Genomic DNA, 57,671 nt, shown 5'->3' with positions numbered 1-57,671 from the left:
AGAAAATAACCAAATAACAATCAAAATTCCGTTGCAGAAAGAATTTGAAAAATCGGTACGTTTGGGTTTTGAAAGTATTTTCGAAAATGAAATTTTTGTTGATGAAATAGAAAGCACTTTAAAATCTGACGAATCTAAACTAGAATTATTGGTTGAAAGTTTTAGAAATAAAATTGAACCTGGAAGCAATGAAAAATGGTCATTTAAATTGAAAAACACCAATGCAAAAGCCGAAGCAGAAGTACTAGCCTCGATGTACGACAGCTCTTTAGATCAATTTACCCAAAAAGATTGGCAAAACTTAATTATAGACCGATACCGTTACAATACCGCAAATTTTAGATCTGGAATAGGTTTTGAGAAAAGCTCCACTTCTATCAGAAATCTAAATAAAATTAAGCCGGAAATTGAATTTCGAGATGAAGAAACAAAATTAAACTGGTTTGGATTTGATTTTACGAACAGTACATATGGTTATGCTGCCGTAACAATAATGAATCTAAAAGATAAAAAAGTGGGCAGTGAAATGATAAAAGGAGAGGCTCATGCGGTCATGGCTGCTAGCGCACCTCCACCAGCTGGAGCTCCAAATGAAGAAGTTCAGGAAGACAACGCTGTTTACAATTATTCATCTAGTGATAAAAAAGCTAATTCAGTAAAATTTGTTAAACCAGTCATTAGAGGCTTAAGCTCAACCGTTGGCGGGACATCTATGTTGTATGTCGTCGATGGAGAAATTTCATCAGAAAGTGCAGTAAACGCTATAAATCCAGCAGATATTCTTTCGGTTGATGTTTTAAAAGATGCTAAAGCAACTGCTCTTTACGGAGCAAAAGCTTCAAACGGAGTAATCATTATTACCACAAAAAAATCTCTTGAAGCTTTAACACAAGTAAAAGCTAGAAAAAACCTTTCTGAAACAGCTTTCTTTTATCCAAATTTAAGAACAGATGAAAAAGGAAAAGTAAGTTTCAATTTTACTTCTCCAGAAGCTTTAACGGCTTGGAAACTTCGTTTGCTTGCGCATAACAAAGATGCTGTTTCGGGTTATTTGGAGAAAAGCGTTGTGACTCAAAAAGAATTGATGGTTTTGCCAAATTTCCCTCGTTTCTTTAGAGAAAAAGATACGATTACAATCAGTGCAAAGATTTCGAATATAACTGCTGATGCAAAAACGGGAATTGCAAGTCTTCAGTTTTTTGATGCTGTAACGATGCAGCCAATCGATGCTAAAATGCTTAATGCGAAAAACATTAAAAACTTTACGATTTCAGCGTATGGAAATACAACTGCAAATTGGAAAATTACAATTCCAGAAGGATTGCAAGGCATTCAATATAAAATAGTCGCCAAAGCTGGTAATTTCTCAGATGGAGAAGAAAGCATTCTTCCAGTTTTAACCAATAATATGCTGGTAACAGAAAGCATTCCGATTTGGGTTCGTGAGAATTCAACGAAAGAATATACGTTTGAGCATTTAAAAAACAACAATTCGAGCACTTTAAGAAATCATCAGTTTACTTTAGAATATACTTCAAATCCGACTTGGATTGCCATTCAGTCTCTACCCTATTTAATGGAATACGAACACGAATGCGCCGAACAGACTTTTGCTCGTTATTACGCCAATACGTTGGCTTCGGAAATTATTTCGAGTAATCCGAAGATTGCAACTGTTTTTGAAAATTGGAGAAAAAATGGAAAACCGATTTCTAAACTGGAAGAAAATGAAGAATTAAAATCATTGATTCTAGCTGAAACTCCTTGGTTAAAAGATGCTCAAAGCGAAGACGAAAAGAAAAAGAATCTAGCGCTATTATTCGATTTAGATAAAATGAAAACTTCTCAGGAAGCGACTTTCGAAAAATTAAAACAAAAGCAAAAACCTTCTGGTGGATTTACATGGTTCGGTGGCGATTATGAGAGCGAATATATCACAAGACATATTTTAGCAGGTTTAGGTCATTTAGAAAAACTAAGTAAAACCAGCACAGCAAAAATTGATGATATTGCCAAAAACGGAATTCCATTCCTAGATGACAAATTTTTAGATTATCATAAATCGAGAACCAAAAACTTAAAAGCGAACGATAAATTAATTTGGATCAATCCGTATTCTGATCTTCATTATTTATATACCAGAAGTTTTTATTTAGACAAATATCCGTTGTCTGATACTTTGAAAAAAATAGCAAAAGTATATCTAGAAACCGCTAAAAAAGATTGGCTGAATTATTCGATTTATGAAAAAGGTCTAGCTGCTTTGACCTTGAATCGTTTTGGAGAAAAAGAAAGCGCTAAAAAAATCATCGAAAGTTTAAAAGAAACTTCATCCAATAATGAAGATTGGGGAATGTATTGGATTGCCAACAAATCGGGTTGGTATTGGTATCAGGCGCCGATAGAAACTCAGGCTTTATTAATTGAGGCTTTCGCCGAAATAAATAACGATACGAAATCTGTCGATGCGATGAAAGTCTGGTTATTAAAAAACAAACAAACCAAAAACTGGCCGACAACCAAATCTACAACCGAAGCTATTTATGCTTTATTAATACAAGGAACTGATTGGCTTTCGGTAAAAGACAACACGGTTATAAAATTGGGGGACGAAAAAATCATCACCAAAAAACTAGCCGAAAACGAAAAAGAAGCCGAAACGGGTTATATCAAACTCAATTGGAAAGCCGATGAAGTGAAAAAAGAAATGGCTTCAATAAGCGTTCAAAACAAATCGAAAGTTCCAGGTTTTGGAGGTGTTTATTGGCAGTATTTTGAAGATTTAGATAAAATTAAAACGAACAAAGGAGCTGTTTTATCTGTTTCGAAAGAATTGTATCTGAAGAAAAACACTTTAAAAGGAAATGAATTAGAAAGAATAACTTCTAAAAACCCATTAAAAATTGGAGATTTAGTAACCGTGAGATTGGTTATCACTTCTAAAGAAGATGTAGAATATATTCATCTAAAAGATATGCGTGCTTCTTGTTTTGAACCTGTAAATGTACTTTCTGAATATCAATATAAAGATCGTTTAGGATATTACATGAGCACAAAAGACGCTGCAACACATTTCTTCTTTGATCAAATCAATAAAGGAACTTATCTTTTAGAATATGATATAAGAGTAAATAACAGCGGTGAATTTTCTAACGGAGTTACAACAATTGAAAGTATGTACGCGCCAGAATTTACAAGTCACACAAAAGGAATTCGAGTGAAAGTAAATTGATAATAAATTCCAAAAAACTCCAAATTCCAAATAGGAATAGAATCTGTTTTTTTGTCAGGCTGAGCGGAGTCGAAGCCTCAGCGTAATGGGCTTCGACTCCGCTCAGCCTGACATACGCTTTAAAACGTAAAAAGCCCGACAGGCTTAAAAAACCTGTCGGGCTTGTATATATAAGCTAACGACCATTATTCATTCCGTAGGAATGTCTCATCGGTTGAACAAAATTTGAATTGTGATTTTACGTTCCGTAGGAACGTTTGATTAATTGCATTTCATTTCCGTAAAACAGGTGTCCCTACAGGACACAAAACATTCAATAATATTCTTTTTCTACCGATGAGATATTCCTACGGAATATAAAATCGCTCACACTGTGATACGTTTTAAAATGTACAAACCCGACAGGTTTTAAAACCTGTCGGGTTTGTATATATAAGCTAACGACCGTTATTCATTCCGTAGGAATGTTCGGCGGTAGATATTATTTTGTAATCGTCAATTCGTCGATAATGTTTTTCGCACCAGCGTATTTATCGATGATCCAAAGTACATAACGAATATCTACGTTGATTGTTCTTTGTAAATTAGAATCAAAAATTACGTCTCCAGCCATTGCTTCGATGTTTCCGTCAAAAGCAATACCGATTAATTCTCCTTTTCCGTTCAAAACTGGTGAACCAGAGTTTCCTCCTGTAATATCATTATCCGTTAAAAAGTTTACTGGCATATAACCTGCTTTGTCAGCATATTGACCGTAATCTTTTTTCTTGTTTAATTCTAACAAACGAGATGGTAAATCAAACTCAGCATCTCCTGCTTTGTATTTTTTCACCATACTTTCCATTGTAGTATAGTTGTTGATTTTTGCATCGTTACGAGGATCTGCAGGTAAAGCGCGAACTTTTCCGTAAGTCAATCTCAACGTAGAGTTTGCATCTGGATATTTAATTGCGTTTAATTTAGATTCTCTTAAACCTTCAACCAATTTGCGGTAAGCAGTTGCAAAACCATCATCAGCTTTTGCTTGGTCGTCTGTTTTAGCGCGGTATTTTGTCAATAAATCATTAGAAATAATATACAACGGATCGTGTACAATTGCCAATGGTTTTGGATCTGCCAAGAATGCTAATACTTTTTCTTTATTTGTAAAATAACTAATCTCCGTTGCTTTTGCTACATCTGCAGTAAAATCACCATTATTAGCTGTTTTCATTTTTGCAATTTCTGGAGCAAGTCCGTACTCAGCACCTTTAGAAGCGTATAAATTTAATTGCGCCGCTAAAATGTCTTTTTCTAATGGAGCATAAAATTCACCATAAATGCTTTCAACCATCGCATTGATTTTAGGAAGCATTTCTGCTTTCTTAGCATCATTTTCTTTGTAGTAAGCAATTAATGCATTTCCTAAATTAGCCGGTCCAGTTGCATAACTAGAAGTACGTAAAAGCTGCATCAAATAATTATCGTGGCGTGCTTTTAAGTTTGTTTCTCTGTAATAATCGTTGATTGTCGGAATTACATTTTCATATTTCTCTTTGTTTGCAGGTTTGCTTGCCCACTCGTAGAATTTATCTTCTTGTTCTGCTTTAGTATCAACAGTTCCTGCTTTTGTTAAAGCATCGATCATTCCTTGACGGTTTTTCCAGTAGTTTGCAGTCGAAGCATATTTAGAAGCGTACTGTAAACGAACAGTTGCATCTTTATCCATATACTTTTTCATTACATCCATTCCTGTTTTTGCACCTTCAACCCACGCAGGATAAGCATATTTAATATTTTGCTCAATTCCTCCAGCTGGCATCCAACGGTTTGTTCTTCCTGGATAACCTAAGATCATAGCAAAATCATTTTCTTTAACTCCTTTTAAACTTACAGGTAAATAGTGTTTTGGTTTTAAAGGCACGTTGTCTTTAGAATAAGCTGCAGGATTTCCTTCTTTGTCAGCATAAACTCTAAACATAGAGAAATCTCCTGTTTGACGAGGCCACTCCCAGTTGTCTGTATCTCCACCAAATTTACCAACACTTTCTGGCGGTGTTCCTACTAAACGAACATCTGTGTAATCTTGGTAAACAAAATAGTAATATTCATTTCCTTGAAAGAAAGGACGAACAGAAACCGTATATTTTCCATTTTCGCTATTTTCTTTTTCAATCAAAGCGATTTCTTGCTGAATGATTTTGTTTCTTTCAGTTTCAGTCATAGTATCGTTTACTTTAGACAAGATTCTTTTAGAAACATCATCCATACGCACGAAGAAACGAACGTATAAAGATTTTGGTTTCATTTCGGCACTTTTATCTTTTGCCCAGAAACCATCTTTTAAATAGTTTTGTTCTGCTGATGAAAGTTCAGCAATTGCGTTATAACCACAGTGGTGATTTGTTAAAACTAAACCGCTGTTAGAAACGATTTCTGCAGTACATCCACCATTGAATTGTACAATTGCATCTTTCAAACTGTGATGATTAATACTGTAAATTTCTTCGGCTGTCAACTGCAAGCCCATTTTCTCCATATCTCTATGGTTCAATCTTTCGATAAACATCAAAAACCACATTCCTTCATCAGCTCTCATTGGGAAAGCCATAAGGCACATGGTCAAGAATAAAATTACTTTTTTCATGTTATTTTGTTTAAGTGATGCGAATATAAGCCATTTTCACAATAAAAATAAATTTAAAGGTTCAAAACAAAATTTATTAAGGCTATTTGTTTCCAATTTTACGAAATTCATAATTTTTGCAAGTCAACAATTTAACTTAATTTTTAGAGTAAAAGTGTAAATTAAAGATTAAAAATCAGCATAAATTATAAAAGATTCATTAAACGCAATCATTATTTGTAAAAATTAAGCTTCAAAGTAAAAATAATAATTTAAAATATTTCTTACAAATATTATTCTTCTAAATTTGTAATTGTATTTAAACATAAATGAAAATGAAAAAATTATTATTTGCATTACTATTTGCTACAACAATTGTAAGTGCACAAAAAGGATCCATTTTATTAGGCGGAAATGTTGGTTTTTCTTCAGAAAAGATTGGCGATTCTAAATTAGAGAACTTCGAATTCTCTCCGAAAGTCGGGTATCAATTTGCAGAAAAATGGACGTTGGGAGTTGAAGGTTCTGTTATGAATGTTAAAAAGCCTGGAGAAGACTCTACAGAAAAATACAAAATTGGTGGCTTTTTACGTTATTCGACGCCACTTTCGGATTTGTTTTCCATCTATGCAGATTTAGGAGCTGGCTACCAAAGTGCCTCTTTGAACGACGCCAAAGGAATGTACGCCAATTTAACTCCAGCTTTATTCATTAATATGAAAAACGGATTTGGATTGAATTTTTCTATCGGAGGAATTAATTATGATAACCTAGATGGAAAAAATGATCCGAGACAAGAACGCCTTGGTTTCGATTTTGGAAAAACCTTCAAAATTGGTGTTTCTAAAAACTTTGGTTTGTAATTCTTACTTAAAATTTTATAAAGGGCTCTTATTTTTTTGTTACAAAAGCAAAAACCCGGCAATTATACATTGTCGGGTTTTTATCTTATTTGTAAATAATTTACTCATTAAGCATTTTCCAAAGCCTGTCTTTTAAATCTGTTAGACCTTGCTGTGCAACAGATGAAATAAACATGTAAGGAACACCTTTAAAAGAAACATCTAATTCTGCTTTCAATTCTGCCTTCAATTCATCATCCAGCATATCGCATTTTGAAATAACAACAAGACGTTCTTTGTCTAGCATTTCAGGATTATATTTAGTCAGCTCGTTAACTAAAATATCATATTCTGCTTTAATATCTGCTGTATCAACAGGAATTAAAAACAATAATGTTGAGTTACGTTCAATATGGCGCAAGAAGTAATGTCCTAAACCTTTTCCTTCTGCAGCACCTTCAATAATTCCAGGAATATCGGCAATTACAAAAGACTGAAAATCTCTGTATGCCACGATTCCTAAATTTGGCTTTAAAGTCGTAAACGGATAATCTGCAATTTTTGGTTTTGCCGAAGTTAAAACAGAAAGCAAAGTCGATTTTCCTGCATTGGGAAAACCTACCAAACCAACGTCTGCCAAAACTTTAAGTTCCAAAATTACATCCATTTCTAAACCTGGCAAACCTGGCTGTGCGTAACGAGGCGTTTGGTTTGTCGAACTTCTAAAATGCCAATTTCCTAAACCTCCTTTTCCTCCTTTTGCTAGAATTCTTTTTTCTCCGTGTTCCGTAACTTCAAAAAGTGTCTCTCCAGTTTCTTTGTCTTTTACAACAGTTCCTAGTGGCACTTCAATGATTTTATCTTCACCGTCTGCTCCGGTACTTCTGTCAGAACCTCCATCTCCACCGTGACCAGCTTTAATGTGACGCGCAAACTTTAAATGAAATAATGTCCAGAGTCCTTTATTTCCAACTAAATACACATGTCCTCCACGGCCACCGTCTCCACCGTCTGGACCTCCTTTTTCAATAAATTTCTCTCTATGTAAATGCGTAGATCCTTTTCCTCCTTTTCCGGAAGAAACATATATCTTAACGTAATCTACAAAATTTCCTTCTGTCATTGTTTTTGTTTATGTATAGTTTCACATTTAAAGTTTCACGTTAGTTTAAGTCCTGCGAACTTGAAACTTGAAACATCAAACATGAAACAAAATTCTCTCTACTCTTTTAATGCTTTTACAAGCACTTTGTCAATTTTAACTCCGTCCATGTCAACTACTTCTAGAACAAATTTCTGCCAGATCAGTTTTTCGCCTTCTTTAGGAATATGCGAAAGCTCCGTCATGATCATTCCGCTTACGGTATTTACTTCGTAATCGTTTGTCAATTCATCCAATTCGAAATACGTCAAAAAGTCGTGTAACGAATAATGTCCATCAACTAGCCACGAACCATCTTCTCTTTCGATTAATTGAAATTCGTCTTTATAGAATTCTGCGGCATCACCTACTAAAGCTTCTAAAATATCATTCAACGTAATCATACCCTGAAAAACACCATATTCATCTGAAACTAAAGCATAGTGAACACCTGTTTTTTTGAAATTTTCTAAAGCTTTGTAAGCTGTAGTTTGTTCCATTAAATAGGGCGCGTCTGACAATATTGATGATAAATCGAAATTATCTTTTTCGATATTGGCGAAGATATTTTTTAGTGTTACCACCCCAACAATATCATCGTAATTATCATTATAAACAGGATAAACGGCATGAAGATCCTGAACAACCAATTCTTTAATTTTTTCTTTATCTTCTTTTAATGGCAACATGTCAACCGACTTGCGGTGCGTCATTAAAGAATTTACTTTTCGGTCTCCAATATGGAAAACACGCTCCACGATATCTTGCTCAATTTCTTGAACTTCACCTACTTCTGTTCCTTCTTTGATAATCGCTTTAATTTCTTCCTCAGTCACTTTTCCGTCAGCAGTTGGTTTTATTTGAAGAACATTCAATAAAAAATCTGTTGAAGAAGTCAGTAACCAGATAAATGGAGCCGTAATAATCGAAATTACTTTCATTGGCATTGCTACCATTTTTGCAATTGCTTCTGGATAATTTAATCCAATTCGTTTTGGAAGCAATTCTCCTAAAACCAATGAGAAAAAAGTTAAAACCACCACTACAATCCCTACTGCGATAGAATGTGCATAAGGTTTAAGAGCAGCAAATCCGGCTACAAAAAGCTCAACATCAGCCGTAATTTTATCTCCAGAATATATACCCGTCAAAATTCCGATTAAGGTAATTCCGATTTGCACTGTAGATAAAAACTTATTTGGCGAGTTGGCTAAATCGAGTGCCGTTTTGGCACTTTTATTGCCTTTTTTCGCAGCTGTTTCTAGCCTGTTTTTACGGGCCGAAATCAGGGCGATTTCAGACATGGAGAAAACTCCGTTTAATAGAATTAGAAAAAATATAATTAGTATTTCCAATTGATAGGGGATTCGTTATAAAATAGTCTCGTTACTATAATTTGCATTCTAAATTTAAATATTCCTGATGGAAGTAAAAAGTCCACAACCAAAAAAACTAATTTTCATGAAACAACCAATGTTACGACTGCTTCGCACAAAAAATAGTTTTTTTAGTCAGGACCTTAAAACGGCAGCTGGAATAAGCTTCTACAAATTATCTATAACTGACGTTAATCGCTCTGTAATTTGTTCAATAGTTCCGATACCATCTACGGCGTGAAACTTGTTTTGTTCTTTATAATATCCAATAAGAGGAGCTGTTTTCTCGTTGTATTCTTGGTATCTCACACGAATTTTTTCTTCGTCTTGATCATCAGCTCTTCCGCTTGTTTTTCCTCTTTCCAATAAACGTTTTACCAAAATCTCATCATCAGCTTCTAAAGCAATTGTTGCTGTTACACTTGAGCCGATTGTTGGTAAAAATTGATCTAAAGCCTCAGCTTGATTGATAGTTCTTGGGTAACCGTCGAACAAGAATCCTGCTGTATCTGGATGTTTTTTTACCTCATCAATTAACATTGCAGTCGTTACTTCGCAAGGAACCAATTCTCCATTGTCCATAAAAACTCTTGCTTTTTTTCCTAGTTCAGTATCATTTTTTAAATTGAAACGAAAAATATCTCCTGTTGAAAGGTGTGTTAAATTGTATTTCTCTTTTAAAAATTCTGCCTGAGTTCCTTTTCCTGCACCAGGCTTTCCAAATAAAACGATGTTAATCATAATTGAAATGAGTGTTGTTACTTCTGTCTTTCAGAAGTCTTTAAATGAATATTTAGTTGTGTTTTGTTATTCTGCTAATTTATACACTTCAGTTAAGTTTCTTCCTAAACCATCATAGTCCAAACCATAACCCACAATAAATTTGTTCGGAATACGAATTCCAACATAATCTATTTTAATGTCTTTTTTATACGCTTCAGGTTTAAAAAACAATGTTGCAATTTTAAAATGCTTTACATTTTGTGCTTTAAACAAGTGCTTCAATTCTTCAATTGTATTTCCGGTGTCAATAATATCTTCAATAATTACAACCGTTCTATCGGTCAAATCTTGATTGATTCCGATTAATTGTTTTACCGATTCTGTCGATTCCGTCCCTTCATACGAAGCCATTTTGATAAACGAAACCTCGCATGGCTTTTTATATTTTTTTAAAAAATCCGACACCACCATAAAAGCACCATTCAAAACTCCAATAAAAATTGGTGTTTCATCTCCAAAATCATCTTCTACTTGAGCAACCATTTTGGTCAAAGCAAAATCAATTTCTTTAGCCGAAATAAACGGAACAAATTGTTTATCGTGAAGTTGTATCATTATTTTTCTTTTTAAAATAATGGACAAAGATAAAGAATTAGAACTTAACAGCTTCTATCAAAATAAACTGTATCGAGATATTTTTTCTGAATGTTAAATATCAGTTAATGTTTACAAATTATTTTTTGACGCTATTTGATTTTTAAGTAAATTGTTGTTATGTAAATATTTAACTCCAAAAAACCGATGAAAAAATCCTTAACCCTACTTTCAATACCCTTATTAGCCTTAATGACAGCCTGCAACGGACAGGTAAAAAAAGAAGAGAAAGAAGCTCTAGCCAAACAGCCAGACAACAATGTAAAAACAGCTATCGGAGACATTACGCTGCCTCCGCCCTATGCAACAGAATCGAAAACCAATAATAGCAAAGTTATTGGATGGCCTGCAGGCAAAACTCCAAAAGCGCCTGAAGGTTTTACGGTTACTAAATTTGCAGACGGATTCGAAAATCCGCGCTGGACGTATATTGCGCCAAACCAAGATATTTTTGTTGTAGAAAGTGGCACAAGAACTAGTAAAAACCAGATTACAGTTTTACGAGATAAAGACAAAGACGGAAAATTTGAAACACGCGAAGTTTTTATTTCTGGCTTAAACAAACCTTTTGGAATGCTGGTTTTAAAAGACTTTTTCTACATTGCCAACACCGACGGATTATACCGTTATCCTTATAAAAACAATCCTTTGAAATTGGAAACTAAAGGAGAAAAAATTCTTGAACTTCCTGCGGGCGGTTACAACAATCACTGGACAAGAAATTTATTGGCAAGTGCTGATGGAAGCAAAATTTATGTTTCTGTTGGTTCTGGAAGCAATAATGCAGAACACGGAATTGACAAAGAAGTGCGCCGTGCCGCAATTTTAGAAATTAATCCTGACGGAACGGGTGAAAAAACCTATGCTTCGGGACTTAGAAACCCTGTGGGAATGGACTGGAATCCAGCAAACAAAGAATTATGGACTGCTGTTAATGAACGTGATGATTTGGGAGACGATTTGGTTCCCGACTATATTACGAGTGTAAAAAGAGATGGTTTCTACGGTTGGCCCTATTCTTATTTCGGAAGCATTCCTGACCCAAGAATGAAAGGCGAAAGAAAAGATTTGGTCGAAAAAGCAATTGTTCCCGATGTTCCAGTTGGCGCTCACACCGCTTCTTTGGGATTGGCTTTTTATACAAAAGATAAATTTCCAGCGAAATATAAAAACGGTGCTTTTGTTGGTCAGCATGGGTCTTGGAACCGTTCTAAAATTTCTGGCTACAAAGTGCTTTTCGTTCCGTTTAAAGATGGAAAACCTTCGGGAAAACCAGAAGATTTTTTAACTGGTTTTATCTCCGATCAAAATAAAGCCGAAGTTTACGGACGCCCTGTTGCTGTAACTGTTATGAATGACGGATCGCTTTTGGTAAACGATGATAGCAGTAATACAATTTGGAAAGTTACTGCGAATAAATAATCAAATTTGGTTTAACCACAAATTACACAAATTTTCGCAAAATTAATTTGTGTGAATTTGTGTAATTTGCGGTTAAAAAACTTTCAAATTAAATATTTTAAACACATAGAGACATAGATTTTATTTAAAAAGAAGTTGATAAAAGAAAACTCAGTTTTCACACATAGATTGCTATGTGACTTTTATAAGTAAAACGCCTTTTTTGCCTCAATGAAATGCTGTGTCTCTATTTGTTAAAAAATAAATTTCAATTTTCATTCGCCTAGATAAAATTCCAAATTCCAAGAATTGAGATAAAAATTTAAACACATAGATTTTCACAACATAGCCCACGGTTTCAACCGTGGTAGCGCAACGCATATCACAAACCGAGTTCCCACGGTTGAAACCGTGGGCTATGTTTAAATTCTATATCAATAGTTGTGTTTAAACACAAACCTTTTTATGATTTTAAAAAAAAATTACCTGCCTCTTTTTGCAATCATTGTCTCTCTAAACATTTTTGCACAAGAAAAAGAAACCCAAAATATTGACTCCACCAAAACCCAAAAACTCCAAGAAGTTTTAATCAGTCCGCTTCATATCAATCGGGATTTGCAAAATAGTCCCGCTTCGATTGGCATTTTATCCCAAAAAGAATTACTTCAAAATAATACGACTGACATTAGTAATGTGATTAATACTATTCCTGGTGTTTTTATGCAGTCTTCTAATATTACAACAACCCGAATTTCGATTCGAGGCATTGGTGCGAGAACTCCGTACGGAACCAATAAAATCAGAGCTTTTTACGGCAGTATTCCGCTAACTTCTGGAAACAGTGAAACTGTAATTGATGATATTGATCTCCAAAATATTAATCAAATTGAAATTATAAAAGGACCGCTTTCGAGTGTTTACGGCGCTGGATTGGGCGGTGCAATTTTAATTTCGCCTCAATCTTTAAAGAAAGGGAATTATCAAACGGAAATCAGTTCTGTTTTTGGCTCTTTCGGATTATTGAAAAACAGAGTGAGTTTTGATTTGAATGAAAAAAATGCTTCTTTGAATCTGAGTTATCACAATTTAAAAACTGATGGCTGGCGCGAAAACAGCGCTTACAATCGGGAAGGAATTACGCTTTCTGGAGAATTATTCCGAAAAGAAAAAAGCAAACTGACTTACTTTTCTAACTATACTTATTTAAAAGCTTACATTCCTAGTTCGATCAACAAAACAACTTTCGAAAATAATCCGCAGGCTGGCGCACCGACTTGGGTCGCTTCACAAGGATTTAAAGGATACAAATCGACTTTGGCAGGCTTGGCATATGATTTTAAACTAAATGACCATCTAAACAATTCAACTTCGGTTTTTATCAATTATAAAGACAGCAACGAACCGCGTCCGTTTGATATTTTACGCCAATATACTTTTGCTTCGGGAGCTCGAACACAATTTTCGGGAGATTTTAAAATCGGAAAAATCGAAAATCAATTTATTTCTGGAATCGAATATTTTGCAGATAATTACAGTGGGAATACTTTTCAAAATTTATATCAGCAAAATAATGGTAACGGAAGTTTACAGGGTAATCAACTTACTGCAACCGATCAAAAAAGACATTTTTATAATGTTTTTGCACAGATTAGATCTTTATTTTCTGATCAATTTGAAATTCAAGCAGGATTAAATTATAACAAAACTAAATTTGAATTGCAGAATGATTTTCCCGCTTCCGAGAATAATCCGAAGGAAACATATAGTTATGATGGCATTTTTTCGCCACAGCTTTCTTTTCTTTACAAACCTAGCGAAGTCCGAACATTTTATTTTTCTGTAAGCCGAGGTTTTTCTCTTCCTGCAACTGAAGAAACTTTGACAAGCTCGGGAAACATTAATCCGAACATAAAACCAGAAACCGGTTATAATTTTGAATTGGGCGGCAAGCTTCATTTTTTTAATAAAAAACTATACACCGAAATTGCTGTTTTCAGAATGGAAATAAAAGATTTATTGGTTGCCAAAAGAATTGGAAATGATCAATATGAAGGCGTGAATGCTGGAAAAACGTTTCATGAAGGAATTGAAGTTTCATTAAAACACAATTGGAGAATTAGTAGAACTTTTAATTTGAATTCTTATGTCGGCGCTTCCGTCGGAAATTATGAATTTAAAGAATTTGATGACAACGGAAATGATTATTCGGGAAATAAATTGACTGGAGTTCCTGCCAATACCGCAAGTGCAGGTTTTAATTTGAATACAAATTCAGGATTTTATTTGGCTGCCGATTTTCAATTCACAGACAAAATTCCGATGAATGACTCAAACGCCAATTTTTCAGATTCTTATTCTTTATTGAATTTAAAAACTGGCTATCAATTTGAAATTTTGTCTGGACTAAAAGCTCATTTTGACGCAGGAATAAATAATGTCACAAACGAAAAATATGCTTCTATGATTCTTACCAATGCAACAGCGGTTGGAAATGCACAGCCTAGATTTTATTATCCTGGACTACCTATAAATTATTACGGAATTATCTCATTAAATTACTTATTTTAGCAGTGTATTAAACATCATAAGAATGCTTTCTGAATTACAAAAAAAACTAGATTATGTCAATGCTTACAGAGAAAACCGTCTAAAAGTAGCGCAGGATATTTTAGAGAATCCTTTGCTTTTTAGCGAGCTCATTTCAATATGTTTTTCGCCAGAAGACAAAAATAATCATAAAGCATGCTGGATTCTAGAATTTGTTTCTTACGAAGAATTGCTTTGGCTACAGCCACATCTTGATTTTTTCTGTTCGAATTTGAAAGTTTTAAAAGACGAAAGTTCACTTCGTCCAGTTGCAAAAGTCGTTCAGCTTCTGGTAAAATCACACTATAAAAAAGGCGAAAACTGCATTAAACTTTCAGAAGAAAACCTGCAAGATTGTATTGAAGCTTCTTTTGACTGGTTAATTACAAATGTTAAAGTGGCGACAAAAGCATACTCTATTCGAACTCTATATATTTTAGGCAATCATTACGATTGGATTCATCCCGAACTAAAAGTTATTATTGATAAAGATTTTGGAGATCATTCAGCCGCCTATAAAGCCGTTGCCAAAGAAGTTTTGAAGAAAATGAAATAAGTTTTTTGCCACAGATTAAATGAATTAAAATGATTTTTTTAGTTTGCCACTAATTACACTAATTCATTCTGGTAGAAAAAATCCTAAAAATCTTTTTAATCTGTGGCTGAAAAAAATTCGAGCAATTCGTGTAATTCGTGGCTGAAAAAAAAAATATTACGTACATTTGTAAAAACTTTACGTATCATGAATACTAAACTCACATTATCGCTAGAAAAAGAAGTTATCGAACAGGCAAAATCGTATGCAAAAAAAACTGGCAGAAGTTTATCTGAACTTGTCGAAAGTTATTTTAAGAATCTAACTGAAAAAGAACAAACATACGATGACATTCATCCTAAAGTAAAAAAACTTATTGGAATTGTTACTTTGCCAGATGATTTTGATGAAGAAAAAGTAAAAGAGGAGCATTATAGAGAAAAATATGGTCTATGAAAAACGTATTTATAGATACAAATATTTTAATGGATATTTTTGCAAACAGACAACCTTTTGTCCATAATTCTTTAAAAATTTACACTTTAGGAGTTGACAAAAAAATTCAGCTTTTTTCAACTTCAAACACTATTATTACATTGCATTATCTTTTGAAAAGGCTAATTCCTGAAGAAAAGATAAGAATGGCATTAGACGAGATTATACAAAACATAGAAATAATTCCGGTTGACGCGACGATTATAAAGAAAAGTTTAAAATCTAATCATAAAGATTTTGAAGATGCTATTCAGATTGTTTCAGCTCAATCAATCCATAATATGGATTGCATTGTAACGAGAGATTTGAAAGACTTTAAATTTTCTGAAATCAATGTATTCACACCAGATGAATTTTTAACAAAAATAAACAACAATTAACTAAGTGAATTTCACAAAATTCAAACAACACACAATGAATTATTTTTCTTCTGATTTTAAATTAGGAATATTAGGCGGCGGACAATTAGGCAAAATGCTTTTGTTTGACACCCGCAAATTTGACATACAAACATACGTTCTCGATCCAAGTGACGAAGCACCAAGTAAAATTGCCTGCAACAAATTCTTCAAAGGTGATTTAATGGATTATGAAACCGTTTATAATTTTGGAAAACAGGTTGATGTTTTGACTTTCGAAATCGAATTGGTTAACCTTGAAGCTTTAACCCAATTAGAAAATGAAGGCGTAAAAGTATATCCATCTCCAAAAACTTTAAAAGGAATTCAGAATAAAGGTGTTCAAAAACAATTTTATGCTGAAAATGATATTCCAACTGCATCTTTCTTGAGATTTGATAGCCCAGAACATTTGCAAAAATCGGTTGGAAATAATGAAATCACAATTCCTTTCGTTTGGAAATGCACCGAATTTGGTTACGACGGAAACGGTGTAAAAGTCATTCGTCAAATTTCTGATTTGGATGATTTGCCAAATGTAGAATGTATTGCAGAAACGATGGTTCCGTTCAAAAATGAATTGGCTGTGATTGTGTGCAGAAATCCATCTGGAGAAATTAAAACGTATCCTGTTGTAGAAATGGAATTCCACCCAGAAGCCAATCAGGTAGAATACGTAATTTGCCCTGCAAGAATCGACGAAAAAGTAGCAGAAAAAGCAAGAGCAATTGCCCTGAATGTTTCAGAAAAATTCAATCACGTTGGACTTTTAGCAGTAGAAATGTTCCAAACCAATGAAGATGAAATTTTAGTGAATGAAGTAGCGCCGCGTCCGCACAACTCTGGACATTATTCAATAGAAGCGAGTTACACTTCTCAATTCGAAAATCATTTGCGTGCCATTTTAAATCTTCCGTTAGGAAACACTGATAGTAAAGTGGCTGGAGTTATGGTAAACTTAGTTGGCGCCGAAGGACATTCTGGAAATGTAGTTTACGAGAACATCGAAACCATTTTAGGTTGGAACGGTGTTACGCCACATATTTACGGTAAAAAAGAAACACGACCGTTTAGAAAAATGGGTCACGTTACGATTGTAAATGAAAATATGCAGGAAGCAAGAAGAATTGCAGAAGAAGTTAAGAATACTATTAAAGTGATCAGTGCTTAGTAGTTAGTCCTTAGCCAAAGTTTGAAGAGAAAAAATAATTCGTGCGAATTTGTGTAATTCGTGGCGAAAAACAAAATAAAAAACAAAAAATGAGCAAAGTAGCCGTTATCATGGGAAGCATCTCAGACATGCCAGTTATGCAGGATGCAATTGACATGTTGAAACAATTTAATATAGAAGTAGAAGTCGATATCGTTTCGGCACACAGAACGCCAGAGAAATTAGTAGATTTCAGTAAAAATGCACACACACGCGGAATTTCGGTAATTGTTGCCGGAGCGGGAGGTGCAGCGCATTTACCAGGAATGGTAGCTTCAATGTCTCCACTTCCAGTAATTGGAGTTCCAGTAAAATCTAGCAACTCTATTGATGGTTGGGATTCTGTTTTGTCGATTCTTCAAATGCCAGGCGGTGTTCCAGTTGCAACTGTTGCTTTAAACGGGGCAAAAAATGCGGGAATCTTAGCGGCACAAATCATCGGAAGTTCTGATAAAAAAGTTCTTGATTCGATAATTGCTTATAAAGAAGAATTGAAAGCTGCAGTTAATAAAGCGGCTGAAGGATTAAAAAAATAAAAGTTAATTTCACAGAGATTCAAAAAGCAAACACAAAGCTTCGCAAAGGTTAATTTAAAAAACTTTGCGAAGCTCTGTGCCTTCTTAGCGGAACTTTGCGTAACACAACAACACTATGAGCGTATTAACACAATATTTCAATACCAAACATAACACTGGCCCTTTTTCGCAGATTAAAATCGAAGATTATGTTCCTGCTTTTCAGGAAGGGATTAAATTGGCCAAAGCTGAAATCGATGCGATTGTAAATAATCCAGACGCGCCGACTTTTGAAAACACAATTGTTGCAATGGATTATTCTGGCGATATTTTAGATCGTCTTTCTAGTATTTTCTTCAACTTGAATTCGGCTGAAACCAATGACGAAATGCAGAAAATTGCTCAGGAAGTTTCGCCTTGGCTTTCTGAACTCGGAAATGATATTCGTCTAAATGCAGATTTGTTTGCAAAAGTAAAAGCGGTTTACGATCAAAAAGAAAGTTTGAATCTCAATGCTGAGCAAACGACTTTATTAGATAAAAAATATAAAAGCTTTTCAAGAAACGGAGCGAATCTTCCAGAAGACAAAAAAAATCAGTTAAGAGAAATCGACAAAGAATTATCAAAACTGAGTTTACAGTTTGGAGAAAATGTTTTGGCAGAAACCAATAACTTCGAATTGCATTTAACGGATGAAAAAGACCTTTCAGGTTTACCAGAAGGAACTATCGAAGCGGCAAGATTATTAGCCAAAAATCAGGAAAAAGAAGGCTGGATTTTCACTTTAGATCATCCAAGTTATATTCCGTTTTTGACTTATGCTGATAATCGCGAACTGCGCAAAAAAATGGCGATTGCTTTTGGCGCGAAAGCTTTTCAAAATAATGAATTCAATAACGAAGAAAATGTGCTAAAAATTGCGAAACTTCGTCACGAAAGAGCCAATCTTTTAGGTTATAAAACACACGCACATTTTGTTTTGGAAGAAAGAATGGCTGAAAGTCCAGAGAAAGTTTTTTCTTTTTTGAATGATTTATTAGCGAAAGCAAAACCTGCAGCTCAAAAAGAATTTGCGGAATTAACCGCTTTCGCGAAAGAATTAGACGGAATCGAGCAGTTAGAAAAATGGGATGGCGCTTATTATTCTGAAAAATTAAAACAGCAGCTTTTTAATTTAGATGATGAAAAACTGAAACCCTATTTTCAGTTAGAAAAAGTTTTAGACGGCGCTTTTACAGTGGCAAAAAAACTTTACGGATTAACTTTTACGGAAGTTTTTGATATTGACAAATACCACGAGGAAGTTACAACTTACGAAGTTCGTGATGCTGATGATAAATTAGTTTCGATTTTCTACGCCGATTTCTTTCCAAGAAAAGGAAAAAGAAACGGCGCCTGGATGACTTCATTCAAATCGCAATATGTAAAAGACGGCATGAATGAAAGACCGCATATTTCGAACGTTTGCAACTTTACAAAACCAACAGAAACAAAACCTTCATTATTGACTTTTAATGAAGTGACGACTTTATTTCACGAATTCGGACACGGTTTACACGGAATGTTAGCGGACACGGTTTACCCAAGTTTATCCGGAACTTCTGTTTACTGGGATTTTGTAGAATTGCCAAGTCAGATTATGGAAAACTGGTGTTACGAACCGGAAGCTTTGGCTTTGTTTGCGAATCATTATGAAACGGGAGAAATCATTCCGATTGAATATGTGCAGAAAATTAAAGAAAGTGCGAGTTTCCAAGAAGGTTTGGCTACTTTACGTCAGTTAAGTTTCGGACTTTTAGACATGGCTTGGCACGGACAAGATCCTACAAGTATTAGTGATTTAAAAACTTTTGAAACTGAACAATTTGCCAATACGCAATTGTATCCTGATGTAAAAGAAAATGCGATGAGTACATCATTTTCTCATATTTTTCAAGGCGGATATTCTTCTGGATATTACAGTTACAAATGGGCAGAAGTTTTAGACGCCGATGCTTTTGAATATTTCCAGGAAAATGGAATTTTCAACGAAGAAGTGGCGAAAAAATTCAAAGACAATGTCCTTTCAAAAGGAGGAACAGAACATCCGATGACTTTGTACAAACGCTTTAGAGGTCAGGAGCCAAAACCTGAGGCGCTGTTGAAACGTGCTGGATTATTATAAAGTTCCTAAGATACTAAGTCTCTAAGTTGCTAAGCTTCTTTGATATTCAAATACTAGAACCGAAGTTTTCCGCTTCGGTTTTTTTATTGTATTTTGTCAAAAGCAAATTTAGCTATCTTCGCATTTTAAATCTTAATCTTACAAAATAAGCCGTGAAAAAGTATTTCAAAATCTTTCTTTACCTCGCCATTATCGGAATAATTACAATCCTTTCTGTAAACTATCACATAACCTCATCAACCAAAAAATACATTCATTATTCGATAAAGAAATTTCCAAAGAATGATGTCGGAATTATTTTTGGTGCCGGAATTAACGGAGATCAGCCGAGCAAATATTTAAAAGACAGATTAGATGCCGGAATTATGCTTTGGAAGGCAAAACGTATCAATAAAATCCTGCTTTCGGGAGATAACGGTCGCGAAGAATATGACGAATTAACCGTAATGAAAAATTATTGCTATAGAAATGGAGTTGACACTACAAAAATCTTTATCGATTATGCTGGATTTGACACGTACTCTACAATGTATCGTGCTAAATATATTTTCAAAATTAAAAAGGCAACTTTGATTTCGCAGGAATATCACTTAAACAGGGCCATTTATATTGGACAAAGTCTTGGGATAAAATCGGCAGGATATTCTGCCAACAGGGGAGAATATTTAGGTTATAAGTATGTGACTTTTAGAGAATATCTTTCTAGATTTAAATCTTTTCTGGATGTTTTGAGAAATCGTGAACCACATTTTTTAGGTGGAGAAATTGACATCAATGGAGAATCAAATTATTCTAAAGAAGATAAACGATAAAGAGAACTAATTTCTTAGTTCAAAACCTCTTCATGTTTTACAATATAAGATATTGCTTCTTTTACAATTTCATTTAAATTTAATCCTTTTTTAACGGCTAAAAGAGCAATTTTTTGGTGTAACTCCTGAGAAACTCTCACGTTAAAAGATCCTTTATAAATTTTTTCCGGAGATTTATTCAACATCTTGCATGTCTCTAAATAATCTTCGACAGCCTCTTTAAAAGATTCTTCCAAATCAGTAACTGAAGAACCTTCAAAGGTTACTAAATCATTGATACCTTGAATTTTTCCAAAGAATATTTTATCATCTGCAGAGAATTCTAATGTACCAATATATCCGTTATATTCTAAATAGTTTTTCATCTTACAATTCTAAATGTTCAATAATAATATTAAGCTGATACACCTTCAAAACTTTCTGTGGATGTGGTTCGTGTAAACTTATAATTTGTTTATTTTCATTTACAAATTTCCTTCTTGATCCACCTGTTTTTCCTTGCGAAATCTATGTATATCCAAAATGATTTAGAACTTTCAGCATTTCATCCCAAGAAAAATCTTTTGGTTTTGATTTTAACTTCTCAATAAGTTTATCAATTTTACTCATTCAAATTTATCATTAAATTTCAATTTAGTAACTAAATTTTAGTTACAGAATTAAATCAAAATTCAAAATTAAGAAAAATCTTTCAATAAGCGTAATTTTGTAACGTTGTTCATTTACTAATAAATAATAAAGCCTGCAGAATATGCAGGCTTTTCAATCTATGATGATTTTTGAATAGAGAATCTTGCCGCTCTACTCTTTCTCTAAAACTCGTTTAGCCAGTTTTCCAACAGTCAATCCCTGCACTACAATTGAGAATAAAACGACGATATACGTTATTTCTAGCAATAAGTTTTTGTATTCACTTTCTGGCATCGAAAGTACTAAAGCAATAGAAACTCCACCGCGAATTCCTCCCCAAACCAAAACCATTAAAGAACCTTTGTTGTAAGCCGATCTAATTCCGAAGAACTTGAAAATGTCGAAGAATTTCCATGGTAAAACTATAGAGGTAAGTCGTGAAAACAGTACAATAAAAATAGCCACAAAACCTGTTAATAATTGTTTGTTCAAGTCAGGTAGCAATAACAATTCGAAACCAATAAAAAGGAATAAAACAGCATTTAGAATCTCATCTATAAGTTCCCAGAATTTACCTAAGTAATCTTTTGTGACTTCACTCATCGCCACTTTTTTGCCATAATTTCCGATAATTAATCCAGAAACTACCATTGCAAGTGGACTCGAAACGTGCAAGCTTTGAGCTACTAAGAACCCTCCTGTTACAATAGAAAGCGTTATTAAAACTGAAACTTTATAATCGTCAATTTTCTTCATGACCTTAGAAGCTGTGAATCCAAAAACGGCTCCTAACAGAAGTCCGCCAATTCCTTCTTTTATAAACAACCACGTAATCGAGCTAAAAGTTGCATCAAATGTCGGATCTGTAGCCATTTTTAAAACAACAGCAAACATTACTACCGCTACCCCATCATTAAACAAAGATTCTCCCACGATTTTAGTTTCGATTCTTTTAGGAACTTTCGCTTCTTTTAAAACTCCCAAAACCACAATTGGATCGGTTGGAGAAATTAATGTCCCGAAAACTAAGCAAAATATGTAGGGAATTTGAATTCCGAAAAGTGGCGCTATATAAAACAGAAGCATCGAAATAATTAAAGCAGAAAGCACAACACTTACCGTAGAATAAATCATAATCGGTACTTTTTGCTCTTTAAGATCAGCCATATTCACATGCAGTGCGCCTGCAAACAAAAGAAAGTTTAACATGGCGCCCATTAAGATTTCGTTGAAATCAAATTGTTTTATTAATTCAAAAAAATGTTTGGTGGTTGCCGGAAAATAAGAATCTCCCAAAAGACGAATTCCGACAGAAACAAGCATCGCAATAATCATAATTCCGATTGTTCCAGGAAGTTTTAAAAATCTTAAATTTAAATAGGCGAAGAAAGATGCTAATACAATAAGCACCGAAAAAGTGTAGTATAATTCCATAAAATGTGATTTTTACAAAAATAGCTGTATCATTATTTAATCAAAAATTTCGCGGGTTGAATTAACATAACTTTACAACTTGTTAAATATGTTTCAATTATTTTTGAAAGTTTAAAAACTTTTACCTACATTTGAACTATGGAATTCAAAGAAGCAAAAAATAAATTCATTCAGACTTGGGGAGCTTTAGGTTCTCAATGGGGCATTAATAAAACCATGGCGCAGATTCATGCTTTATTAATGGTCTCTAACGAAGCGGTTTCTATGGAAGACATTATGGAAGAATTACAAATTTCGCGAGGAAACGCAAGCATGAACCTTCGTGCTTTGATGGACTGGGGAATTGTTTACAAAGAGTTTAAAGCGGGAGAAAGAAAAGAGTTTTTTACAGCTGAAAAGGATTTAGACGAATTAGCCGTAAAAATTTCGAGAGAAAGAAGCAAAAGAGAAATTAAGCCTACGCTTAAAATATTAAAAGAGGTTTCGACAATTGAGGCCAAAGATTCTTCGGAAGAAAAACACTTTGTTGACCAAACTTCTAAACTGTATGATTTTGTTTTAAAAGTAGATAATGTTTTGGATAAAATGACAGAACTAAATGATAATTGGTTGGGAAAACTGGTTATAAAAATGATGAAGTAAAACTCAGAAGTAAAAAATTTTAATTCAAACTTTCAATTTTTTCTGAAAGTTCAAAATTTAAAAGCAATTGATATGAATTTTTTAAACGCAAAATGGAAAAATTTAGCCTTGTTCAATTATGAGGTTGATCGTGAAATTCTAGAAAAATATCTTCCCGCAGGAACTGAGATTGATATCTGGAATGGCAAATGTTATGTGAGTTTAGTCGGATTTCTTTTTAAAGAGACAAAAGTTTTAGGATTGAAAGTTCCTTTTCATATCAATTTTGAAGAAGTGAATCTGAGATTTTATGTGAAGCGTTTTGAAAATGGAGAATGGAAACGCGGCGTGGTTTTCATTAAAGAAATTGTTCCTAAAAAAGCAATCACTTTTATTGCGAATACTTTGTATCAGGAACATTATGAAACTCGAAAAATGAAACACGGAATCTTCGAAAATGAAAGCACGAATACTTTTGTCTATCAATGGAAAAACGGTAAAAAATGGAATACAATTCAGTTAGAAACTCAAAAAAATCCAACAGAAATTAAAGTTGATTCTGAAGCTGAATTTATTACAGAGCATTATTTTGGATATACAAAAATCAGCGATGAAACTACTTTTGAATATGAAGTTACACATCCGCGTTGGGAGCAACTGGAGGTTTTAAATCATTATGTTGATATTGATTTTAAAAAAACATACGGAGACGATTTTGAGTTTCTTCAAAACTTAAGGCCAACTTCTGTTTTTCTGGCAAAAGGTTCTAAAATCGGAGTTAAGAATAAAAGGAAATTGCAAATAATGCCTGTTTTAGAAGAAATGTACTAAGCTATTTTTTAATCCAAAAAACCAAAAATTATGAAAACGCTCAAAAACCAAACTTTACTTTACGATCAAGATTGTCCGCTTTGCAATTTATACACAACAGGTTTTGTGAAAAGTGGAATGCTAGATCAAAACGGCAGAAAATCATATTGCGAATTATCTGTTGAAGAACAGAATTTTGTAGATCTGAATCGCGCTCCAAATGAAATTGCTCTGGTTGACAACAAAAACAAAACAGTAATTTATGGAATCGATAGTTTGATAAAAGTGGTTGGATTTTCTTTTCCGTTGATTGAAAAAATTTCAAACCTAAAACCAATTCATTTCATACTCAAAAAAATGTATTCTTTCGTTTCTTACAATCGAAAAGTAATTATTCCAGGAAATGTAAAAGAAGAAAACAAATTGCAATGCACGCCCGATTTCAATTATAAATATCGTTTTCTATTTATCGGATTTGCTTTGACTGTAACGACTTTCATTTTGTTTGGATATTCTAATCTGATTATGAATTTTCCAAAAAACACAATTACAAGAGAATTTATTTTAGCTTTCGGACAAATCGCTTTTCAAAGCCTGTTTATCTTTAAATTCGATAAAGAAACAATTCTCAATTATACAGGAAATTTAATGACGGTTTTGTTGATGGGAAGTTTAATATTAAGTCCGATTTTAATTTTAAGCCTATTCATTAATCTTCCACAAATGATGATTTTAGGTTGGTTTGGCGTAACGGTTTTCATTATGTTTTTGGAACATTCTCGAAGAATTAAAATTTTAAAACTTCCATTTTACTTAACTTTCACTTGGATTCTTTATCGATTTATCGCGTTGTTTTTAATTTTAAATTAATTATTAGCCACGACCCGAGCGATAGCGAACAGGCGAAGCAATTCACGAATTACATATCAAAAAATTCGTGAATTCGTGGCGAAAAAAATAACACAAATGAGCAAACTTATTATAGCAGCTGGAACTGGATTTCTAGGACAAGTTTTAGTAAATCATTTCAAAAATAGATTTAACGAAATTGTAGTTCTTACGCGCGGAAAATCTAAAACCGTTGACGGAATTAAATACGTAAACTGGAATGCCAAATATTTTTCTGGTTGGGAAAAGGAATTAGAAAATGCAGACGTTTTAATTAATCTCGTCGGGAAATCTGTCGATTGCCGTTATACTAAAAAGAACAAACAGGATATTTTATGGTCAAGAATTAAAAGTACCAAAATTCTGAATGAAGCGGTTTTAAAATGTCAAAATCCACCGAAACATTGGCTGAATTCTTCTACGGCAACAATTTATCGTTTTTCATTAGACAAAGAAATGGATGAAATTGACGGCGAAATAGGAAATGACTTTTCTATTAATGTAGCACTTTCTTGGGAAAAAGCATTTTTTAAAACCGAAACGCCAAAAACTTTAAAAACCGCTTTACGAACTTCTATTGTTTTAGGAAAAAACGGTGGGGCTTTGATTCCGCTAAAAACTTTGGCAAAAATTGGTTTTGGAGGAAAACAAGGAAATGGAAATCAGTTTGTGAGCTGGGTTCATGAAGAAGATTTTGCTCGTGCGGTTGATTTTATTATCGAAAAAGAATTGACTGGAAAAATAAATATTGTTTCTCCAAAACCTATTCGAAATGCTGCTTTTATGCAAAAGCTAAGAAAAGCAGTTGGTTTTCCTTTTGGAATTCCTTTAAATAAAACGCTTTTAGAAATTGGATCATTTTTTATTCGCACCGAAACTGAATTGGTTTTGAAAAGTAGAAACGTAGTTCCGAAACGACTTTTGGATAGTGGGTTTGTGTTTAGATTTGGAAATATTGATGAGGCTTTTCGAAATTTATTGTAATATTTCAATACGTTTCCCACGATTGAAATCGTGGGCTATTTTTTAAATTCTAATTTTTTCTTATTTCAGCATAGCCCACGGTTTCAACCGTGGGGACACAATCAAAATCCGCAGCGATTTGTCATTTCGACGAAGGAGAAATCGCACTAGAAATTCCGTTCTGAATGTCGCCAATCTTTGTCGATTTACAAGTGCGATTTGCTTCGCCTGTTCGCTATCGCTCGGGTCTCCTTCGTCGAAATGACAAGATTGTGCAAAAACTTTGTCAAAGTTCCAAACTTTGACAAAGTCAAACCTCAACAATTATGACTATAATTAACTTAACAACCAAAATAAAAGCTCCAATAAAAACCGTATTTAACGCCTCAAGAAATATTGATATTCATCAGCAATCTGCCAGTAAGTCAAAAGAAAAAGCAATTGCGGGAATAACTTCGGGTTTAATTAATTTGGATGAAACGGTAACTTGGCGCGGCAAACATTTCGGATTTTATTTACAGCACAAAAGCCGAATTACTGCGATGAATTTTTACGATTATTTTGTTGACGAAATGGAAGAAGGTCATTTTAAATCTTTCAAACATGAACATTTTTTTGAAGAAGAAAATGGGTTTACAATTATGAAAGACCAATTGCAATATGAAACTCCGTTTGGAATTTGTGGCAGGTTATTTGATATTTTCTTTTTGAAAAAGCATTTAGTTTATTTTCTTCTGCAAAGAAATACGATTTTGAAAAAGGTCTCTGAGAATCAGAATTAAAATAAATTTCTTACTTTTAAAGTATCATGAATTTAAAATGATATAATTAAACCTTTCAAAAATATACTTATGAAATTAAAATTCTTATTATCAGTACTTCTTTTTTCAATTTCGTTTATCGGATTTTCTCAAAGCAATTGTACAACTTTAAAAGGCTGCGAAAGAAAATTATGCGAATTGAACACAAAATTGGCTGCAGCTAAAAAAGCAGGAAATCAAAATCAGATAAAAGGTGTTGAAGATGCTATTGCGCAAACCAAGAAAAATTGCACGACTAAATCTGTAAATAAAGATCTTGACAAGAAAGTAAAAGAGAAACAACAGAAAGTTAATGAAAGAACAGCCGATTTGAATGAAGCGATTAAAGACAATGAAAGCAAGGAAAAAATCGACAAAAAAAGAAAGAAACTAAATGAAGCAAAAGCTGATTTGAATAAGGCTTTGGCGGAACAGAAAACGAAATGATTTTTTACCTCTCGCAGATTTAGCGGATTTGGCAGAATTAAAATATATTATTAATTGCCTGCAGCTTTAGCTGGAGGTATGAAAAGTATTCCATTTTGGCTTTAGCCTAACTAATTAAGTTGGGCTAAAGCCAAGATTTTTTTGTCTTATATTATTCCATCAGCTAAAGCTGGAGGCAATTGATTTATTTCTCTTGAAAATGAATTTTCTCGTTTTACGTTTGCGTGAGGGATAGTAGCAATCCGCCGCAGCGGAGCGGATAGCCCGACCCCGATCTGGTAAGCGGGCGAATAAGCGCAAAGAATGTTTGCCCGCTTACCAGATCGGGGGCACGCCCAAAATAAATTTACTCTTAAAAATAAACAATCATCAACCACCAGAAAATTGGCACGGCTTCTACCCAAAAAGAAGTATAATATTTGGATCTATTCGGGTTGGCAAAAGCGATAAATAGCATTAGGGTTATGACCATAATCAAATTGATAATGGCATCGTGATAATTGAATGTTGAGATAAAAACTTCTAAAAACCAAAACGGAACAAGAAGTGCAAATCCTAAATATTTTGTCTTTTGAACTCCAATTGTCTGTGGAACGGTTTGCAAATGCGGATCGTCATTGGCGAGGTCTAAAATTTCGAAAACCAAAATGAGTACAAAAACTAAAACAAATCGCTGCAGGCATTTGATAAAGAAATCTGCTGTAAACGGAATTTCGGCATTTATAAAAGGCAGAACTAAAGTAGCGCCAACCCAACAGATGGCAACAATGTAGATTTTTACTCCAGCCCAGTTTCTTGCATTTCTTCTGTTTGGAAAAAAGGGTAACGTATAAAGTGCGGTTATCGCAAAAATTCCGAAGGAGACAATTTGGGTGATTCTTTTTAATTGAAAAAAATAATAGCCGACTAAAATCACCGAAATAAAACTCAAAATAGCGATAATTTTGAGCTGTGTTCCGATTGGATTTTTCTTTACGCGAACTAGCGCATCATATTTTACGAAATTATATCCTACAATTGTTCCGAAAAAAACAAAAAGTGCCATTGGCTCATCATATTGAATATGAAATACATGGAAAGTGATATGCACTAAAGCGAAACACGACAAAGCCACGTGAATACTGCTGTTTAAATAAAAATTTAATATCTGTTTTAAAAGTTTCATAGCTCAAATCTAATCAATTAGTAACAAATCAACTCTTTAGTTATAAAATTGATAAAAATTGAAGTTAAAAATACCTATTAAATTATTAATAATACTTAATTTTGCGCCACAAAAAAACAACACATTTACTTTGAAATGTTATTTGCCCCACAAAACTGAGGCTGATGGCATTGACTAAAAAAATTTAGATAGCTACAAATGAGAACAGATGCTTTTGCTTTAAGACACATTGGCCCAAGAGAAACCGATCTTCCATTTATGTTGAAGACTATTGGAGTTGACTCTATTGAACAACTGGTTTATGAAACACTTCCAGATGATATTCGTCTAAAAGCACCTTTGAATTTAGAACCTGCCATGACAGAATTCGAATATGCAAATCACATTCGTGACTTAGGAAAGAAAAATAGAACATTTAAATCATACATTGGTTTAGGTTATCACCCAACTATCGTTCCGGCTCCAATTCAAAGAAATATTTTTGAAAATCCAGGGTGGTATACAGCTTACACACCTTATCAGGCAGAAATTGCTCAAGGTCGTTTAGAAGCTATTTTAAATTTCCAAACTACAGTTATCGAATTAACTGGAATGGAAATCGCAAACGCTTCTTTATTAGATGAAGGAACGGCTGCGGCAGAAGCTATGGCGTTATTATTTGACGTTCGTACTCGTGACCAAAAGAAAAACAATACACACAAATTCTTCGTTTCTCAAGAAATTTTACCACAAACTTTATCTGTACTTCAAACACGTTCAACTCCAATTGGAATTGAATTGGTTGTTGGAAACCACGAAACTTTTGATTTTTCAAATGAATTTTTCGGAGCGATTTTACAATATCCAGGAAAATACGGTCAGGTAAACGATTACAGTGCTTTTGTTGCTAAAGCAAAAGAAAACGAAATCAAAGTTGCCTTTGCTGCTGATATTTTATCACTTGCAACTTTAACTTCTCCGGGAGAAATGGGAGCTGCAGTTGTTGTTGGAACTACACAACGTTTTGGTGTACCAATGGGTTACGGTGGTCCTCACGCTGCATATTTTGCAACTAAAGATGAATACAAACGTTCTATGCCAGGTCGTATCATCGGAGTTTCGATTGATGTAAATGGAAACCGCGCTTTACGTATGGCGTTAGGAACTCGTGAACAGCACATTAAACGTGAAAAAGCGACTTCAAATATTTGTACTGCTCAGGTTTTATTAGCGGTTATGGCCGGAATGTACGCGGTTTACCACGGACCAAAAGGTTTAAAATATATTGCAAACAAAGTTCACGCCTCTGCAGTTACGGCTGCTGAGGCTTTAAATAAATTAGGAGTTTACCAAACTAACTCGGCTTTCTTTGATACTATTTTAGTAAAAGCAGAGGCTCAAAAAGTAAAAGCTGTTGCAGAGAAAAACAAAGTAAACTTCTTCTATCCTGATACTGACAGTGTTTCGATTTCATTTAACGAAACGACTGCAGTTGCAGACATCAATGAAATCATTGCGATTTTTGCTGAAGCTTTAGGAAAAGAAACTTTTACGGTTTCTGAATTAAGTCAGGCAAGTCAATTACCAGCTTCATTAGAAAGAACATCTTCTTTCTTAACGCATGATGTTTTCAATAATCATCATTCAGAAAGTCAGTTGATGCGTTACATCAAAAAATTAGAGCGTAAAGATTTATCATTGAATCACTCGATGATTTCATTAGGTTCTTGTACGATGAAATTAAACGCAGCTTCTGAAATGTTGCCTTTATCTATGCCAAACTGGAACAGCATTCACCCGTTTGCACCAGTTGATCAAGTTGAAGGTTACCTTACAATGCTGAAAAAACTAGAGCAGCAATTGAATGTTATTACTGGTTTTGCCGGAACAACATTACAGCCAAACTCTGGTGCTCAGGGAGAATATGCTGGTTTAATGGCGATTCGCGCTTACCATATGTCAAGAAACGAAGGTCACCGTAATGTATGTTTGATTCCATCATCTGCTCACGGAACAAATCCTGCTTCTGCAGCGATGGCTGGAATGAAAATCATCGTTACAAAAACGACTCCAGAAGGAAATATTGACGTAGAAGATTTAAGAGAAAAAGCAATTGAACACAAAGATGATTTATCTTGTTTGATGGTAACATATCCTTCTACTCATGGAGTTTTCGAATCTTCAATTATTGAAATCACAAAATTAATCCACGATAACGGCGGATTAGTTTATATGGATGGTGCCAATATGAACGCACAGGTTGGATTAACAAATCCAGCTACAATTGGTGCAGACGTTTGTCACTTAAACTTACACAAAACTTTCGCTATTCCTCACGGTGGTGGTGGACCTGGAGTTGGACCAATTTGTGTAAACGAAAAATTAGTTCCGTTCTTGCCAACAAACCCAATCTTAAATGTTGGTGGTGAACAAGCGATTACAGCTATTTCATCTGCTCCTTACGGATCTGCTTTAGTATGTTTGATTTCTTACGGTTACATCACAATGATGGGAGCTGAAGGATTAAAAAGTGCTACAGAACACGCCATCTTGAATGCTAACTATATGAAAGCGCGTTTCGAAGGTCACTACCCTATCCTTTACACAGGAGAATGCGGAAGAGCAGCTCACGAAATGATTTTAGATTGCCGCGCATTTAAAGAAAATGGAATCGAAGTTGGGGATATCGCAAAACGTTTGATGGATTATGGTTTCCACGCTCCAACGGTTTCTTTCCCAGTTGCCGGAACTTTAATGATCGAGCCGACTGAATCTGAAGATTTAGCAGAATTAGATCGTTTTTGTGACGCGCTTATCTCAATCAGAAAAGAAATTGAAGAAGCAAAAGCTGATGATAAAAACAATGTATTGAAAAATGCACCGCATACTTTAGCTATGTTAACTACTGATAACTGGGATTTCCCTTATACAAGAGAAAAAGCAGCTTACCCATTAGATTATATCGCTGAAAATAAATTCTGGCCATCTGTTCGTCGTGTAGATGACGCTTACGGAGACAGAAATTTAGTTTGCAGCTGTGCTCCAATTGAAGCTTACATGGAAAGCTAAAAATTAGTTTTCTCTAAATATTTAGAACCCGACAGATTTTAAAACCTGTCGGGTTTTGTTTTTAATTTTGTTTCAGGTTTAAAGTTTCAAGTTCTGTTGCGAGCTGAAACCTGATAGGTTTTAAAAACCTGTCAGGTTTAATTGCGTAAAAAAAATCCAAATTCCACAATCTAAAATCTAAAATCTAAAATCTAAAATCTAAAATCTAAAATCTAAAATAATCAGGGCGTGCCCCCGTTATAGTAAGTGTGCAAAAATACTTTGCGCTTATTTGCCCACTTACTATAACGCGGTCGGGCTATCCGCTCCGCTGCGGCGGATTGCTCCTATCCCTCACGCGATCAAAACAATAAAGAAGATTCCGATATATTAAAACATAACTTTTTGTTAGACTTTTGTGAAATTACATCTCAAAAATAAAAATAACATTAAAAATATTTTGTTCTTTAGATTTCCTTCAATCGTTTGAAATCTAGGAAAAATTAAAAAATCATTAGAAGAAACACAATATATCATCCAAAAAATTGTTATTTCATAATTATATGCACGCATACTATTTTTTATGATAGTTATCATAATATTATTTATACATTAGCGCTAAATTTATCGGATAAACTGGGAATAATGAAAATTAAAATAATTGGAACAGGAAGTTACATTCCAACTAAATCAGTCAGCAATACTGACTTTGGCGATCATGTTTTTTTAAATGAAGATGGATCTCCTTTTGCTTACCCGAATGAAGTTGTAATCAAAAAATTTAAAGGAATTACGGGAATCGAAAACCGTCGTTATGCAGAAGATCAATATAATGCTTCAGATTTAGCTTTTTTTGCTGCCGAAAAAGCAATAGAAAATGCGAACATCGATAAAGAAACTTTAGACTATATTATTTTTGCTCATAATTTTGGTGATGTTAAAACCGGAACCAATCAAACCGATATTCTTCCGAGTTTAGCAACGAGGGTTAAAAATAAATTAGCCATCAAAAACCCTAAATGTGTAGCCTACGATATTCTTTTTGGATGTCCAGGCTGGATTGAAGGAGTTCTTCAGGCAAATGCTTTCATAAAATCAGGAATGGCAAATAGAGTTTTAGTTATTGGAGCCGAAACTTTATCAAGAGTGGTAGACGACCACGATCGCGACTCTATGATTTATTCTGACGGTGCCGGAGCTTCTGTTTTGGAACTTTCTAAAGACGAAGCAGGTTTACTTTCTTACGAAAGCGCCACTTTTGCTAACGAAGAAGCTAATTTCCTTTTCTTCGGAAAATCATATAATCCAGATTTAGATCCAGATATTAAGTACATTAAAATGTACGGCCGTAAAATTTATGAGTTTGCTTTAAGCCAAGTTCCTTGCGCCATGAAAAGCTGTCTTGATAAAAGCGGAATCGGAATCGATGAAGTGAAAAAGATTCTTATTCATCAGGCTAACGAAAAAATGGACGAAGCTATTATCGAACGTTTCTACAAACTTTACGATAAAACTGCGCCTAAAGACATTATGCCAATGAGTATTCATGATTTAGGAAACAGCAGCGTAGCAACCGTACCAACTCTTTTCGATTTAATATTAAAAGGAGAAATAGAAAATCACGAAATCAATAAAGGCGACGTTGTCATTTTTGCTTCAGTTGGAGCAGGAATGAATGTAAATGCTTTCGTTTATAGATACTAATAATCAGTATTCAGTGTTCATCTTTTTAGTACTCAGTCAAACTGTAAACTAATTAATATAAACTGAACACTATAAAACTGATTACTGAACACTAAAAAAAGTCCGCACCCAAAATGCGGACTTTTTTAGTATATTTGCGCCTTTGTTGTTTAAAACATATATAATGTACGAAAAAACATTTCCGAATAAAAGATTCAAACTTACCTTAGAGTTTTTACAGAAGCACGTTAGCACATCAGAAACTATTTTTGATTTTGGTGTCCCAAATCCATTTTCTAAAATAATGGAAGAAAATGGGTATACCGTAAAAAATACAAAAGGCGAAGATTTAGACAACGATCAAACCGCTTTACAAACAGAAGATTATACCGTTTTTACTGCATTTGAAATTTTCGAACATTTACTAAATCCGTATACTATTTTACAGAATGTAAAATGTGATAAATTGCTAATTTCAATTCCGTTGCGCTTATGGTTTTCACCAGCATATCGCTCAAAAACAGACATGTGGGACAGACATTACCACGAGTTTGAAGACTGGCAGTTGGATTGGCTTCTTGAAAAAACTGGCTGGAAAATAACCGACCGTATTCAATTTACCCATCCAGTAAAAAAGTTTGGATTGAGACCTTTATTAAGATACTTCACTCCGAGATATTATCTTGTTGTTGCTGAGAAAATAAAATAAAAATTCCAATATTTAAATTCCAAATTCCAATTTTAACCATTTCGTTAAGATTGGAATTTGGAATTTTAAAAGATTGGGATTTATTCTCAAGAATTGGAATTTGGAATTTTTAAAAATTTGGAATTTAATATGAAATATTACATTGTTATACCGGCGCACAACGAAGAGCACCTTATTGGCCTAACGCTTGAGTCTTTGGTTTCCCAAACCGTTCTGCCTTCAAAAGTTGTGGTTGTAAATGACAATTCGACTGATAAAACCGAAGAAGTTGTCTTGAGTTTTGCAAAAGACAATCCTTATATTTCAGTTGTAAACAAAACTTCAGATGCTATTCATCTTCCTGGAAGCAAAGTAATTCAAGCTTTTCAGAAAGGGTTTGAAACTTTGGATTCTAATTATGATATTATTGTAAAAATAGACGGCGATTTAATTTTTCCGCCAAACTATTTTGAAACCATCATCAAACATTTCAAATCAGATTCGAGAATTGGAATGGCGGGCGGATTTTGCTATATCGAAAAAAATGGCGACTGGGTTTTAGAAAATCTTACCGATAAAGATCATATTCGCGGAGCTTTAAAAGCTTACCGAAAAGAAACCTTTCAGCAAATTGGCGGTTTACGTCCTGCAATGGGTTGGGACACGGTTGACGAATTACTTTGTAAATATTACAACTGGAAAATTGTTACCGATGAATCTTTACATGTAAAACACTTAAAACCAACTGGAGCGAATTATAACAAAACTGCTCGTTACAAACAAGGCGAAGCTTTTTATACTTTAGGTTACGGTTTTTGGATCACAGCAATTGCATCGGCAAAACTGGCAATGATGAAGAAAAAACCCTTTTTATTTTTAGATTATATTAGAGGGTTTTGGAAAGCAAAAAATGCCAAAACACCTTTATTAGTTACCTCAGAACAAGCTAAATTTATTAGAAATTACCGTTTGAAAAAAATCAAGGAAAAGATTTACTAATCTTAAAAAAATTAAAAAACTGCCGACCGAAACGGTAAACTGTAAACTAATCCTTAATTTAGCAAATATTTCAAAACTTATGATGCTAATTCGTTATTTATCCCAAATAGGAAAATATTTTTTAATGCTGAAAGAAATTTTCAATAAACAGACTAAATGGCCTGTTATGAAAAATTTAATTTTCAAAGAAATTGATGACTTAATTATTGACTCACTTGGAATTGTCTGCTTTATCTCTTTCTTCATCGGAGGGGTTGTAGCCATTCAAACAGCCCTAAACTTAACAAACCCTTTAATCCCTAAATATTTAATTGGTTTTGCTACGCGTCAATCTGTAGTTTTGGAGTTTGCCCCTACTTTTATTTCGGTAATTATGGCTGGAAAAATGGGATCTTACATTACGTCAAGTATTGGAACAATGCGTGTTACAGAACAGATCGATGCTTTAGAAGTTATGGGAGTTAACTCAGTAAACTATCTTGTTTTTCCAAAAATTATAGCTTTATTAATGTACCCTTTTGTAATCGGAATTAGTATGTTTTTAGGAATTTTTGGAGGATGGCTTGCTTGTGCATACGGAGGATTTTCAACAGGTGCAGATTTTATTATGGGAGCTCAGAAAGATTTCATTCCCTTCCATATTACTTATGCCTTTATCAAAACCTTAATCTTTGCAATGTTATTGGCAACAATTCCGTCTTTTCACGGTTATTACATGAAAGGTGGTGCATTAGAAGTTGGTAAAGCAAGTACAACATCATTTGTATGGACATCTGTAACTATCATTCTTCTAAATTATATATTAACTCAATTATTACTTGGATAATGATAGAAGTAAAAAATATAGAAAAATCATTTGGTGACAGTAAAGTTTTAAAAGGTGTTTCGACCGTTTTTGAAACAGGAAAAACCAATTTGATTATCGGACAAAGTGGATCTGGAAAAACGGTTTTATTAAAAACGTTGTTGGGAATTCACACACCAGACGCAGGAACAATTGAATTTGATGGAAGAGTTTATTCTGATTTAGACAAAGATGAAAAACGTGACTTGAGAACTGAAATCGGAATGGTATTTCAGGGAAGTGCTCTGTTTGACTCGATGACTGTTGAAGAAAATGTGGCTTTCCCGTTAAAAATGTTTACTAATAACAATAAGGCACAAATTAAAGAACGTGTTGATTTTGTTTTAGAAAGAGTAAATCTAATTGATGCGCATAAAAAATTACCTTCTGAAATTTCTGGAGGGATGCAGAAACGTGTGGCAATTGCCCGCGCGATTGTAAATAATCCGAAGTATTTGTTTTGCGATGAGCCAAACTCTGGTCTTGACCCGAACACTTCTACTTTGATTGACAACCTTATTCAGGAAATTACGAGAGAATATAATATTACAACTGTGATCAATACTCACGATATGAACTCCGTAATGGAAATTGGAGAAAATATTGTTTTCTTAAAGAAAGGGTTAAAAGCTTGGCAAGGAACTAAAGAGGAAATCTTTACAACCGAGAATGAGGCAGTAGTTAAATTTGTTTATTCTTCAAACCTTTTTAAGAAAGTAAGAGAAGCTTATTTGAAAGGTTAAAAGCTTTTTAAAATTTCAATAAAAAAATCCAAATTCCAATTGTAAAGTTGGTATTTGGATTTTTTGCTTTTTAAATATTCATCCCAATCTTTGGAATTTGGGATTTTTTAAATTGGAATTTCTAATTTTTAATTAGCTCCACTTCCGCATTCGGATTAAAGAGATAGGTTTTTCCTGAGCTTAATTCAATGCATTCGAAACGTTTGGTACGAACGGCTAGTTTCTTAAAAATCTTTCCGTTTTTAATTCTAAAAACACTGCCGTACGGAATTTCGAAAACATAACTCTTATCGTTTTCTTTATCATATTGTTTTAAAGCTAAAGATAAAGTCGTATCGGTATCACTACTAGCTGAAGGGTTTTTAAAATGTCTTGCCAGTAAAGGCAAAATTTGTCCAGGAAAAATTTCTGGTCGAATAAACGGAACCATCAAACGCTGAAAAGTAAATTTCCATTCATTTCCATGCGGTTTGATATTTCGCCCAAACTTTTCAAAAGCAACCAAATGTGCAATTTCATGAATTAACGTAATCAAAAAACGATACTTATTTAAGCTTGCATTTACCGTAATTTCATGTTTGCCGCTTGGCCCTCTTCTATAATCACCGTGACGTGTCTGACGCTCGTTTACAATTTTCAAGTGCACCTGATTGGCCACTATCAAATCGAAAACGGGTTTGACTGCATATTCGGGAATGTATTTAGCTAGAGTTTCGCTCAAAATAATTATAAGTTATGAATTATGAGTTATGAGTTTGTTTTTGGACGTAATTATAATACTTCTAATTATTTTCATCACTTCGTTGCATTGTTTATGAATGGAATCAAATTCTGTTTTCGAAATATAATCTGTTTCTTTTAATAGTTCAAGCCAATACATTGACTCATCACATTCTTTTTGAGAAATAGACAATTTATGAATAAAATCGGCTTTACTTTGCGCATTTATTGCTTCACGAACATTTGCACCGATTGATGTAACAGAACGTAAAAATTGTTTACTCATTACGAATTCTTTTCTTTCCGCAACTAACCATTTATAAAAATTAACTCCTCTTACAGCTAATTCAAAACTTTTAGTTTTCACAATACTATCACTCATGATTCACAACTCATAATTCATAATTAATTAAGGATTCGTTGAAGAAACTTCAAGCACTTTTCCGTTAAAATATTTATTTCCGTTAAGCGTAAAATCATAAATATACGTTGCCATTCCTTCCGCAGAAATTGGCGCTTGATAACCTGGGAACGCTTCGTTTAGCATTTCGGTTTGAACAGAACCTAAAGCCAGAACATTAAACGAAATTCCTTTTTCTTTATATTCTTCAGCTAATAATTCAGTTAAAGTAATTACAGCGCCTTTGCTCGAACTGTATGCCGCTAATCCTGCGAACTTCAAACTTCCGCGCACACCGCCAATAGAACTGATCGTAACCACATGGCTTCCTTTTTCTAAATACGGAATACAGATGCGAGTTAAATTCGCAACAGCGAAAACATTTACTTTGTAAATACTTTCAAAATCTGCCTGAGTCGTTTGCTCAAAAGGTTTTAAAAGTAAAGCTCCAGCATTGTGAACCACAGCATCTACTTTTTTCCAAGTTGAAGAAAGAAAATTTTCAACCTGATCTAAAGCCGTTTCATCTGCCAAATCAACAGACAGACAAGTTATATTTTGATGTTCTAAAAGCGTTTGTGGTATTTTTCTCGAAATGGCTAAAACCTGATTTCCTGCATTTGCAAACTGCAAAGCCAATTCATAACCAATTCCTCTACTCGTTCCGGTAACAATAATATTTTTCATGTCGCAAAAATAATCAAATGCTGTAAAACAGCTTCTTATTTATTCATCGTTATTTCTTGTGTTGGCGAAACTGCAATTTTTGTCACAGCTGGCAATAATTCTTGCGTAAAATTAGTAATATGAGGAATATCCATCAGTTTAAATTCGTCTGAAACATGATGATAGAAGTCAAAATTTTCAAAGTCAAAAGTACTTAGCGATTGGCATGGTTTCCCAAACGCCTGAAAAAATGAATAATTATCAGAACGATAGAATAATTGATATTCTGCTTCTTTTGGCAAAAACCCGATCGTGTTTTTTCCTGTGTATTCGTTTATTTTTTGCGCCATATTCGATTTATCAAAACCTGTAATATACGCCAAATAATCTCGTTTCATTGGAACACCAATCATTTCAATGTTCAATTGCGTGTAAAGATTGAAATTTTGCTTTTTCAATTTCTCAACCAAACTTTTAGATCCTAAAAGTCCTTTTTCTTCCCCAGCAAAAAAGACAATTAGTATACTGCGTTTGTTCGCTTTAGTTTCAGAAAAATATTTTGCCATCGCAGCAACAGAAGTCACACCCGAAGCATCATCGTTTGCTCCGTTATTAATCTTATCAGCCTGCTCTTTTTTCTCTAGACCAATATGATCATAGTGCGCACTCAATACCACGAATTCTTTTTTAAGTTCTGGATCTGTCCCTTCTATAACCCCAACAATATTAAAAGCTGGAGAATCAAAATTGGTCAAAGTATCTCGATAGGTTTTAAAATAAGGTTTAATTTTATTTTTCTTTAAAAAGTCTTCCAAGAAAACAGCTGCTTTTTCAATTCCTTGAGTTCCGGTTTCGCGTCCTTCCAATTCATCAGAAGAAAGGTATTTTAGAAAATCTGAAATTTCAGTTTCTTTTACTTTATAGCTGACTTGTATTGCTTTCGAATCTGTTTTTACTTCACTCTCCTTTGCGGTTGAAGTTCCCGATTTACAAGCAAAAAAAATAAATGGAAGCAAAAGGTATAGTTTTCTCATGATTTTTCTGTTTTTTACTGATGATTGAAAATAAAAATTAATTAGACTATAAACTTATGAAAAGTAATAGAATATTCATAAAAAAACCCTTCAAACTAAAAGTCAAAAGGGTTTTCAAATCTATTTATAACCTAATTTTATCCAGCAATAACTGCTCTTGAAATTACGATTTTCTGAATTTCAGAAGTTCCTTCGTAAATCTGAGTAATTTTTGCATCACGCATTAAACGCTCTACATGGTATTCTTTTACATACCCGTTTCCTCCATGAATCTGAACCGCTTCTACAGCAGTATCCATTGCAACTTGCGAAGCAAAAAGTTTTGCCATTGCACCACTCACGTCATAGTTTTTATGATTGTCTTTATCCCAAGCTGCTTTCATACACAAATGACGAGCCGCTTCAATATTTACAGCCATGTCTGCTAATTTAAAAGCAATTGCCTGATGATTGCAGATTTCTGTTCCAAAAGCTTTACGCTCTTTAGAATATTTCAAAGCCATCTCATAAGCTCCAGAAGCAATTCCTAAAGCTTGAGATGCAATACCAATTCTTCCTCCTGCAAGAGTTTTCATTGCAAATTTAAATCCGAAACCATCTTCACCAATTCTATTTTCTTTCGGAACTTTCACATCAGAAAACATTAAAGAATGTGTATCAGATCCGCGGATTCCCATTTTTTGTTCTTTTGGACCAACTGAAAAACCTGGCATATCTTTAGTCATAATCAAAGCATTTATTCCTTTGTGCTTTAATTCTGGATGTGTTTGTGCAATTACTAAATATACAGAAGCTGTATTTCCGTTTGTAATCCAGTTTTTTGTACCATTAACTAAATAATGGTCACCCATATCAATAGCTGTTGTTTTTTGCGAAGTCGCATCACTTCCTGCTTCAGGTTCGCTTAAGCAAAATGCTCCGTGAATTTCTCCAGAAGCCAAACCTGGAAGGTATTTTTGTTTTTGTTCTTCGGTTCCGTATTCTTGTAATCCCCAGCAAACTAGCGAATTGTTTACCGACATTACTACAGAAGCAGAAGCATCGATCTTAGAAATTTCTTCCATTGCAATAACATAAGAAATAGCATCAAGTCCGCTTCCTCCGTATTTAGGATCAACCATCATTCCCATAAAACCCAGCTCGCCCATTTTTTTGACTTGCTCAGTTGGAAAAATTTGTTTTTCGTCACGTTCAATAACTCCCGGCAATAATTCATTTTGAGCAAAATCTCTTGCTGCCTGCTGAATCATTAAATGTTCTTCGGTAAGATTAAAATCCATAGTAGTTTACTTTAAATGTTTTTCTCAACCAGATTTCAAACAGATTTCTTTAGTTGATTATTTTTTGTTTTTGTGTTTTTTAGATGCCTCGTTTTTTTAACGCAAAGGCTTCCAAAGATACTTTTTAAATGTTTAAATTACAATGCGTGCATATAAAATTAATAGATCAGCAAAGATTACGATAACGTTTTCGCTATTATTTAGCTTTTCTTTCAAAACAACATTAATTTGACAACAAAATTTCTAAAATTTAAGATTCAAATTATACCTAAAAATTATTTTTAATTAAGAAAATACTGCTTTCTAAATTTGTTAAAAATTAAACAATTCTTAAAATGAGTAAAACTACGTAAACTTACTCTTACTAAATTGATTTTTAATGTAATACAAAAATTAAACATCAAAATTTGAAGAAAAAAACATTCTCAATATGAACCAAATATTAATAAATTACTATTATTTTTGCCCTAAAAATAAAAATTTGATAGAATATGAAAAAGATTTTACTTTTACTGACAGTCTTGTTAAGCTTCCAATTTTCGACTGTTTCTGCTCAAACTCAAATTGAAGTAAATGGTGTACGTGTTCCTAGAAAAATAGAATTTCAAGGAAAAACATTGCAGCTTAATGGCGCGGGCGGAAGATCAAAAATGTGGTTGGAAGTTTATGTGCAAGCACTGTATTTATCTCAATTAGCCCAAGATCCTCAATTTATCATAGACAGTGATACTGAAATGGCCGTTAGAATTGAAATCACGTCTTCGATGGTTTCTTCTAACAAACTGACGAAAGCTATGAATACAGGTTTTGAGAAATCAGCAGGAGCAAATCTTGAGCAGCTTCGTCCTAGAATAGAACAGTTAAAAAGTTTTTTAAGTGACGCAATCACAGAAAAAGATGTGTTTGTTTTAGCTTACAATCCTTTTGACCAAAACGTTTACGTTTCTAAAAATGAAGTACTAAAAGGTAAAATTCCTGGATTTGATTTCAAAAAAGCATTATTCGGAATCTGGCTTTCTGACAAACCAGTTGATGAGACTTTGAAAAAACATTTATTAGGACAATAATTCTTAATTTTTTGAATATTCGAAAAGCCGAAAACGGAATAGTTTTCGGCTTTTCTTTTTTGTTTTATAAATTTGATGCAAAATACATTATTCGCATTATTCTATTTTATACATTTACGCAAAATAAACATATCACAACAAAATGAAAGATTTATTACAACAATTTGAAAACAAGGCACCTGAAATTGTTTTTAATTGGAAAGATTCCGAAACAGAAGCCGAAGGGTGGACTGTTATTAATTCACTTCGCGGAGGAGCTGCAGGTGGAGGAACAAGAATGAGAAAAGGCTTAGATATGAATGAAGTTTTATCTCTTGCAAAAACTATGGAAGTTAAATTCTCTGTTTCAGGCCCCGCTATTGGCGGCGCTAAATCTGGAATAAATTTTGATCCGAACGATCCTCGCAAAAAAGGTGTTTTACAGCGCTGGTACAAAGCGGTTTCTCCTTTATTAAAAAGCTACTACGGTACAGGTGGCGATTTGAATGTTGATGAAATTCACGAAGTAATCCCGATGACAGAAGAATGTGGCGTTTGGCATCCGCAGGAAGGTGTTTTTAACGGACATTTTAAACCGACGGAAGCCGACAAAATTAATAGAATTGGTCAATTGCGTCAGGGTGTAATTAAAGTAATCGAAAACCCAAAATTCTCACCAGACGTTACTAGAAAATATACTGTTGCCGATATGATTACTGGTTTTGGTGTTGCAGAAGCAGTTCGTCATTTCTACGCAACTTACGGCGGAGACATTCAAGGTAAAAAAGCAATCGTTCAAGGTTTCGGAAACGTAGGTTCTGCTGCCGCTTTTTACTTGGCTGAAATGGGTGCAAAAGTAATCGGAATTATTGACCGCGATGGTGGATTAATTAAAGAAGACGGTTTTTCTTTTGAAGAAATCAGAACTTTATTCTTAAACAAAGATGGAAACAAATTAGTTGCCGATAATATGATCCCGTTTGAAGAAATCAATTCAAAAATCTGGACAATTGGTGCTGAAATCTTTACTCCTTGCGCAGCTTCAAGATTGGTAACTCAAGATCAAATTGATAGTTTAATTGCCAACGGATTGGAAGTTATTTCATGCGGTGCAAATGTTCCTTTTGCTGACAAGGAAATTTTCTTCGGTTCTATTATGGAGCAAGTGGATCAAAAAGTAAGTTTGATTCCGGACTTTATCTCAAACTGCGGAATGGCGAGAGTTTTTGCTTATTTCATGGAGAAAAAAGTGCAAATGACAGACGAGGCTATTTTTAATGATACTTCAGAAATTATCAAAAATGCGATTGTAAAAGCTCATGCTTTAAATTCGTCTAAAACAAACATCAGTGCAACTGCTTTTGAAATTGCATTGAAGCAGTTGGTGTAATCTATTTTATACTTATATATAAACGAGCCGAATAGTATTTGGCTCGTTTTTTATTAACCTAAGGTTTACGCAAGCAACGTTAATTTATTTCTCGCAAAGTCGCGAAGTCGCAAAGTTTTTTCTTTTTTAAGTTTTCTTTGCGACTTCGCGACTTTGCGAGATTAAAAAAAACTTAGCGAAAACATTGCTGTTATTTTTTTTTAACGCAAAGCGCGCTAAGTCCTTTTAATTGGGGCGCAAGCAAGATCTAAATATTAAGTTTGCAAAGCTTTGCGAACTTAAATCTAAAGATTTACTCAAACTTAAGCCAAAAAAACTTTGCGTTTCTTTGCGTAAACCTTTGCGACCTCTGCGGTATAATAATTTAAGCCTCATATAAAAACTCTTTGTGTTCTTTGCGTTCCCCATAGCTATCGGGATTGCGAACTTTGCGGTTAAATTAACTCCCGCCCTTCCATTCTAAACAATTTTTACTACTTTTAAACGTTTTTAAAATAATACATTTCAAAATTCAGAATTCAATGAGTTTCACTATTTCTTCAGATAAAAAGAAATCGTTACTAATCACAACTGCCATATATGCAGCAATAATTCTGTTGCTGTTTTTTATACGTTTTTGGCCTCCTTACAATCCAGAAAATAATGTTGCCCTTGCCGATGGCGGAGGTGGCGGAGGCGGTGTAACGGTAAACTTTGGAGACAGCGATTTAGGTTCTGGAGCCAATTACAAAAGCGAAGTTTTGGATGTAAAGAATAATGCGAAACAAACACCTGCAAAAGCTGTAGAGGAAGAAGCCATTATCTCTCAGGAAAATACAACAGCAGATAATGATGTTGTTGTTCCGACAAAAGAAAAACCAAAGAAACCTGTTCCGATAAAAGTAGATCCTAAACCTGTTCCTGAAAAACCAAAAGTTTCTAACTCAACAAACGACGCATTAGCAAGTATTATGAAAGGTTCGAACAAAGGTGGCGATGGAGACGATAAAACTGCAGGAAATAAGGGAAAAGCTGGCGGAAGTTTAAACTCTAACGGTTATTACGGATCTGGAGGTTCTGGCGGAGGAACTGGAGGCGGTAACGGAACTGGAAATGGTATTGGCACCGGGAGCGGTTACGGTGCTGGAAGCGGTAGCGGTTCTGGTGGTGGATCTGGATATTCTTTAGGAAATAGAAAAGCGCTTTCTAAACCTGCACCAAAATATACTTGTAACGAAGAAGGAAAAGTGGTAGTTGAAGTTAGCGTTGACCAAAACGGAAAAACAATTAGCGCAACTGCGGGAATAAAAGGAACTACTAATACTGCAAAATGTTTGTTAGACCAAGCGAGAATCGCTGCAATGAATACAAAATGGGAATCTGATAGTGACGCTCCAGCTAAACAAGTTGGAAAGATAATTTATAATTTTAGTTTGGATTAAAAAACACGAATTTCACGGATTACACGAATTCAATTTATATCAAAAACGCTTTCTGATATTTTTTCAGAAAGCGTTTTTTATGTTATTTTCACCCAGTTTGTCATTTCGACGAAGGAGAAATCTTCACGAGTAGCTCGACAAAGATTGGCGATTTTGCTTGTAGAGTTTCTTGCGAAGATTTCTCCTTCGTCGAAATTGTAAAAGTCATTTATTTCGGTAACAGATTTTTCATATCAATTGGTGTTTTTCCATCAATTCCCTGATGCGGTCTTTCATGATTGTAATAGTATAGATATTGCAATAATTCTTCTTTTAATTCCTCTTGAGAGTCAAAATCTGTTTCTGCCAGCAAATCCTCTTCAAGTGTTCTCCAGAAACGCTCAACTTTGCCATTTGTCTGAGGTCTGTAAGGTCTTGTGTATCTATGGACAATCCCTAATTCAATAAGCATTCTCTCAAAAGGATGCTGATGTTTCTGCTTACTGGTTTTAATCCCAAACTCAGAACCATTATCAGATAATATCTCTTCAAATTTTATTTCATAATGGTCACTTAAGATATTTAAGCATTTTAATGTCGCAAACATAACTGTTAAACTTGTTATGTCGGGAATCAGTTCAGCCCAGGCAATCCGGCTGTAATCATCTATTACGCAGACTAAATAGAGCCTTTTGTTCTCTCCTTTTATTATGCTTTTGCTTAAGTGATGGCAGTCAATATGTCCCAGCTGTCCCATTCTTTCTTTGATTATTTTCTGATGATTCTTTTTAATCTTCGGAGTTAATCTATTGATCTTATTACGCTTTAAAATATTATAAACTCCTGAATAAGAAGGCGTATGTTTTCCTAATCTGGGCTTTAAGATACTAACAATTTCGTATTTGTTATTTCCTTTCTCTCTTAAATCAATTACTTTCTGCTCTATAAAAGCCACAGGACGTCTGGTTTTATATTTCGGGCCCCGCTTCTGAGGCAGCAGATCAAGAGATTTTCCGCTCTGTTTATAACGGTTATAATACTTTAAAAAACTCTTTCTGCACGTGTCATTGGCGCTATAAAAATCCATTGCCTTTTTATGCACTGGATGAGTTTTGTTTTTTACCTGCTCATACTCTTTTATCAAAAAACGATACTTCTCTAAATAGTTTCTCTCTAATGTCGAATCTCTGCTATTATGTCTCATCGTAACAAAATTTATTAAAGTTAAATTTTGTTACCGAATTATCTAACCTTTACAGAAATGACAAACTATACGGAAAATACGATTTCGAATTTAAAAAATTGAAATTTTATGTAGTTTACTCGCGTGAGGGATAGGAATGAGCTACCGAAGTAGCATGGATAGCCCGACCCCAATAAAGAAAATGGGCGAATCAACGTTATGCTGATTGGCCCATTTTCTTTATTGGGGTCACGCCCTAATTATTTTACTTAGGACTTGTTGCTATAACAAACTTCAAATTGTTCTTCACTCCTATTTGCAAGACATCTACTAAGTCTTGAACTTGCAGATTAAACGGAATTCGAACCACAACGGTTTGTTCTTTATCGGTTCCTATTTTTGACATTAGTGAAGTTTCCAGATTTTCAAAATCTACTTCTTGTTTGTCGATGTAGAACTTTTTATCTTCTGTAACCGATAAACTGATTAGTTGTTTATTGGTTTTTTCATTCGCTTTAGCTTTTGGTAACGTCATCTTAATCACATTCGGATTTGCCAGTGTTGAAATAATTAAGAAAAACAACAGCAGGAAAAACATAATGTCGCTCAAAGATGAAGTCGCAACTTCGGCGTGAAATCTTCTTTTTCTCTTAATAGACATGGCTTATGCTCTTTGAATTATATTGACAAATTCTAAAATCTGTTTCTGAATTTTTAAAGCAAAATTATCAATTTTTCCGTTTAATAAGTGGTAAGCGCTATAAGCAATAATACCCACAATTAATCCAGAACCAGAACTGATCATTTTTTCATATAAACCTCCAGAAATATTTCCGATACTAATATTTTCAGTTACCGAAATGCTGTAGAAAATCTTGATAACTCCAGAAATTGTCCCGATGAAACCTAGCGTTGGTGCGATACCCGCAATAAGTCCAAGGTGGCCTAAATGTCTTTCCATTTCGCCAATTTCGATATCGGCAGCACGATCCATGTTGGCTTCAATTTCAGAAATTGGTCTTCCAATTACTAAAACGCCTTCTTTTAAAATATTTCCGGCTGCAGTATTATTTCTTTCTACAATTGTTCTTGCCAATTCAATATTTCCAGAATGTAATTTTTCGCTAACATCTTGCATTAATCTGCTGTCAATTTTTGACGCGCGGTTAATGTACATATAACGTTCAAAAATTAAATAAATAGTGTAAAACAATAGAATCGCAATTGGAATTAAGAAAACTCCCCCTTTCATGATGAATCCAAACATTGAAATTTCATTTTGTGGCTCTGCAATCTTTTCGACCACTACATTTGAAGCATTTGCGATTGTATCTGTTTGTAACTGAATAAAACTAAACATATATTAATTCTGGTTTTTAATAATTAATTCTAAAAAATATTTGAAATTTGCAATAAAGATAATTTTCGCTGTAATATTAAACTACAAAAATCGAAATTTATTTCAATCGACAACCATTTTATCTAAACAAATGAACTATCAAGAGACTACCAATTGGATGTTTAATCAACTTCCAATGTACCAATTGCAAGGTGCTTCTGCGTACAAAGAAGATTTAACGAATATTAGAATATTGGCAGCTCATCTTGGCAATCCGCAAAACGAGCTGAGATGCATTCACGTGGCGGGAACGAACGGAAAAGGTTCTACTTCGCATATGCTTTCGTCGGTTCTACAAGAAGCGGGTTACAAAGTGGGATTGTATACTTCTCCGCATCTGAAAGATTTTAGAGAAAGAATTAAAATAAACGGTCAGGAAATCTCGGAAGAATTTGTAATTGAATTTATTGCCAAACACAAATCTTTTTTTGAAGCAAATGATATGAGTTTCTTCGAAATGACGGTTGGTTTGGCGTTTGATTATTTCGCTTCAGAAAAAGTCGATATCGCGATTATTGAAGTTGGACTTGGCGGAAGATTGGACGCAACGAATATTATTACGCCTTTGGTTTCGGTAATTACGAATATTGGTTTGGATCATACTCAGTTTTTAGGCAATACATTGGAAGCAATTGCGGGTGAAAAAGCTGGAATTATTAAACCGAATATTCCGGTTGTTATTGGCGAATATACAGATGAAACTAAACCTGTTTTTTTGGCTAAAGCCGAAGAGAACAATGCACCGATTTCTTTTGCTTCAGATTTGATTGACCAGATTTATCTATCGGATTTGATTGGCGATTACCAGTTTCACAATAAAAAGACGGTTCAGCAGACGATTTCGATTTTAAACAATGAAACCAATTTTAAAGTTTCGACCGAGCAGCTGAAAGAAGGTTTATTGAATGTGGTAAAAAATACTGGTTTACAGGGAAGATGGCAGCAATTGGGCAAAAATCCAAAAATTATCTGCGACACGGCACACAACAAACACGGATTGACGGTTGTAATAAATCAGCTTAAAAATGAGAAATTCGAAAACCTACATGTCGTTTTAGGTGTTGTAAATGACAAAGATCTGGATTCGATTCTGCCTTTATTTCCAAAAGAAGCGCAATATTATTTCTGCAGACCCGATTCTTCTCGCGGATTAAACACAGAAATTTTACAAAGCGAAGCTAAAAAACACGATTTAATCGGAGAAAAATATGATTCTGTTGCCAGCGCTTTCGCGGAAGCGAAAAAAAATGCTTCAGAAAATGACTTTATTTACGCTGGAGGAAGCACTTTTGTAGTTGCCGAATTGCCTTTGGGTTAAAATGTATTTTGAATTTAGAAAAAACTTCAAAAATTTCATTTTAATAACAAATTCATAAACAAATAGATATAGATTATTTTTAAAAAAGTTTTATTTTTTATTCCTTTTTCTTTGCAGGACTCGAAAACAAGCGTATATTTGCACTCGCAATCACAAACGATAGCAACCTAGTAAAATAGGGCGATTAGCTCAGCTGGTTCAGAGCACCTCGTTTACACCGAGGGGGTCGGGGGTTCGAACCCCTCATCGCCCACAAATTTCCAAAAACTCTAAAATCATTTGATTTTGGAGTTTTTTTTTTGCATTATGCGGATTAGCTCAGCTGGTTCAGAGCATTCCGATTAGCATCGGAAGTGGTCGGGGGTTCGAACCTTCCGATGAATCGGAACAAGCTATCATCGCCCACAAATTTCCAAAAACTCTAAAATCATTTGATTTTGGAGTTTTTTATTTTATATCTATTTATGAATTTTGTTGTTTACATTTTATTTAGCGAAAGCAAAAACAGATTCTATATTGGATTTACTTCTAATTTAGAAGAAAGAATTATTAGACATAATCAAAAAAGCAAAGGTTTTACAGGAAACACAAATGACTGGAAAGTAGTTTATACAGAAAACTATCAAACTAAAGAACTTGCACATAAAAGAGAACTTCAAATTAAGTCTTGGAAAAGCAGGATCAAAATACAGGAATTAATCGCTAAAAAGATTAGCTCAGCTGATTCAGAGCATTCCGATTAACATCGGAAGTGGTCGGGAGTCCGAACCCCTCATCGCCCACAAAAAACTCCTTAAGCAATTAAGGAGTTTTTTTTGTTTAATATGTCTTCTGCATATTAGAATTCCACTGATTATTTTTAGAATAGTTTCTATATTAGTAAAAAAATCATACCTGATATTTCTCCTTTTTATACAAATTAATCAAGCTTAATAAGTCTAGTGCTATCAGAGCCAAATATGATTTTAGAGATATCACGCAAAAAACATTATAAAATAATTTAATCTATGGATTTCATCATAAATGTAAACGAAGAACAAATATTACCTGAAAATAGATTTTTGTTAATAGACTCTATATATACTTTTGAATTCCCAAAAACTGTAGATAAATTAAATAAAAATCGTTATCCCAATACAAGTGACGAAGAATTTGAATTAATAAAACAAGAGTTTGAATCTTTTGTGAGAGAAAATAGCAATCCCAATTTAATTTCAGTTGGAACTTTCATGCCTTATGCAGACATTCATCTACCTAAGGTTTATGAAATTATTTTTGATTTATACAATAAAGAAAGATTTTGGAAACAAAAGACAATTGTAAAATATGCTTACAACTATAGAGATGTTTTTCACGCAAATTTATGGCAAGGACACTCAAGTCATATAATAATTGAAGCCATCGGAAAACTACCAATTTTATTTGAAGAGTTACCAATAAATCATAAACGTGAAGACAAATAGAAAAACAGTTATCGGAATATGCAGCGAGAGTGACTGGAAAATTATTAAAAAGAACAACATCACATAAAAGGCAAAGAGAAATTAAAGGCATTAAACAAAAAAACCCAGTAAAAACTTATAATAAATTTTAAAAAGTTACAAAAGTTAAAAATTCTTTGCAGAACTCAAAAACAAACGTATATTTGCACTCGCAATCACGAAATGATAGCAACCTAGTAAAATAGGGCGATTAGCTCAGCTGGTTCAGAGCACCTCGTTTACACCGAGGGGGTCGGGGGTTCGAACCCCTCATCGCCCACAAAATTCCAAAAACTCCAAAGTCATTTGATTTTGGAGTTTTTTTTTACTTTCAAAATAACAGCATCTTTTCTTGTTTAAAAACAGTAATTTTATAAATCTCATAAAATCAATTTTTACATTAAGAAGAAATGAAATCTAACTTTTTCTCCAACATATTTTTTTGGCTACTATTAATCGCTTTACCAGAAGCGACATTTTCTCAATCTGCTAATTTCACTATTCAAGATGTAAAATTCGAAAGTCAAGGCATCACTCTTGCTGGCTCAGTTTTAATGCCTGAAAAAGCTTTTGCGGCAGCAGTAATTGTTCATGGGTCCGATCCTGTAAAAAGAGAAATGGAGTTTGCAAAACGTCTTGCCAAAGAAGGCATTGCCGTATTGACCTATGATAAACGCGGAGTTGGAGAATCAGGCGGTGTATATGTCGGCCCAACTGTTGGCACGAATAATATTGACACTGCTAACCTTACTTTATTAGCTCAGGATGCCAATTCTGCTGTAAACACATTTCAAACTTATCTTAAAGATAAAAAAATCCCAATCGGATTAGTTGGATTTAGTCAGGCGGGGTGGATAATTCCAATTGCGGCAAGTAATAATCCTAAAATAGATTTTATGGTTTTATTTAGTTGTCCAACTATTACAACTTTAGAACAGCTTCGCTTTCAATTTTATACTAACGGAAACAACAATTTCTGGGAAAATCACACAGAATCGGACGCGCGTGAACACACTAAAAATGATCCCGACAAATATCAGTTTGTTGCGACGGACCCTAAAATTTCACTAAATATACTTTCCATTCCTGGACTTTGGCTTTTTGGAGAAAAAGACATTCAGATACCCGTAAAGTTGTGCATTGATGAATTAAACACAATGAAATCCCAAGGCAAACCTTTTGAGTATACTTTATTTTCTAATCTAGGGCATAATACCGTTTCTGATAAAGACACAACGCCTTTCGATATTTCAGTTCAATGGATAATGCAGAAGACTTTTAATAACAAAAAATTCAAAAATTCTAACTAACCTTAATAACTAAAAGCCATCATTCTCTAGTTTTTCGCAAACTTTCTCAAGAAGCTTTCTAGTTTGTTTGAAGTATTTTATCTTATTATCAATCTCTTTTATTTTCGATTGAAAAAGCTCCAATGTTTCTGGTTTCGAATCAGTGCTTTCGAACCAAGCCGTCAAGATTTTTTTTATTTCTGCTAAAGTAAAACCGACTTCTTTGGCTTCAATAATAATTTCTAAACGCTCAACTACATTATCATTATAATGTTTGTAATTATTTGATTTTACCTTTTCATTAGTAACTCCTTCAATCATTCCTAGATTCTCATAGTATCTAATAGTATGAATTGACAGTCCCGTTTTCTTCGATAATTCGTTTACCAGCATAGCTTTATTCTTTTTAACATAAAACAAAAAAGTATAGAGCATAGTCTATACTTACGAGTTACAAATATAGAAATTAATTCTGCATTTAAATTTTTTAAAACACTAGAAAAGACAACAAATATTATTCGGCAGAAAATAAAAAATTAATTTGGGAATATTGTGAAAAGATGAGGCAGAATTTTTATAAAAAAAGAGACTTTTATAAAGCCTCTTTTTTCGTCACTATATTTTTTTATTTCAACTTTGTCAAAGCCTTAGAATTTCGCAATAGAAATACATATTGAAAATAATCCGTTACCGAAGATCCTTCAACAGGAACTACATTTTCGCCAAAAACTCTTGATTTTACAGATACCAAGTTTTGTAATTTTAAATAAGGTGAATCTTTTCCATCAAGTTTAAAAAGTGTAATAGTCTCAGGCTTGCTCAATTCTTTCAAATCATTAATTCCTTTTACCAGCATTAACGGGCCATCAGCATTCAACCAATCGACTCTTTCGTTTTCTGGAGTTGGAAATTGAGGATTTTTCGGCAAATACATTTCGCTATCTATAGTATAACTCACAAAACTTGTTACTTTAATCCCAGAATCTTTTATTCCTTGAGCAAATGTTTCTCTTCCAGATTCTGTTTTCTTTTGAAGTGTATGAAAATATCCGAAAAGCCCGTAGAATTTTTCATTTTCAAGATGCTGCTTTTTTACTGTATTCTTAAAATTACTTACCATAGCCACATCTCTAGAGCCTTTTGATTCATCATCAAAATTTTTATCAATTCCGATAACTGTAATTTTTAAAGAATCAGCTAAGCTTTGATTATAGTCATAAATTGCACTCCATTTGTCAAATAATTCCTGACTGGATTGTTGCGGAATTCTTCTTTTTATGTTTTCTACAACTTCTTTTAAAGCTGTTTTATTCTTTTGCGTTTCGCCCAAAAAGACATTTAATTTTTTCGCCGTCAAACTATCCATTTCGGCAATATAATATTTCACACCAATTTTCTTATTCAAAAAGAAAAGCATCTCTTTATCTATAGTTTGATTATCGGCATAACCATGAATTTCCCCTAACAAGAAAACTTGTGATTTATAAAAATCGGCATCAAATAATTTTTCATTTATAGAACCTGAAATCTCACTATTATTTTTTGACAAATAACTGATATTCTCATCATTTTTAGATTCCAAAAATATTTTACTGCTGATGTACAGATAAGCAATAAAAACTAATACAATACTTAAAAGGGTAATAGATGTAATTTTGGCGATTTTTAAAATTTTCTTCATAGTTCTGGTTATATTTATTTTGATGTAAAAGTATTTTTCTCAAATAAAATAATCAATTTTTATAGACCGAATTGTCATTTTAACATGATGAATTGTACTCAAAATATATAAATTGCTCCAAAAAAATAAAACTCCATTAGCAATAATGGAGTTTTATTTTTGAATTATGATTTTGCTGAAAGCTTTTCTTTTCGCTTCCTGTTCAAATAATCTCTCAACGGAATATCGTAAAACACCATAACTAAATAAGCAAATCCCACAAGTAAAACAACTGAAATCACTACAATTAAAGTCAGTTGAGTGGTATCGGGTTTGTAATTGGTATAATAATTTCCAAACATCCACAAAACGGCATAATGCGTCATATATAGTGGATAGGAAATTTTTCCTGAAAATACACAAAATTTTTCTAAACCTGGTTTCAACACAGCTCCCGCCCCAAGAGAAACCAGCAACGGAAAATAAAGCAATACAACCAAAGGTTCTGTCAGCCAATTAAATTCTGAAGACGGCATAATAAAAGCCAAAAGCAATAAAATAGTTAATCCGCCGAAGCCAAGTTTATTTTTAATAATCCAATTTGATCGGTAAATAAGCAATCCCGCCAAAAAAGAATACGATATTCTAGCAAAGCCATCCCAAAAAGTGGGTCCGCTCCATCCTCCTACCAAATTACCAGAACTATATCCAACATAACAAATAGCTGCTGCAGAAAGTAAAGTAAAAATCATTACGTAATTTTTTCTCATTCTGCAAAGCACCAATGCATACACAATATTGGCAACATATTCCCAAAACAGCGACCACGCCGGCGCATTAAAACTAAATAAATTGAAGGAACGATCTGCAATAACTGGAAACGGAATTAGAAATAGGGAACAGATAAAGGTCAGAATAATTTTTCCAGTACTATACAATTCCAAATGCCCGCCAAACGGATCTAATAAAAATGCCAATAATCCTAAGATTGATCCCGCTATAACCAACGGATGTAATCTAATAATTCTTGCTATAAAAAAATTACGAAGGCCCATTTTGGCAATACGATCATCATAAGCATATCCAATTACAAATCCAGAAAGGCAGAAGAAAAAATCGACAGCTAAAAATCCGTGTCCGATAAAATTTTGGCTTGGATCGGTAAAAATCCATTCCATAAAATGAAACACAACTACGGCAAAGGCAGCAATACCTCTTAAACCGTCTAAAATTTCAAAATGCTGTTTTGTCTCAAGAATTGCTGTAGATGACGGACTGGTATTCATTAAATTGTAATATTTCGTAATAAATTAAGTTGATCTGGTATCGATGCAAGTTCTACAAATTAATATTCAAATCAAAATAAGATTCATTTAATTCAGCTGCGAAATGTTTGAAGTTTCACATTTATATAACTTTTTAAACTTTTTCATTCCCTCACATTTTTATAAGTTTGCTAAAATTCAAATTTAGTATGCACGTAGCAGGTTGTCTTTCACCACCAGAAAATTAATACTACTCTTTAGTATTGACACTTGACTGAATCTCTTCAGTCCGATTCATTGTGTCTTTACCTCAATTCACATTATTAATATTCAAATCATATCCTAAAAAAGGATATACAACCTCTTATGAAAAAATCTTATTTGATACTGCATACTGCAGTTTTACTTGCTGGTTTTACTGGCGTTTTCGGAAAACTTATTTCTCTTAACGAAATTACCTTAGTTTGGTATAGAGTATTATTTGCTTCTATTATTCTATTTTTTATTTTAAAAATATATAATATTAAAATGCTGAAGTCATTTTCTGAAGCAGCAAAAATATCTAAAGCCGGCATCCTTATCACCATTCACTGGATTTTTTTCTATGCTAGCATTAAATATTCAAACATATCAATCGGAGTTGTGTGCTATTGTCTAACAAGCTTTTTTACCGCTTTTTTCGAACCTATTCTCAATAAAAAAAGATTCAATCTTGTTCAAGTTTTGCTTAGCATGCTTACTTTATTGGGTATAAGCTTAATTTTCCATTTTGATTCTTCTTATCAGCTGGGCATTTTACTCGGAGTAATTTCTTCTGCATTTGCTGCTTTGTACACAATTTATAACGAAAGATTAGTACAATTTTATGACAGTAAACTCATTAATTTTTATCAAATGCTCGGCGGAACTTTAGTTTTAGGACTCGCTCTGCCATTCTATTTTTACAATTTTCCAGATCAGACATTTATTCCAAACTTACAAGACATTTTCTATTTATTGACTTTAGCTTCTTGTTGTACAGTTGCGCTTTATGTAATGTTTGCAGAATCACTTAAAAAGATTCCAGCGTTTACCATAAATCTAACCTTCAATCTGGAGCCGATCTATTCAATAATTTTAGCCTTTTTATTTTTTAACGAAGGGCAATCTGTCAATTTCTCTTTTTATATCGGAATAAGCTTGGTTATGACATCGGTTTTATTGCAATCTATAATTTCCATTCGAAAGAAAAACATCATTCAACAAGAAATCTCATAGAATTATAAAAACAGAAAACTCCTTTGCAAAAAAGGAGTTTTCTGTTTTTACCTATTAATATTTTAATCGTTCAATCCTTTTCCATCTAAAATTCTTGGAATATTTTTCTCTACTCTAGCTTCTCTGGTTCTAGATTGTTTAGGTTTAGAAAAATGAAGCAAATACGCTCGCTGTCTTCCAGGAGTTAAAGCATAAAAAGCTTCTTTAAAATTTAGATCGGCATCAAACTTATTCTGGAGTTCTTCTGCAATCTCAAATTCTGAAACTTTTTTCAATTCCGCTTTCTGCCCTGACTTTTCAATTTCAGCAGCTTCAAAAATATACTTTTTCAAAATTTCTTTCTTCTCTACAACATCTTGAACATTGGTAAATCGAACCTGTCGAGCCGCTTGAACATTATCTGACTGCTGAATCAATATTTTATCTGGATCTTTCATTAAAACTCCTTTAAAAAATAAAAAAGCGCAATATTCTTTGAAAGTATGAATTAATACGATGTTTGCATTTTCAAAAGTATAACACGGACATCCCCATTTTAACTCTTCAGACAAATGGCAGTCTAAAACAATATCTCGCATCTCTTCTATTTCTGACTTCCATTTTTCTGCTTTTTCAAAATAAAAATCAACTTTAGAATTTCCACTATATTTTGTCATAAACAACTTTATTAAAAATTAGTTCAATAAAGATAATAAATCCGTCAATTAAAAATCAAAACCTTTCAGAATTCCTCTTTCAGAACCTCTCACAAAATTTATAATTTTATCTCTTTCCAAAGTTCGTTCAAATTCGTTTTCAATAAGTTCCAAAGCAAATTTAGCATTTCGCTTTTCTTGAAATAAAACTCTGTAAATTGCTCTTAACTCATCAATCTTAGGAGATTCAAATCCTCTTCTTTTTAAGCCTACTGTATTTAATCCCGCAAATCTTAGAGGTTCGTGTGCCGCAATAATATAAGGCGGAATATCTTTCACTACTCGACTTAAACCACTTACCATAGCGTGTTCACCTATAACGGAGAATTGATGTATAGCAGTCAAGCCACTTATATTGGCCCAATCTTGAACAACTACTTCACCAGCCATCCCAACACTAAATCCAATAATAGCATTATTGCCTATTACACAATCATGCCCAATATGCGCATTAGACATAATCAGATTAGAATTGCCAATACATGTTTTACCTTTCGAAATTCTTCCTTTGTTAATAGTCACAAACTCTCTTATAATATTATTGTCTCCAATCTCCAGAAGGGTATATTCATCCTTATACTTCAAATCTTGAGGAATCCCGCCTAAAACCGCACTAGAATGGATCTGACAATTTTCACCAATTCTTGAACCTCTTAAAATAGATACATGATTTCCTATTTGTGTATTATTCCCAATCCAAACATCCTCTTCAATAGTAACACCGTTTCCTATGCAAATGTTATTTCCAAGAATAGCATTTTTATGAATAAAAATATCTTTCAATTTTTTAAGTTTTTAATGAACTGCAAAAATTGGAAAAGTTGAAATACTTTTTATTGACCTAATATCAAATAATTGATGCCCGAATTCGGCTCAAAGTCTCTTGACTAACACCAATTAATGAAGCGATATACTTTAATTTGGCCTTTTTAATAATTTGGGGAAATGACTCTAAGAGAAACAGGTATTTTTTCTCTGCAGTCATTAAACGGAATAAATGATTGAACTCATTTATTTTAGAAAGATAATGCCGAAGCTGTTTAATATGAAACTTTACAAATAACGGATATTCTAACAAAGCCTGTTCATCAGAATAAGACAACGAATACACAATTGTTTCTTCACAAGTTTGAAAGTTCTCAAATGAAGGTTTTTGCTCAAAAAAACTGCTCATTGAAGTCACAAATTGATTATCTGTATAAATCCATTTGGTGACTTCTGCTCCATCTTCAATGCAAAATCTTCTAACCGCACCAGATTTTATAAAATAAATTTTAGCACAGATCTTACCTTCTTCTGCAAGAAATTCTCCTTTATTAAAAGTTTCTTCAACAAAACTTCTTTTAATAACAAGTTCAGTTTCTAAATCTAATTCTTGAAAACTATTTATAATATAAATTAGCTCTTCCATCTATTTTTTAAATTTCATAATAATCAAAAATAAACTTTAATTAAGAGAAAAACTAAATCCACTAAGCAAACCACAAGATCAGTTTACTATTTCCCACGAATTTCACCCATTTTAAAGATCAATCTACAAAAGACAAAGATGAAGCCTACTGATAAAAATTAATTCATTACAAAGCGTAAATTAGTTCAAAGAAACAGCAACACGAAACCCCTCTAATTATAAATTATGGCGTTCCCCTGCGGGTCGGGCTGTCCGCTGTATTCCCGATTTAGAAAAACAAGGCTTTTTAGCCGCAGTTTTTCTAAATCGGGAGATGCCGCTCCCATAACTAACGCAGCGCGGCATT

General features: G+C 33.7%; 54 protein-coding genes and 2 tRNA genes (1 of these 56 running past the window's edge). 33 read left to right on the top strand and 23 right to left on the bottom strand.

Features of this window, described 5'->3' with window-relative positions:
* On the top strand, window positions 1-3,232 hold the 3' portion of the coding sequence (locus AC3E9W_RS11505; RefSeq protein ID WP_488768458.1) for an alpha-2-macroglobulin family protein. 3,059 nt of this gene lie to the left of the window's left edge; only the last 3,232 of its 6,291 coding nucleotides appear in the window; the start codon falls outside the window, past its left edge; it ends in the stop codon at window positions 3,230-3,232.
* Between the two features lie 481 nt (window positions 3,233-3,713).
* On the opposite strand, the gene AC3E9W_RS11500 is transcribed toward AC3E9W_RS11505, so the two are convergent.
* Window positions 3,714-5,858, bottom strand: a complete 2,145-nt coding sequence (locus AC3E9W_RS11500; protein ID WP_488768457.1) for a S46 family peptidase — start codon at window positions 5,856-5,858, stop codon at window positions 3,714-3,716.
* A gap of 314 nt (window positions 5,859-6,172) precedes the next feature.
* On the opposite strand from AC3E9W_RS11500, the gene AC3E9W_RS11495 reads away from it, so the two are divergent.
* Window positions 6,173-6,700: an outer membrane beta-barrel protein gene (locus tag AC3E9W_RS11495; RefSeq protein WP_488768456.1), complete on the top strand. Its 528-nt coding sequence runs from the start codon at window positions 6,173-6,175 to the stop codon at window positions 6,698-6,700.
* Between the two features lie 100 nt (window positions 6,701-6,800).
* Here the strand turns inward: AC3E9W_RS11495 and obgE are convergent, their stop codons facing one another.
* The 4 genes from obgE to hpt all read right to left on the bottom strand — a co-directional run bounded on the left by obgE (window position 6,801) and on the right by hpt (window position 10,534).
* Window positions 6,801-7,802, bottom strand: a complete 1,002-nt coding sequence (gene obgE / locus AC3E9W_RS11490; RefSeq protein ID WP_306158286.1) for a GTPase ObgE — start codon at window positions 7,800-7,802, stop codon at window positions 6,801-6,803.
* 98 nt (window positions 7,803-7,900) lie between these two features.
* Window positions 7,901-9,175 carry a hemolysin family protein gene (locus AC3E9W_RS11485; RefSeq protein ID WP_456895495.1) on the bottom strand — a complete coding sequence of 425 codons (1,275 nt, stop codon included), beginning with the start codon at window positions 9,173-9,175 and terminating at the stop codon, window positions 7,901-7,903.
* 189 nt (window positions 9,176-9,364) lie between these two features.
* Window positions 9,365-9,937, bottom strand: coding sequence for an adenylate kinase (locus AC3E9W_RS11480; protein ID WP_306158290.1), 573 nt, complete (start codon window positions 9,935-9,937; stop codon window positions 9,365-9,367).
* 66 nt (window positions 9,938-10,003) lie between these two features.
* Window positions 10,004-10,534 (bottom strand): hypoxanthine phosphoribosyltransferase, encoded by a 531-nt coding sequence (gene hpt / locus AC3E9W_RS11475; protein ID WP_306158292.1) that lies wholly within the window; start codon window positions 10,532-10,534, stop codon window positions 10,004-10,006.
* Window positions 10,535-10,720: 186 nt separating this feature from the next.
* Here hpt and AC3E9W_RS11470 point away from each other — a divergent pair, with 186 nt between their 5' ends.
* The 9 genes from AC3E9W_RS11470 (at window position 10,721) to AC3E9W_RS11430 (ending at window position 20,689) form a co-directional block, all read left to right on the top strand.
* A complete protein-coding gene (locus AC3E9W_RS11470) occupies window positions 10,721-11,995 on the top strand; it encodes a PQQ-dependent sugar dehydrogenase (RefSeq protein ID WP_488768455.1) in 1,275 nt (424 codons plus the stop codon).
* A gap of 444 nt (window positions 11,996-12,439) precedes the next feature.
* The gene (locus AC3E9W_RS11465) at window positions 12,440-14,542 is read left to right on the top strand and encodes a TonB-dependent receptor (RefSeq protein ID WP_488768454.1); all 2,103 of its coding nucleotides are present in this window, start codon (window positions 12,440-12,442) and stop codon (window positions 14,540-14,542) included.
* A 22-nt stretch (window positions 14,543-14,564) separates the two neighbouring features.
* A complete protein-coding gene (locus AC3E9W_RS11460; protein ID WP_488768453.1) occupies window positions 14,565-15,116 on the top strand; it encodes a hypothetical protein in 552 nt (183 codons plus the stop codon).
* A 186-nt stretch (window positions 15,117-15,302) separates the two neighbouring features.
* Window positions 15,303-15,551 carry a DUF6364 family protein gene (locus AC3E9W_RS11455; RefSeq protein ID WP_306158298.1) on the top strand — a complete coding sequence of 83 codons (249 nt, stop codon included), beginning with the start codon at window positions 15,303-15,305 and terminating at the stop codon, window positions 15,549-15,551.
* Window positions 15,548-15,970 carry a type II toxin-antitoxin system VapC family toxin gene (locus AC3E9W_RS11450; protein WP_456895486.1) on the top strand — a complete coding sequence of 141 codons (423 nt, stop codon included), beginning with the start codon at window positions 15,548-15,550 and terminating at the stop codon, window positions 15,968-15,970. The genes AC3E9W_RS11455 and AC3E9W_RS11450 overlap by 4 nt, the downstream gene beginning before the upstream one ends.
* A 34-nt stretch (window positions 15,971-16,004) precedes the next feature.
* Complete coding sequence (locus tag AC3E9W_RS11445; protein WP_488768452.1) at window positions 16,005-17,159, top strand: 5-(carboxyamino)imidazole ribonucleotide synthase; 1,155 nt, start codon at window positions 16,005-16,007, stop codon at window positions 17,157-17,159.
* An 89-nt stretch (window positions 17,160-17,248) separates the two neighbouring features.
* Window positions 17,249-17,734, top strand: a complete 486-nt coding sequence (gene purE, locus AC3E9W_RS11440; RefSeq protein WP_488768451.1) for a 5-(carboxyamino)imidazole ribonucleotide mutase — start codon at window positions 17,249-17,251, stop codon at window positions 17,732-17,734.
* Between the two features lie 115 nt (window positions 17,735-17,849).
* The gene (locus AC3E9W_RS11435) at window positions 17,850-19,877 is read left to right on the top strand and encodes a M3 family metallopeptidase (RefSeq protein WP_488768450.1); all 2,028 of its coding nucleotides are present in this window, start codon (window positions 17,850-17,852) and stop codon (window positions 19,875-19,877) included.
* Window positions 19,878-20,029: 152 nt separating this feature from the next.
* Window positions 20,030-20,689: a SanA/YdcF family protein gene (locus AC3E9W_RS11430; protein ID WP_488768449.1), complete on the top strand. Its 660-nt coding sequence runs from the start codon at window positions 20,030-20,032 to the stop codon at window positions 20,687-20,689.
* A gap of 14 nt (window positions 20,690-20,703) precedes the next feature.
* Here the strand turns inward: AC3E9W_RS11430 and AC3E9W_RS11425 are convergent, their stop codons facing one another.
* The 3 genes from AC3E9W_RS11425 to AC3E9W_RS11415 all read right to left on the bottom strand — a co-directional run bounded on the left by AC3E9W_RS11425 (window position 20,704) and on the right by AC3E9W_RS11415 (window position 22,753).
* On the bottom strand, window positions 20,704-21,054 hold the full coding sequence (locus AC3E9W_RS11425; protein ID WP_488768448.1) for a type II toxin-antitoxin system HicB family antitoxin: 351 nt from the start codon (window positions 21,052-21,054) through the stop codon (window positions 20,704-20,706).
* 1 nt (window position 21,055) lies between these two features.
* Window positions 21,056-21,196 carry a type II toxin-antitoxin system HicA family toxin gene (locus AC3E9W_RS11420; RefSeq protein WP_488768767.1) on the bottom strand — a complete coding sequence of 47 codons (141 nt, stop codon included), beginning with the start codon at window positions 21,194-21,196 and terminating at the stop codon, window positions 21,056-21,058.
* A gap of 294 nt (window positions 21,197-21,490) precedes the next feature.
* Window positions 21,491-22,753 carry a cation:proton antiporter gene (locus AC3E9W_RS11415; RefSeq protein ID WP_306158313.1) on the bottom strand — a complete coding sequence of 421 codons (1,263 nt, stop codon included), beginning with the start codon at window positions 22,751-22,753 and terminating at the stop codon, window positions 21,491-21,493.
* 138 nt (window positions 22,754-22,891) lie between these two features.
* Between AC3E9W_RS11415 and AC3E9W_RS11410 the strand changes: the two genes are divergently transcribed.
* The 6 genes from AC3E9W_RS11410 (at window position 22,892) to AC3E9W_RS11385 (ending at window position 27,282) form a co-directional block, all read left to right on the top strand.
* Window positions 22,892-23,395, top strand: coding sequence for a GbsR/MarR family transcriptional regulator (locus tag AC3E9W_RS11410; protein WP_488768447.1), 504 nt, complete (start codon window positions 22,892-22,894; stop codon window positions 23,393-23,395).
* 72 nt (window positions 23,396-23,467) lie between these two features.
* Entirely contained in the window at window positions 23,468-24,205 is a 738-nt protein-coding gene (locus AC3E9W_RS11405; protein WP_488768446.1) for a YqjF family protein, read from the top strand.
* Between the two features lie 30 nt (window positions 24,206-24,235).
* Complete coding sequence (locus tag AC3E9W_RS11400) at window positions 24,236-25,054, top strand: thiol-disulfide oxidoreductase DCC family protein (RefSeq protein WP_488768445.1); 819 nt, start codon at window positions 24,236-24,238, stop codon at window positions 25,052-25,054.
* A 96-nt stretch (window positions 25,055-25,150) separates the two neighbouring features.
* Window positions 25,151-26,056 carry a TIGR01777 family oxidoreductase gene (locus AC3E9W_RS11395; RefSeq protein WP_488768444.1) on the top strand — a complete coding sequence of 302 codons (906 nt, stop codon included), beginning with the start codon at window positions 25,151-25,153 and terminating at the stop codon, window positions 26,054-26,056.
* A gap of 305 nt (window positions 26,057-26,361) precedes the next feature.
* A complete protein-coding gene (locus AC3E9W_RS11390; protein ID WP_488768443.1) occupies window positions 26,362-26,817 on the top strand; it encodes an SRPBCC family protein in 456 nt (151 codons plus the stop codon).
* 69 nt (window positions 26,818-26,886) lie between these two features.
* Complete coding sequence (locus AC3E9W_RS11385; protein ID WP_488768442.1) at window positions 26,887-27,282, top strand: DUF1090 family protein; 396 nt, start codon at window positions 26,887-26,889, stop codon at window positions 27,280-27,282.
* Between the two features lie 352 nt (window positions 27,283-27,634).
* On the opposite strand, the gene AC3E9W_RS11380 is transcribed toward AC3E9W_RS11385, so the two are convergent.
* The gene (locus AC3E9W_RS11380; protein WP_488768441.1) at window positions 27,635-28,447 is read right to left on the bottom strand and encodes a UbiA prenyltransferase family protein; all 813 of its coding nucleotides are present in this window, start codon (window positions 28,445-28,447) and stop codon (window positions 27,635-27,637) included.
* 198 nt (window positions 28,448-28,645) lie between these two features.
* On the opposite strand from AC3E9W_RS11380, the gene gcvP reads away from it, so the two are divergent.
* From gcvP to AC3E9W_RS11350, 6 genes are all read left to right on the top strand, one after another.
* Window positions 28,646-31,495, top strand: coding sequence for an aminomethyl-transferring glycine dehydrogenase (gene gcvP / locus AC3E9W_RS11375; protein ID WP_488768440.1), 2,850 nt, complete (start codon window positions 28,646-28,648; stop codon window positions 31,493-31,495).
* A gap of 624 nt (window positions 31,496-32,119) precedes the next feature.
* The gene (locus AC3E9W_RS11370) at window positions 32,120-33,178 is read left to right on the top strand and encodes a 3-oxoacyl-ACP synthase III family protein (protein WP_306158330.1); all 1,059 of its coding nucleotides are present in this window, start codon (window positions 32,120-32,122) and stop codon (window positions 33,176-33,178) included.
* A 163-nt stretch (window positions 33,179-33,341) separates the two neighbouring features.
* Window positions 33,342-33,866 carry a methyltransferase gene (locus tag AC3E9W_RS11365; RefSeq protein WP_488768439.1) on the top strand — a complete coding sequence of 175 codons (525 nt, stop codon included), beginning with the start codon at window positions 33,342-33,344 and terminating at the stop codon, window positions 33,864-33,866.
* A 129-nt stretch (window positions 33,867-33,995) separates the two neighbouring features.
* Complete coding sequence (locus tag AC3E9W_RS11360; RefSeq protein WP_488768438.1) at window positions 33,996-34,844, top strand: glycosyltransferase family 2 protein; 849 nt, start codon at window positions 33,996-33,998, stop codon at window positions 34,842-34,844.
* Window positions 34,845-34,923: 79 nt separating this feature from the next.
* The gene (locus AC3E9W_RS11355) at window positions 34,924-35,670 is read left to right on the top strand and encodes an MlaE family ABC transporter permease (protein ID WP_012022541.1); all 747 of its coding nucleotides are present in this window, start codon (window positions 34,924-34,926) and stop codon (window positions 35,668-35,670) included.
* The gene (locus AC3E9W_RS11350) at window positions 35,670-36,431 is read left to right on the top strand and encodes an ABC transporter ATP-binding protein (RefSeq protein ID WP_306158338.1); all 762 of its coding nucleotides are present in this window, start codon (window positions 35,670-35,672) and stop codon (window positions 36,429-36,431) included. Before AC3E9W_RS11355 ends, AC3E9W_RS11350 begins: the two co-directional genes overlap by 1 nt.
* Window positions 36,432-36,552: 121 nt before the next feature.
* Here AC3E9W_RS11350 and AC3E9W_RS11345 read toward each other — a convergent pair whose 3' ends face one another.
* The 5 genes from AC3E9W_RS11345 to AC3E9W_RS11325 all read right to left on the bottom strand — a co-directional run bounded on the left by AC3E9W_RS11345 (window position 36,553) and on the right by AC3E9W_RS11325 (window position 40,531).
* Window positions 36,553-37,152: a SprT-like domain-containing protein gene (locus tag AC3E9W_RS11345; protein WP_488768437.1), complete on the bottom strand. Its 600-nt coding sequence runs from the start codon at window positions 37,150-37,152 to the stop codon at window positions 36,553-36,555.
* Between the two features lie 12 nt (window positions 37,153-37,164).
* On the bottom strand, window positions 37,165-37,533 hold the full coding sequence (locus AC3E9W_RS11340) for a four helix bundle protein (RefSeq protein ID WP_306158342.1): 369 nt from the start codon (window positions 37,531-37,533) through the stop codon (window positions 37,165-37,167).
* A 27-nt stretch (window positions 37,534-37,560) separates the two neighbouring features.
* Window positions 37,561-38,238, bottom strand: a complete 678-nt coding sequence (locus AC3E9W_RS11335; RefSeq protein WP_488768436.1) for an SDR family NAD(P)-dependent oxidoreductase — start codon at window positions 38,236-38,238, stop codon at window positions 37,561-37,563.
* Between the two features lie 35 nt (window positions 38,239-38,273).
* A complete protein-coding gene (locus AC3E9W_RS11330) occupies window positions 38,274-39,251 on the bottom strand; it encodes a M20/M25/M40 family metallo-hydrolase (RefSeq protein WP_488768435.1) in 978 nt (325 codons plus the stop codon).
* Between the two features lie 137 nt (window positions 39,252-39,388).
* Complete coding sequence (locus AC3E9W_RS11325; RefSeq protein ID WP_306158347.1) at window positions 39,389-40,531, bottom strand: acyl-CoA dehydrogenase; 1,143 nt, start codon at window positions 40,529-40,531, stop codon at window positions 39,389-39,391.
* A 491-nt stretch (window positions 40,532-41,022) separates the two neighbouring features.
* Between AC3E9W_RS11325 and AC3E9W_RS11320 the strand changes: the two genes are divergently transcribed.
* The 3 genes from AC3E9W_RS11320 to AC3E9W_RS11310 all read left to right on the top strand — a co-directional run bounded on the left by AC3E9W_RS11320 (window position 41,023) and on the right by AC3E9W_RS11310 (window position 44,388).
* Window positions 41,023-41,598, top strand: a complete 576-nt coding sequence (locus AC3E9W_RS11320) for a chalcone isomerase family protein (protein ID WP_488768434.1) — start codon at window positions 41,023-41,025, stop codon at window positions 41,596-41,598.
* A 142-nt stretch (window positions 41,599-41,740) separates the two neighbouring features.
* Window positions 41,741-42,967 (top strand): Glu/Leu/Phe/Val dehydrogenase dimerization domain-containing protein, encoded by a 1,227-nt coding sequence (locus tag AC3E9W_RS11315; RefSeq protein ID WP_488768433.1) that lies wholly within the window; start codon window positions 41,741-41,743, stop codon window positions 42,965-42,967.
* Between the two features lie 521 nt (window positions 42,968-43,488).
* Complete coding sequence (locus AC3E9W_RS11310; protein ID WP_488768432.1) at window positions 43,489-44,388, top strand: energy transducer TonB; 900 nt, start codon at window positions 43,489-43,491, stop codon at window positions 44,386-44,388.
* 208 nt (window positions 44,389-44,596) lie between these two features.
* Here the strand turns inward: AC3E9W_RS11310 and AC3E9W_RS11305 are convergent, their stop codons facing one another.
* From AC3E9W_RS11305 to AC3E9W_RS11295, 3 genes are all read right to left on the bottom strand, one after another.
* Window positions 44,597-45,571 carry an integrase core domain-containing protein gene (locus tag AC3E9W_RS11305; protein WP_488768431.1) on the bottom strand — a complete coding sequence of 325 codons (975 nt, stop codon included), beginning with the start codon at window positions 45,569-45,571 and terminating at the stop codon, window positions 44,597-44,599.
* Between the two features lie 244 nt (window positions 45,572-45,815).
* Window positions 45,816-46,211 (bottom strand): ExbD/TolR family protein, encoded by a 396-nt coding sequence (locus AC3E9W_RS11300; RefSeq protein ID WP_008464192.1) that lies wholly within the window; start codon window positions 46,209-46,211, stop codon window positions 45,816-45,818.
* A 3-nt stretch (window positions 46,212-46,214) separates the two neighbouring features.
* Complete coding sequence (locus AC3E9W_RS11295; RefSeq protein WP_125723781.1) at window positions 46,215-46,910, bottom strand: MotA/TolQ/ExbB proton channel family protein; 696 nt, start codon at window positions 46,908-46,910, stop codon at window positions 46,215-46,217.
* Window positions 46,911-47,040: 130 nt separating this feature from the next.
* Here AC3E9W_RS11295 and AC3E9W_RS11290 point away from each other — a divergent pair, with 130 nt between their 5' ends.
* From AC3E9W_RS11290 to AC3E9W_RS11265, 6 genes are all read left to right on the top strand, one after another.
* A complete protein-coding gene (locus tag AC3E9W_RS11290; RefSeq protein WP_488768430.1) occupies window positions 47,041-48,267 on the top strand; it encodes a bifunctional folylpolyglutamate synthase/dihydrofolate synthase in 1,227 nt (408 codons plus the stop codon).
* A 178-nt stretch (window positions 48,268-48,445) separates the two neighbouring features.
* Window positions 48,446-48,520, top strand: a tRNA-Val gene (locus tag AC3E9W_RS11285).
* 211 nt (window positions 48,521-48,731) lie between these two features.
* Window positions 48,732-49,010: a GIY-YIG nuclease family protein gene (locus AC3E9W_RS11280; protein WP_488768429.1), complete on the top strand. Its 279-nt coding sequence runs from the start codon at window positions 48,732-48,734 to the stop codon at window positions 49,008-49,010.
* A 264-nt stretch (window positions 49,011-49,274) separates the two neighbouring features.
* Entirely contained in the window at window positions 49,275-49,730 is a 456-nt protein-coding gene (locus AC3E9W_RS11275; RefSeq protein ID WP_488768428.1) for a hypothetical protein, read from the top strand.
* 223 nt (window positions 49,731-49,953) lie between these two features.
* Window positions 49,954-50,028: transfer RNA gene (locus AC3E9W_RS11270), tRNA-Val, on the top strand.
* 130 nt (window positions 50,029-50,158) lie between these two features.
* The gene (locus tag AC3E9W_RS11265) at window positions 50,159-51,058 is read left to right on the top strand and encodes an alpha/beta hydrolase family protein (protein WP_488768427.1); all 900 of its coding nucleotides are present in this window, start codon (window positions 50,159-50,161) and stop codon (window positions 51,056-51,058) included.
* 9 nt (window positions 51,059-51,067) lie between these two features.
* On the opposite strand, the gene AC3E9W_RS11260 is transcribed toward AC3E9W_RS11265, so the two are convergent.
* From AC3E9W_RS11260 to AC3E9W_RS11250, 3 genes are all read right to left on the bottom strand, one after another.
* Window positions 51,068-51,430 carry a MerR family transcriptional regulator gene (locus AC3E9W_RS11260; RefSeq protein ID WP_488768426.1) on the bottom strand — a complete coding sequence of 121 codons (363 nt, stop codon included), beginning with the start codon at window positions 51,428-51,430 and terminating at the stop codon, window positions 51,068-51,070.
* A gap of 232 nt (window positions 51,431-51,662) precedes the next feature.
* Entirely contained in the window at window positions 51,663-52,718 is a 1,056-nt protein-coding gene (locus AC3E9W_RS11255; RefSeq protein WP_488768425.1) for a hypothetical protein, read from the bottom strand.
* Between the two features lie 164 nt (window positions 52,719-52,882).
* Window positions 52,883-53,983, bottom strand: coding sequence for an acyltransferase family protein (locus AC3E9W_RS11250; protein ID WP_488768424.1), 1,101 nt, complete (start codon window positions 53,981-53,983; stop codon window positions 52,883-52,885).
* A gap of 345 nt (window positions 53,984-54,328) precedes the next feature.
* On the opposite strand from AC3E9W_RS11250, the gene AC3E9W_RS11245 reads away from it, so the two are divergent.
* Window positions 54,329-55,219 (top strand): DMT family transporter, encoded by an 891-nt coding sequence (locus tag AC3E9W_RS11245; RefSeq protein WP_488768423.1) that lies wholly within the window; start codon window positions 54,329-54,331, stop codon window positions 55,217-55,219.
* Between the two features lie 62 nt (window positions 55,220-55,281).
* Here AC3E9W_RS11245 and AC3E9W_RS11240 read toward each other — a convergent pair whose 3' ends face one another.
* The 3 genes from AC3E9W_RS11240 to AC3E9W_RS11230 form a co-directional block, all read right to left on the bottom strand.
* Window positions 55,282-55,875 (bottom strand): YdeI/OmpD-associated family protein, encoded by a 594-nt coding sequence (locus AC3E9W_RS11240; protein ID WP_488768422.1) that lies wholly within the window; start codon window positions 55,873-55,875, stop codon window positions 55,282-55,284.
* Between the two features lie 48 nt (window positions 55,876-55,923).
* Complete coding sequence (lpxA, locus tag AC3E9W_RS11235; protein WP_488768421.1) at window positions 55,924-56,697, bottom strand: acyl-ACP--UDP-N-acetylglucosamine O-acyltransferase; 774 nt, start codon at window positions 56,695-56,697, stop codon at window positions 55,924-55,926.
* A 64-nt stretch (window positions 56,698-56,761) separates the two neighbouring features.
* The gene (locus AC3E9W_RS11230) at window positions 56,762-57,325 is read right to left on the bottom strand and encodes a Crp/Fnr family transcriptional regulator (RefSeq protein WP_488768420.1); all 564 of its coding nucleotides are present in this window, start codon (window positions 57,323-57,325) and stop codon (window positions 56,762-56,764) included.
* Between the last annotated feature and the right edge of the window lie 346 nt (window positions 57,326-57,671).

The sequence above is a fragment of the Flavobacterium sp. 38 genome, from assembly GCF_057799715.1.
This window is presented reverse-complemented; position numbering and strand designations above follow the sequence as displayed.

Coding starts and splice junctions, on each gene's coding strand:
- AC3E9W_RS11500 (WP_488768457.1), bottom strand. CDS start 5,858: ATGAAAAAAGTAATTTTATTCTTGACCATGTGCCTTATGGCTTTCCCA.
- AC3E9W_RS11495 (WP_488768456.1), top strand. CDS start 6,173: ATGAAAAAATTATTATTTGCATTACTATTTGCTACAACAATTGTAAGT.
- obgE (WP_306158286.1), bottom strand. CDS start 7,802: ATGACAGAAGGAAATTTTGTAGATTACGTTAAGATATATGTTTCTTCC.
- AC3E9W_RS11480 (WP_306158290.1), bottom strand. CDS start 9,937: ATGATTAACATCGTTTTATTTGGAAAGCCTGGTGCAGGAAAAGGAACT.
- hpt (WP_306158292.1), bottom strand. CDS start 10,534: ATGATACAACTTCACGATAAACAATTTGTTCCGTTTATTTCGGCTAAA.
- AC3E9W_RS11470 (WP_488768455.1), top strand. CDS start 10,721: ATGAAAAAATCCTTAACCCTACTTTCAATACCCTTATTAGCCTTAATG.
- AC3E9W_RS11465 (WP_488768454.1), top strand. CDS start 12,440: ATGATTTTAAAAAAAAATTACCTGCCTCTTTTTGCAATCATTGTCTCT.
- AC3E9W_RS11460 (WP_488768453.1), top strand. CDS start 14,565: ATGCTTTCTGAATTACAAAAAAAACTAGATTATGTCAATGCTTACAGA.
- AC3E9W_RS11455 (WP_306158298.1), top strand. CDS start 15,303: ATGAATACTAAACTCACATTATCGCTAGAAAAAGAAGTTATCGAACAG.
- AC3E9W_RS11450 (WP_456895486.1), top strand. CDS start 15,548: ATGAAAAACGTATTTATAGATACAAATATTTTAATGGATATTTTTGCA.
- AC3E9W_RS11445 (WP_488768452.1), top strand. CDS start 16,005: ATGAATTATTTTTCTTCTGATTTTAAATTAGGAATATTAGGCGGCGGA.
- purE (WP_488768451.1), top strand. CDS start 17,249: ATGAGCAAAGTAGCCGTTATCATGGGAAGCATCTCAGACATGCCAGTT.
- AC3E9W_RS11435 (WP_488768450.1), top strand. CDS start 17,850: ATGAGCGTATTAACACAATATTTCAATACCAAACATAACACTGGCCCT.
- AC3E9W_RS11425 (WP_488768448.1), bottom strand. CDS start 21,054: ATGAAAAACTATTTAGAATATAACGGATATATTGGTACATTAGAATTC.
- AC3E9W_RS11415 (WP_306158313.1), bottom strand. CDS start 22,753: ATGGAATTATACTACACTTTTTCGGTGCTTATTGTATTAGCATCTTTC.
- AC3E9W_RS11410 (WP_488768447.1), top strand. CDS start 22,892: ATGGAATTCAAAGAAGCAAAAAATAAATTCATTCAGACTTGGGGAGCT.
- AC3E9W_RS11405 (WP_488768446.1), top strand. CDS start 23,468: ATGAATTTTTTAAACGCAAAATGGAAAAATTTAGCCTTGTTCAATTAT.
- AC3E9W_RS11400 (WP_488768445.1), top strand. CDS start 24,236: ATGAAAACGCTCAAAAACCAAACTTTACTTTACGATCAAGATTGTCCG.
- AC3E9W_RS11395 (WP_488768444.1), top strand. CDS start 25,151: ATGAGCAAACTTATTATAGCAGCTGGAACTGGATTTCTAGGACAAGTT.
- AC3E9W_RS11390 (WP_488768443.1), top strand. CDS start 26,362: ATGACTATAATTAACTTAACAACCAAAATAAAAGCTCCAATAAAAACC.
- AC3E9W_RS11385 (WP_488768442.1), top strand. CDS start 26,887: ATGAAATTAAAATTCTTATTATCAGTACTTCTTTTTTCAATTTCGTTT.
- AC3E9W_RS11380 (WP_488768441.1), bottom strand. CDS start 28,447: ATGAAACTTTTAAAACAGATATTAAATTTTTATTTAAACAGCAGTATT.
- gcvP (WP_488768440.1), top strand. CDS start 28,646: ATGAGAACAGATGCTTTTGCTTTAAGACACATTGGCCCAAGAGAAACC.
- AC3E9W_RS11370 (WP_306158330.1), top strand. CDS start 32,120: ATGAAAATTAAAATAATTGGAACAGGAAGTTACATTCCAACTAAATCA.
- AC3E9W_RS11365 (WP_488768439.1), top strand. CDS start 33,342: ATGTACGAAAAAACATTTCCGAATAAAAGATTCAAACTTACCTTAGAG.
- AC3E9W_RS11360 (WP_488768438.1), top strand. CDS start 33,996: ATGAAATATTACATTGTTATACCGGCGCACAACGAAGAGCACCTTATT.
- AC3E9W_RS11355 (WP_012022541.1), top strand. CDS start 34,924: ATGATGCTAATTCGTTATTTATCCCAAATAGGAAAATATTTTTTAATG.
- AC3E9W_RS11350 (WP_306158338.1), top strand. CDS start 35,670: ATGATAGAAGTAAAAAATATAGAAAAATCATTTGGTGACAGTAAAGTT.
- AC3E9W_RS11340 (WP_306158342.1), bottom strand. CDS start 37,533: ATGAGTGATAGTATTGTGAAAACTAAAAGTTTTGAATTAGCTGTAAGA.
- AC3E9W_RS11335 (WP_488768436.1), bottom strand. CDS start 38,238: ATGAAAAATATTATTGTTACCGGAACGAGTAGAGGAATTGGTTATGAA.
- AC3E9W_RS11330 (WP_488768435.1), bottom strand. CDS start 39,251: ATGAGAAAACTATACCTTTTGCTTCCATTTATTTTTTTTGCTTGTAAA.
- AC3E9W_RS11325 (WP_306158347.1), bottom strand. CDS start 40,531: ATGGATTTTAATCTTACCGAAGAACATTTAATGATTCAGCAGGCAGCA.
- AC3E9W_RS11320 (WP_488768434.1), top strand. CDS start 41,023: ATGAAAAAGATTTTACTTTTACTGACAGTCTTGTTAAGCTTCCAATTT.
- AC3E9W_RS11315 (WP_488768433.1), top strand. CDS start 41,741: ATGAAAGATTTATTACAACAATTTGAAAACAAGGCACCTGAAATTGTT.
- AC3E9W_RS11310 (WP_488768432.1), top strand. CDS start 43,489: ATGAGTTTCACTATTTCTTCAGATAAAAAGAAATCGTTACTAATCACA.
- AC3E9W_RS11305 (WP_488768431.1), bottom strand. CDS start 45,571: ATGAGACATAATAGCAGAGATTCGACATTAGAGAGAAACTATTTAGAG.
- AC3E9W_RS11300 (WP_008464192.1), bottom strand. CDS start 46,211: ATGTCTATTAAGAGAAAAAGAAGATTTCACGCCGAAGTTGCGACTTCA.
- AC3E9W_RS11295 (WP_125723781.1), bottom strand. CDS start 46,910: ATGTTTAGTTTTATTCAGTTACAAACAGATACAATCGCAAATGCTTCA.
- AC3E9W_RS11290 (WP_488768430.1), top strand. CDS start 47,041: ATGAACTATCAAGAGACTACCAATTGGATGTTTAATCAACTTCCAATG.
- AC3E9W_RS11280 (WP_488768429.1), top strand. CDS start 48,732: ATGAATTTTGTTGTTTACATTTTATTTAGCGAAAGCAAAAACAGATTC.
- AC3E9W_RS11275 (WP_488768428.1), top strand. CDS start 49,275: ATGGATTTCATCATAAATGTAAACGAAGAACAAATATTACCTGAAAAT.
- AC3E9W_RS11265 (WP_488768427.1), top strand. CDS start 50,159: ATGAAATCTAACTTTTTCTCCAACATATTTTTTTGGCTACTATTAATC.
- AC3E9W_RS11260 (WP_488768426.1), bottom strand. CDS start 51,430: ATGCTGGTAAACGAATTATCGAAGAAAACGGGACTGTCAATTCATACT.
- AC3E9W_RS11255 (WP_488768425.1), bottom strand. CDS start 52,718: ATGAAGAAAATTTTAAAAATCGCCAAAATTACATCTATTACCCTTTTA.
- AC3E9W_RS11250 (WP_488768424.1), bottom strand. CDS start 53,983: ATGAATACCAGTCCGTCATCTACAGCAATTCTTGAGACAAAACAGCAT.
- AC3E9W_RS11245 (WP_488768423.1), top strand. CDS start 54,329: ATGAAAAAATCTTATTTGATACTGCATACTGCAGTTTTACTTGCTGGT.
- AC3E9W_RS11240 (WP_488768422.1), bottom strand. CDS start 55,875: ATGACAAAATATAGTGGAAATTCTAAAGTTGATTTTTATTTTGAAAAA.
- AC3E9W_RS11230 (WP_488768420.1), bottom strand. CDS start 57,325: ATGGAAGAGCTAATTTATATTATAAATAGTTTTCAAGAATTAGATTTA.